The 57,671-nt window shown below is 38.4% G+C and carries 42 protein-coding genes and 2 tRNA genes (1 of these 44 running past the window's edge); 20 read left to right on the forward strand and 24 right to left on the reverse strand.

The features are described 5' to 3' along the window. Window positions 1-237 precede the first annotated feature (237 nt). Together Rain11_RS08065 and Rain11_RS08070 are read left to right on the forward strand one after the other, a co-directional pair. Window positions 238-1,488, forward strand: coding sequence for a hypothetical protein (locus Rain11_RS08065; RefSeq protein ID WP_133121541.1), 1,251 nt, complete (start codon window positions 238-240; stop codon window positions 1,486-1,488). A 10-nt stretch (window positions 1,489-1,498) separates the two neighbouring features. Continuing rightward, a complete protein-coding gene (locus Rain11_RS08070) occupies window positions 1,499-2,779 on the forward strand; it encodes an RsmB/NOP family class I SAM-dependent RNA methyltransferase (protein ID WP_317042753.1) in 1,281 nt (426 codons plus the stop codon). A 32-nt stretch (window positions 2,780-2,811) separates the two neighbouring features. On the opposite strand, the gene Rain11_RS08075 is transcribed toward Rain11_RS08070, so the two are convergent. The 11 genes from Rain11_RS08075 to Rain11_RS08125 all read right to left on the reverse strand — a co-directional run bounded on the left by Rain11_RS08075 (window position 2,812) and on the right by Rain11_RS08125 (window position 22,136). After that, on the reverse strand, window positions 2,812-3,336 hold the full coding sequence (locus Rain11_RS08075) for a ferritin (protein WP_101358848.1): 525 nt from the start codon (window positions 3,334-3,336) through the stop codon (window positions 2,812-2,814). Between the two features lie 111 nt (window positions 3,337-3,447). Then, complete coding sequence (locus tag Rain11_RS08080) at window positions 3,448-5,643, reverse strand: protein-disulfide reductase DsbD family protein (protein WP_101358849.1); 2,196 nt, start codon at window positions 5,641-5,643, stop codon at window positions 3,448-3,450. 32 nt (window positions 5,644-5,675) lie between these two features. Continuing rightward, window positions 5,676-6,383: an IS1 family transposase gene (locus Rain11_RS08085; protein ID WP_101358850.1), complete on the reverse strand. Its 708-nt coding sequence runs from the start codon at window positions 6,381-6,383 to the stop codon at window positions 5,676-5,678. Window positions 6,384-6,442: 59 nt separating this feature from the next. Further along, window positions 6,443-8,086: a M1 family metallopeptidase gene (locus Rain11_RS08090; RefSeq protein WP_101358851.1), complete on the reverse strand. Its 1,644-nt coding sequence runs from the start codon at window positions 8,084-8,086 to the stop codon at window positions 6,443-6,445. Beyond that, window positions 8,083-9,012 (reverse strand): TerC family protein, encoded by a 930-nt coding sequence (locus Rain11_RS08095; RefSeq protein ID WP_243390567.1) that lies wholly within the window; start codon window positions 9,010-9,012, stop codon window positions 8,083-8,085. The genes Rain11_RS08090 and Rain11_RS08095 overlap by 4 nt, the downstream gene beginning before the upstream one ends. A gap of 111 nt (window positions 9,013-9,123) precedes the next feature. After that, a complete protein-coding gene (locus Rain11_RS08100; protein WP_133121542.1) occupies window positions 9,124-12,687 on the reverse strand; it encodes an Ig-like domain-containing protein in 3,564 nt (1,187 codons plus the stop codon). 86 nt (window positions 12,688-12,773) lie between these two features. After that, window positions 12,774-13,211 carry a hypothetical protein gene (locus Rain11_RS08105; RefSeq protein ID WP_101358853.1) on the reverse strand — a complete coding sequence of 146 codons (438 nt, stop codon included), beginning with the start codon at window positions 13,209-13,211 and terminating at the stop codon, window positions 12,774-12,776. Window positions 13,212-13,343: 132 nt separating this feature from the next. Further along, window positions 13,344-13,769 carry a hypothetical protein gene (locus Rain11_RS08110; protein ID WP_133121543.1) on the reverse strand — a complete coding sequence of 142 codons (426 nt, stop codon included), beginning with the start codon at window positions 13,767-13,769 and terminating at the stop codon, window positions 13,344-13,346. A gap of 78 nt (window positions 13,770-13,847) precedes the next feature. Continuing rightward, window positions 13,848-16,268, reverse strand: coding sequence for a phospholipase D-like domain-containing protein (locus Rain11_RS08115; protein ID WP_101358855.1), 2,421 nt, complete (start codon window positions 16,266-16,268; stop codon window positions 13,848-13,850). A gap of 64 nt (window positions 16,269-16,332) precedes the next feature. Continuing rightward, entirely contained in the window at window positions 16,333-19,386 is a 3,054-nt protein-coding gene (locus Rain11_RS08120; protein ID WP_101358856.1) for a T9SS type A sorting domain-containing protein, read from the reverse strand. 125 nt (window positions 19,387-19,511) lie between these two features. Further along, window positions 19,512-22,136 carry an endonuclease gene (locus Rain11_RS08125; RefSeq protein ID WP_101358857.1) on the reverse strand — a complete coding sequence of 875 codons (2,625 nt, stop codon included), beginning with the start codon at window positions 22,134-22,136 and terminating at the stop codon, window positions 19,512-19,514. A 183-nt stretch (window positions 22,137-22,319) separates the two neighbouring features. Here Rain11_RS08125 and Rain11_RS08130 point away from each other — a divergent pair, with 183 nt between their 5' ends. From Rain11_RS08130 to rsgA, 6 genes are all read left to right on the forward strand, one after another. Continuing rightward, window positions 22,320-22,583 carry a hypothetical protein gene (locus Rain11_RS08130; protein ID WP_133121544.1) on the forward strand — a complete coding sequence of 88 codons (264 nt, stop codon included), beginning with the start codon at window positions 22,320-22,322 and terminating at the stop codon, window positions 22,581-22,583. Between the two features lie 70 nt (window positions 22,584-22,653). Further along, window positions 22,654-25,344 carry a D-alanine--D-alanine ligase family protein gene (locus tag Rain11_RS08135; protein ID WP_101358859.1) on the forward strand — a complete coding sequence of 897 codons (2,691 nt, stop codon included), beginning with the start codon at window positions 22,654-22,656 and terminating at the stop codon, window positions 25,342-25,344. Further along, a complete protein-coding gene (locus tag Rain11_RS08140; protein WP_207764434.1) occupies window positions 25,328-26,395 on the forward strand; it encodes a DNA adenine methylase in 1,068 nt (355 codons plus the stop codon). Before Rain11_RS08135 ends, Rain11_RS08140 begins: the two co-directional genes overlap by 17 nt. Next, window positions 26,331-27,296: a DNA adenine methylase gene (locus Rain11_RS08145; protein WP_101358860.1), complete on the forward strand. Its 966-nt coding sequence runs from the start codon at window positions 26,331-26,333 to the stop codon at window positions 27,294-27,296. The genes Rain11_RS08140 and Rain11_RS08145 overlap by 65 nt, the downstream gene beginning before the upstream one ends. Beyond that, the gene (locus Rain11_RS08150) at window positions 27,293-28,837 is read left to right on the forward strand and encodes an AlwI family type II restriction endonuclease (protein ID WP_101358861.1); all 1,545 of its coding nucleotides are present in this window, start codon (window positions 27,293-27,295) and stop codon (window positions 28,835-28,837) included. The genes Rain11_RS08145 and Rain11_RS08150 overlap by 4 nt, the downstream gene beginning before the upstream one ends. 3 nt (window positions 28,838-28,840) lie before the next feature. Beyond that, window positions 28,841-29,764: a ribosome small subunit-dependent GTPase A gene (gene rsgA / locus Rain11_RS08155; RefSeq protein ID WP_101358862.1), complete on the forward strand. Its 924-nt coding sequence runs from the start codon at window positions 28,841-28,843 to the stop codon at window positions 29,762-29,764. A gap of 4 nt (window positions 29,765-29,768) precedes the next feature. Here rsgA and Rain11_RS08160 read toward each other — a convergent pair whose 3' ends face one another. From Rain11_RS08160 to mutL, 4 genes are all read right to left on the reverse strand, one after another. Next, entirely contained in the window at window positions 29,769-30,350 is a 582-nt protein-coding gene (locus Rain11_RS08160) for a Maf family nucleotide pyrophosphatase (protein WP_101358887.1), read from the reverse strand. A 182-nt stretch (window positions 30,351-30,532) separates the two neighbouring features. Next, complete coding sequence (locus Rain11_RS08165; protein WP_101358863.1) at window positions 30,533-31,531, reverse strand: isoaspartyl peptidase/L-asparaginase family protein; 999 nt, start codon at window positions 31,529-31,531, stop codon at window positions 30,533-30,535. Window positions 31,532-31,573: 42 nt separating this feature from the next. Continuing rightward, the gene (locus Rain11_RS08170) at window positions 31,574-32,710 is read right to left on the reverse strand and encodes a Na/Pi symporter (RefSeq protein WP_101358864.1); all 1,137 of its coding nucleotides are present in this window, start codon (window positions 32,708-32,710) and stop codon (window positions 31,574-31,576) included. Window positions 32,711-32,817: 107 nt separating this feature from the next. Next, window positions 32,818-34,665: a DNA mismatch repair endonuclease MutL gene (mutL, locus tag Rain11_RS08175; RefSeq protein ID WP_101358865.1), complete on the reverse strand. Its 1,848-nt coding sequence runs from the start codon at window positions 34,663-34,665 to the stop codon at window positions 32,818-32,820. A gap of 96 nt (window positions 34,666-34,761) precedes the next feature. Here mutL and Rain11_RS08180 point away from each other — a divergent pair, with 96 nt between their 5' ends. From Rain11_RS08180 to Rain11_RS08200, 5 genes are all read left to right on the forward strand, one after another. Beyond that, window positions 34,762-35,163 carry a hypothetical protein gene (locus tag Rain11_RS08180; RefSeq protein WP_133121545.1) on the forward strand — a complete coding sequence of 134 codons (402 nt, stop codon included), beginning with the start codon at window positions 34,762-34,764 and terminating at the stop codon, window positions 35,161-35,163. A gap of 93 nt (window positions 35,164-35,256) precedes the next feature. After that, window positions 35,257-39,567 carry a CusA/CzcA family heavy metal efflux RND transporter gene (locus tag Rain11_RS08185; protein WP_101358867.1) on the forward strand — a complete coding sequence of 1,437 codons (4,311 nt, stop codon included), beginning with the start codon at window positions 35,257-35,259 and terminating at the stop codon, window positions 39,565-39,567. A 28-nt stretch (window positions 39,568-39,595) separates the two neighbouring features. After that, complete coding sequence (locus Rain11_RS08190; RefSeq protein WP_101358868.1) at window positions 39,596-40,087, forward strand: hypothetical protein; 492 nt, start codon at window positions 39,596-39,598, stop codon at window positions 40,085-40,087. A 12-nt stretch (window positions 40,088-40,099) separates the two neighbouring features. Next, window positions 40,100-41,230, forward strand: coding sequence for an efflux RND transporter periplasmic adaptor subunit (locus Rain11_RS08195; RefSeq protein ID WP_101358869.1), 1,131 nt, complete (start codon window positions 40,100-40,102; stop codon window positions 41,228-41,230). 224 nt (window positions 41,231-41,454) lie between these two features. Further along, window positions 41,455-43,026, forward strand: a complete 1,572-nt coding sequence (locus Rain11_RS08200) for a glycoside hydrolase family 10 protein (protein ID WP_101358870.1) — start codon at window positions 41,455-41,457, stop codon at window positions 43,024-43,026. Here Rain11_RS08200 and Rain11_RS08205 read toward each other — a convergent pair. Continuing rightward, window positions 43,023-43,517, reverse strand: a complete 495-nt coding sequence (locus Rain11_RS08205) for an Lrp/AsnC family transcriptional regulator (RefSeq protein ID WP_101358871.1) — start codon at window positions 43,515-43,517, stop codon at window positions 43,023-43,025. The two genes, Rain11_RS08200 and Rain11_RS08205, sit on opposite strands and share 4 nt — an antisense overlap. 202 nt (window positions 43,518-43,719) lie before the next feature. Between Rain11_RS08205 and dnaK the strand changes: the two genes are divergently transcribed. From dnaK to eno, 3 genes are all read left to right on the forward strand, one after another. Beyond that, complete coding sequence (gene dnaK, locus Rain11_RS08210) at window positions 43,720-45,606, forward strand: molecular chaperone DnaK (protein ID WP_101358888.1); 1,887 nt, start codon at window positions 43,720-43,722, stop codon at window positions 45,604-45,606. A gap of 45 nt (window positions 45,607-45,651) precedes the next feature. Next, window positions 45,652-46,023 (forward strand): MGMT family protein, encoded by a 372-nt coding sequence (locus Rain11_RS08215; protein ID WP_243390568.1) that lies wholly within the window; start codon window positions 45,652-45,654, stop codon window positions 46,021-46,023. A 178-nt stretch (window positions 46,024-46,201) separates the two neighbouring features. Then, a complete protein-coding gene (eno, locus tag Rain11_RS08220) occupies window positions 46,202-47,479 on the forward strand; it encodes a phosphopyruvate hydratase (RefSeq protein ID WP_101358872.1) in 1,278 nt (425 codons plus the stop codon). Between the two features lie 87 nt (window positions 47,480-47,566). Here the strand turns inward: eno and Rain11_RS08225 are convergent, their stop codons facing one another. Further along, window positions 47,567-48,205, reverse strand: a complete 639-nt coding sequence (locus Rain11_RS08225) for an OmpH family outer membrane protein (RefSeq protein WP_101358873.1) — start codon at window positions 48,203-48,205, stop codon at window positions 47,567-47,569. A gap of 120 nt (window positions 48,206-48,325) precedes the next feature. On the opposite strand from Rain11_RS08225, the gene Rain11_RS08230 reads away from it, so the two are divergent. From Rain11_RS08230 to Rain11_RS08240, 3 genes are all read left to right on the forward strand, one after another. Continuing rightward, window positions 48,326-48,407: transfer RNA gene (locus tag Rain11_RS08230), tRNA-Leu, on the forward strand. Between the two features lie 98 nt (window positions 48,408-48,505). Beyond that, complete coding sequence (locus Rain11_RS08235; RefSeq protein ID WP_101358874.1) at window positions 48,506-49,411, forward strand: ABC transporter ATP-binding protein; 906 nt, start codon at window positions 48,506-48,508, stop codon at window positions 49,409-49,411. A gap of 275 nt (window positions 49,412-49,686) precedes the next feature. Continuing rightward, complete coding sequence (locus tag Rain11_RS08240; protein WP_101358875.1) at window positions 49,687-50,610, forward strand: PfkB family carbohydrate kinase; 924 nt, start codon at window positions 49,687-49,689, stop codon at window positions 50,608-50,610. A gap of 1 nt (window position 50,611) precedes the next feature. Here Rain11_RS08240 and Rain11_RS08245 read toward each other — a convergent pair whose 3' ends face one another. The 7 genes from Rain11_RS08245 to Rain11_RS08275 all read right to left on the reverse strand — a co-directional run bounded on the left by Rain11_RS08245 (window position 50,612) and on the right by Rain11_RS08275 (window position 57,330). Further along, the gene (locus Rain11_RS08245) at window positions 50,612-52,324 is read right to left on the reverse strand and encodes a T9SS type B sorting domain-containing protein (RefSeq protein ID WP_101358876.1); all 1,713 of its coding nucleotides are present in this window, start codon (window positions 52,322-52,324) and stop codon (window positions 50,612-50,614) included. 41 nt (window positions 52,325-52,365) lie between these two features. After that, on the reverse strand, window positions 52,366-53,871 hold the full coding sequence (accC, locus tag Rain11_RS08250) for an acetyl-CoA carboxylase biotin carboxylase subunit (protein WP_101358877.1): 1,506 nt from the start codon (window positions 53,869-53,871) through the stop codon (window positions 52,366-52,368). A gap of 124 nt (window positions 53,872-53,995) precedes the next feature. Beyond that, entirely contained in the window at window positions 53,996-54,985 is a 990-nt protein-coding gene (locus tag Rain11_RS08255; protein WP_207764435.1) for a ribonucleoside-diphosphate reductase small subunit, read from the reverse strand. 244 nt (window positions 54,986-55,229) lie between these two features. Then, a tRNA-Ser gene (locus Rain11_RS08260) sits at window positions 55,230-55,316 on the reverse strand. A gap of 123 nt (window positions 55,317-55,439) precedes the next feature. Further along, window positions 55,440-55,778, reverse strand: coding sequence for a cytochrome C oxidase subunit IV family protein (locus Rain11_RS08265; RefSeq protein WP_101358878.1), 339 nt, complete (start codon window positions 55,776-55,778; stop codon window positions 55,440-55,442). A 28-nt stretch (window positions 55,779-55,806) separates the two neighbouring features. Further along, window positions 55,807-56,619: a cytochrome c oxidase subunit 3 gene (locus tag Rain11_RS08270; RefSeq protein WP_101358879.1), complete on the reverse strand. Its 813-nt coding sequence runs from the start codon at window positions 56,617-56,619 to the stop codon at window positions 55,807-55,809. A gap of 84 nt (window positions 56,620-56,703) precedes the next feature. Beyond that, window positions 56,704-57,330 (reverse strand): cytochrome c oxidase subunit 3, encoded by a 627-nt coding sequence (locus Rain11_RS08275; protein ID WP_101358880.1) that lies wholly within the window; start codon window positions 57,328-57,330, stop codon window positions 56,704-56,706. A 69-nt stretch (window positions 57,331-57,399) separates the two neighbouring features. Between Rain11_RS08275 and Rain11_RS08280 the strand changes: the two genes are divergently transcribed. Next, window positions 57,400-57,671 carry the start of a lysophospholipid acyltransferase family protein gene (locus Rain11_RS08280; protein WP_133121547.1) on the forward strand. Its footprint extends 529 nt past the window's final position, so only the first 272 of its 801 coding nucleotides appear in the window; it begins with the start codon at window positions 57,400-57,402; its stop codon lies off the right edge, out of view.

The raw sequence follows: 57,671 nt of genomic DNA on the forward strand, positions 1-57,671 counted from the left end.
GTCAATTTGTGGTCTGGAATTATTGCCTACAAATTCCTAGATAAAAAGCCCACTATTAGAGATTTTCAAGAAAAAAATCTACTTACAAATTTTGAACTTTTTCAAGATATTGCCGCTTAACTCACGTTATTTAACAAGTGTAATTTTGCAAAAATAAAAGATTTTTTTGGGCTTTTGAGCATAAGATATTCAAAAAAACTTTACTTTCGCAAAGTTTTTCAAAAATCAGAAAAAGATATGCGGTATTTAGGTTTGCTTGCCATTTGTACAACTACTCTCTTTGTTTTTTCTTGTAAAGAAAAAGATAAGGAAACAAAACAGAAAGCCGATAGTAGCAAAGTTCAGAAAATAGAAGAAAAACCTGTTCAAATAGATAGACTTGCTACCAGCCAAGCCGAAATTCTGGCGGCTCTTGTACCCCAAGACACTACAAAGTATGGAAAAATTATCAATAGTGATATTTTCAAAAAACATCAGGAAGCGTTCAACAAAGGTTGGGAAAATTTAGAAAGCAAATATTTGAGCAAAATTCGCCCTTGGCGAGATAAAGAACTTGCCGATATGAACAAAGAAGGCGTTACGGTATTTTATCCGTTCAGCGGTCCTGACATTCTCAATGCCTATAATCTTTTTCCTAATGCCGATAATTTCATAATGTTTGGCTTGGAAATGCCCGGGCTCTTGGAAAAAGACTTATACGCCAAAGATGATAAATTCACCAATGCCTATTTTGCTGATGTCCGCAATGCTTTGGAAGATATTTTTGCTCGTAATTACTTCATTACCAGCTATATGGGTTCGGATTTGTACCGCCGTGCTAATGGAGTTGCTCCGCTAATGTGTGTATTTTTGGCTCGTACAGGCAACGAAATTGTAAATATCCAACGGGTAGGTATAGACAAAGATGCTAAACCTATTTTCAAGGATATTTACACTTCCAAAGCAGATACTACTTATTTTGGATTGTTTTTTGAGGTCAAAAATAAAAATCGCAAAAATACTCAAAAAATTTACTATTTTTGGGGTGATGTGAGTGATTTTGCTCTTGTGAAAAAGCCTCAATTTGATAAATTCATTCGCAGTTTCCCCAATAAAGTGGGCTATTTGAAATCAGCCTCTTATGTTCTTTTCAACCCTAATTTTCAGATAGTTAAGAAAATTCTTTTGGAAGATACAAGCGTTATTTTCCAAGATGATACAGGTGTACCTTATCGCGATTTTGTAGCCGCAGGCAATTGGGATATACAACTTTATGGCAAATACTCGCGTCCTGTTGCCGATTTCGGTAGCTATACTCATCAACCTGACCTACGCGATGCTTTCAAAGATAGTAGTAAAGTGAAAAAAATTGATTTTCGCTATGGCTATCATTGGAAAACCGATGGGGCAAGTCTTATCGTTGCTCGTCGCAACAATAATCCGCCCAAGTATATCCAACCTACGGCAGAAGAACATTTGAAAAAATATCCACCTACAAAGAAAAAATAATGGTTTTTCTTTGATATTTTTGTGGGGCGGGCTTCGCCTTTGGCGAAGCCCGCCCCAACCTTTTCCTGATATGAAACTTCATCGTAATTTATGTGAGGCAATCATTAGAGCACTAGAAGCCATTTTCAACCAAAAACAATACGCCGATAAAGTTTTAGAGAAATTGCTCAAAAGCAACTCAAAATGGGGAGCAAGAGATAGGGCATTTATCGCTGAAAGCACCTACGAAATTGTACGCTGGTGGCGGAAACTTTTATTTTTGGCAAATGAGACTTATTACGAAAATGGCTCTAACTATGAAAATAGAGTTTTTTGGCGAGTTTTAGGGGTGCATTTACTTTTACAACATAAAAGCCTTCCTCCTTGGCAAGAGTGGCAAAATCTGTTTTTGAAAGAAATTGAGCAAAAAGCCTCAAATATTCGTGAAAGAGCCATTCAGCATTCCATTCCTGATTGGCTAGATAAGCTCGGAGAGCAAGAACTTGGAAAAGGTGCTTGGGAAAGAGAGTTAGAAGCCCTTAATAAGCCTGCCGAAGTAGTTTTGCGAGCTAATACGCTCAAAATCTCTGTTCAAGAGCTTCAAAAGCTTTTGCAAGAGCAAAAAATTGAAACAAAACTTACGCCACATAGCCCCGATGCTCTTATTTTAGCTACAAGACAAAATATCTTTCAAAATCCTTTATTCAAAGAAGGGTATTTTGAAGTGCAAGATGTAGGTTCGCAAGAAATTGGGCGTTTTTTGCGAGTGAAAGCAGGCGAACGTGTTGTAGATGCTTGTGCAGGTGCGGGTGGGAAAACCTTGCATTTGGCAAGTATGATGCATAACAAGGGCAGAATTATCGCAATGGATACAGAATCGTGGAAACTTGCCGAACTCAAAAAACGAGCCAAAAGAAATGGAATAGATATAATCGAAACTCGTCTCATTGAAAGTTCCAAAACCATCAAAAGATTAGCCAATTCAGCAGATAAACTACTTTTAGATGTGCCTTGCAGTGGTTTAGGGGTGCTTCGTCGCAATCCCGATGCCAAATGGAAACTATCAGAAAAGTTTTTGATAGAAGTACGAGAAAAACAAAGTCAGATTTTACAGCAATACTCACAAATGCTCAAAAAAGGAGGCTTTTTGGTGTATGCTACGTGCAGTATCTTACCTTCGGAAAATGAAAATCAGGTGAATAATTTTCTACTGCAAAACAAAAATTTTCGGCTTCTTGAAAGCAAACATCTTTTCCCTTCTGAGTATGGATTTGACGGCTTTTTTATGGCTTTATTAGAAAAAACAAATTAAAAAGGGCAAGTTAAACTTTGCCCTTTTGTATTTTAGCCCTCATACTTAATTTTGGTAACCTCTTCATCAATCATAAATCTACCAACGCCCTCTTCACCGATTACGTCAAAGAGTTCTAATGCACGGCGAGCCTTGAACTCTTCTTCAATTTGCTCTTGCAAGAACCAATGCAAAAACTTCTCTGTCATATAATCGTGATTTTTACGGCATATATCAATCAAACGATTGATAGCAAGGCTTGTTTCCACCTCCGATTCCAATGCTTTTTCAAAAACACTTCTGAAAGAATCAAAATCATTGGGAACGTTTTTTACATCAGGCGAAATAGCTGTGCCACCCATATCGGCTACATAACGAAATATTTTGAGCATATGCTCACGCTCCTCTTCAGCTTGCTTGTAGAAATATTCTGCACTATTATCGTAGCCGTTTCTATCGCACCAAGAACCCATTGCCAAATAGTGAGCCGAATTAAAGGCTTCCATTGCAATTTGGGCATTGAGGGCTTTTTCTATATCTTCCTTCAAAGAAGATTTCAAACGCATTACATCTTTCATACAGCTTAGGTTTTTACGAAGTTTATGTTTTTCTTTTGCAATAATACAAGTTTGCAAGTGTTTTAGTTTCCAAAAATCTCCCAAAAAGGCTAATTTATAGCAAGTCTAAATTTACAAAGAGGCTTTTTTCTTGCTCTTAAATACCTCTAAACCAGTTTTCAAATACTTTTCAAATTCTTTCACGTCAGGTTCATAGCCTTTGGGTGGGTTAACAAGCAAATTACCTTCCGTATCCAAAAGACAATAATAAGGCTGAGCAATATTATCAAAACGCTCTGCTTCAAAATGCAAGTTGATTTTTCCAATCGTTTTTTTTACTTTGCCATCAACTTTGGAAATTATCCACTCACTTTCAGGTAGTTCCGTTTTATCATCAGTATAAAGAGAAATAATCACATAGTCGTTTTTGAGCATAGAAAGAATTTCAGGCTTTACCCATACATATTCTTCCATTTTACGGCAATTAGCACAGCCGTGTCCTGTAAAGTCTAAAAAAACAGGTTTATTCACTTTTTTAGCATAAGCCATACCTTCTTTATAGTCAAAAAAACCTTTCAAGCCATAAGGTAGATGCAAAAAATCGCCATACTTCACTGATTTTGGGAAATCATCAGTCGCAGAAGCATCTGTATTGTAAGAAATCTTTTCAATTTGCGTATCTAAACTAAAATCTTGAGTAGTTTCAGGGGGAATAATACCGCTCAAAAGTTTCAAATTTGCCCCCCACAAACCGGGTAGCATATAAATCGTAAAAGCAGAAGCTAAAATCGCTACCAAAGTGCGTGGCACAGAAAGCCGTTCTATTTTGCTATCGTGAGGCAACTGAATAAAGCCAAACAAATACAAAGCTAATGCCCCAAAAATAGCTATCCAAATCGCTAAAAATACATCTCGGTTCAAGATACCCCAATGATGAGCCAAATCGGCAGTACTTAAAAACTTAAATGCCAAAGCAAGTTCCAAAAAACCTAAAAATACTTTCACCGTATTCAGCCAGCCCCCCGATTTAGGCAAACTTTTCATTGCCGTAGGAAATAGTGCAAAAAAAGTAAAAGGAATTGCAAAAGCAAGCGAATACGCTACCATTCCCACCAAAGGCTTTATCACTTCGCCTTGCACAGAAAGTAAAATAATGCTTCCCGCAATAGGAGCAGTACAAGAAAAAGACACCAAAACCAGCGTAAAAGCCATAAAAAATACCGCTCCATACCCACCGCCATCAGCTTTGCGGTCAATTTTATTTACAAAACTGCTGGGAAGTATAATTTCAAACATTCCAAGAAAAGACATTCCGAAAATGATAAAAATTGCAAAAAATATCAGATTCGGTATCCAATGCGTGCTGAAATCGTTATTAAACTCAATTCCGAAAGCTAATGACGTAAGAAGCCCCAATATCCCATAAATGATAATGATAGAAAATCCATAAATCAAGGCTTTGATAATTCCTTTTCGGCGGTTTGCTTTCATTTGGGCTTGTTGCTCGGCAAAGTCGGCTTGCAGATTGATAGGTTTATCTCCTTTCATAAAGATTGATACCGTCATTGGTATCATCGGATACACGCAAGGCGTGAGCAAAGCCAAAAAACCTGCCAAAAATGCCCCCAGAGCAAATAACCATATACTTCCTGTGTCTTGTTTTTGTGTTTTTTTATAGGTTGAAGTAGTGTTTTCTGTTTTTAGGTTGCTCTTGCTCGCCTGATTTTCAGTACTTGAGGTTTGAACAATATTTTTTTCTGTGCTATCGGTAAGCGGTTGATTTTTTGAAAGGTTTTCTTGATTTATCTTGTTGTTTTGAACTTGGGTGTCTTTGTCATTTTTTTTTTCAGGTGTGTTTTCGGCTTTAATGGTCAGATTACTGAAATTGAAATCATATTCGCAAGGAATGCACTGACCTGTTTTGTCGGAGCAAGTTTGATATTCAATAGTGCCTGCGAGTTTGAAGTCTTTTTTGAGAATTTTGACTTTTTGCCGAAATTCGCCTTTCTTTTTGAAAAAACGAACTTCCATTTCAAAAACGTTGTCGTATTTTTTCTCTGAATTGATTGCTTCTAAATTTCCTACCAAAGCATACGAGGAGTTTGGCTCAAATTTGAATTTCGTTACTTGCGGACCGCCTTCCTCAAAATCAGAGGAATAGACGTACCAGTCAGGTTTGGGAGTTACAAAAAAACTAATCGTAACTACATCACCAATTTTGGCTTCTTTGGGTGAGGCTTCCACTTGCCAAGTAGCACAATTCCCTTGTGCAAAAAGCTGTATGTTTGCAAATAGACCAAGAAAAGCAAGAAAAAAACGTAATTTCATAGCTTCGTAAAGATTTATTTTCTGGTTGTGGTTTAGAATGTATGATAGTCATAATTCCATTGTTGAAACATAATTTTGATAGCTGCTTCGTGATACTTGTCTTTTTTAGAAAAGCAAGTAGTTTTTCGTACCAAACGTCTATTTCTGGCTCGTAAAGCATTATTCACTCCCTCAATATGCCGCGTCAGATGTTTGCCAACTTGATGGTTTTGCCCTGCTAATACCTCTGCAAAAGCAGCCCAATTGTCGGTACAATACTGCTCAATTTCAATATCTTTAAGCATTTGAAGTAGTTTTTTAATTGTTTTAGCACTGCGATTGCCTATCACATAGCCTAAGACTTCATTCGTTTCAGGAGCATAGGCATAGAAAAGCCATCGCTTGTGCTTTTTCTTATGCTGAACATAAGACCAAAATTCGTCAATTTGAACACTTTTGTAGTGCTTTTGCTTGGGAGTTATCACACACTTTTCAGACTGTTTAAGTAGCTGATTTAACACACAAACACGACTGACTTGTAAGACCATAGCAATATCTCGTATGCCGCTATTTCTTAGCAACATACTCACTATCAGATGTTTAATTTTAGGGTCTGCTCCTTTGTACCGATAAGCCTGTTGAAACTGCTTACCACAAGATTTACACAAAAAATTTTGTGTTCCATCTTTTTTACGACCATTTTTCACTACCTTTGCACCTTGACAATGAGGGCAGTTTACTTTTGTTAATACTTTAGACATATTACAAAAATACGCCCTCTTTGTCTTTTACTAAAATATCATACAATCTTTACCACAACCTATTTTCTTTCTACATTCACAAAGAATAAATCCGTTCTAACGGAAAAAGGTTCGTTAAGGAGCGAATTATTTCCGCCTCGGGCATCAAAAATAATGGTTTCCCACTCCGTTGAGGCGTTGAGTATCATTTCTGTAGAACCAAATTTTACTACAATAGGCATACGAAAATCCTTTACATCAGCTTTGAAACGATATTGAAATTTTCCGCCCTCTATTTTATACTCAAAAGTGGGTATCTGCAAAAATTTAAGGTATTGTGTAAAAAAAGGTCGCAATTCTAAACCTGTTTTTTTGTTCCAAAAAGCAACGACTTCATCTGTATTTGTGTTTTTCCCTTTGAAAGTTTGATAAAACTCTTTCAAATAAGCAAACCATTTATCATCGCTGTTGATGATATTACGCAAAGTGTGTATCATTAAAGCCCCTTTGAAATACATATCGCTACTGCCTTCCTGATTTACGTGGCGAGGAGGTACAATAGGCACATCATTTTGAATAATTTTTTTCCAGCCGTTAGCGTATTCAAAGGCTTTGGCTTTGCCCCACATACATTCAACGTAAAGAGCCTCGGTGTAGGTGCAAAAGGCTTCGTGTATCCACATTTCGGCACGTTCATCAGCAGAAACGCTATTACCCCAGTATTCGTGTCCTGTTTCGTGAATAATGATGAAATCAAAAAGTTTGCCTATACCCGTGCTGGTAAGGTCGCCCCCTAAATACCCTTGTAAGTATTTGTTTCCATAAGCAATCGCCCCTTGATGCTCCATTCCTAAATAAGGCGTTTCTACAAGGGCAAAGCCGTCATTCCAGAAAGGATATTTATCAAAAAGTTTCTCATAACAGGCAAGCATCGGTTTTACCTGCTCAAACTGCTTTTGGGCTTTTTCTACATTTTCGGGTAAAACGTAATAATCCAGTGCAAGTTTTGAGCCATCTTGAGCAGTGTAAGTGTCTGTGAAATGAGAATATTTGGCAACATTCAGCGTGATGTTGTAATTATTTATTGGGTAGCTTACTTTCCATACATACCTTGCGTAGCCATCTGAAAGGGTTTCGGTTTTGATTAAATTTCCATTTGCTACCGCTACCAATCCCGACGGAACTTCATAAGTGAGTTTTACACTATCAGGTTTATCCGACCAGTGGTCTTTGTTTGGAAACCAAACACTTGCCCCTACATTCTGACAAGCTACGCCAATCCAAGGATTGCTCTGCTTATCTTTTTGCCACACAAAACCGCCGTCCCAAGGGGCTTTTTTAGCTTCTTGTGGCGTTCCTTCATAGATAATTGTAACTTTTTCTGTACTACCTTTTCTTTGCCTTTTGGAGAAACGCACCCGAACAGCTCTTTCTTCTCTTTTGAAAGGCACAGATTTTTTACCCCATAAAATTTTTTTGATTTGTAGTTCAGGGGCTAAATCTATTTGTATTTCTTGGGCATCTTGGGTGAGCGTGTAAATAATTGTATTTTGCCCTGAAATAAACTTTTTCTCGGGATTTATTCGTAATTGCAAATCATAATATTTTACATCATAACAAGCTCTTGCGGGGTATAAATATCCCAAAAGACTATCTTTGCGAGTGAATTGGGCTTTTATACCCAAAGGAAAAGTAAAAAATACAAAAAGCCAAAATTTATTCATTCTTGTTTGGGTTTCCCTTTGAGGTGTTTTACTTGAAGGTGCTTGCGTGTCATTTCTGTATCTATTAGTCTTGCTTCGGCGGCACTATCATCTTCAATATCTTTCACGTATCGCATACGTAAGCGAACAGCTTGAGCTTTTCTGACCATTCGCATATTAAGCATTTCTACAAATAAAGCGAAAAACATAGCAAAATAAACATAGCCTTTTGAAACTTCTTTTTCTAATCCCTCCATAATTAGTACCGTTCCAATCATCACCAAAAACGCCAAAGCAAGCATTTTTACAGTGGGGTTTCGGCTTACAAAATCATTGACAGGATTGGCAAAAAATATCATTACCATCATTGAAAGTACCACAGCAATAATCATTATCCACAAATTTTCAGGTTTAGAGGCATCAACCATACCGATAGCTGTCAGAATAGAATCAAAAGAAAAGACGATATTCAAAAGAGCTATTTGCACAATTACCCCAACAGGAGAAGTCCCTTTGCCATCTGCTTTGATAACCTCTTCGTGTCCTTGCAACTTGTGGTGAATTTCGGCAGTAGCCTTGTAAATCAGGAAAAGTCCTCCTGCTAAAAGAATTAAATCTCTGCCACTGGGGTGAAAGTCGTAATCAATGACGGGGAGTTGCCAATGAAAAAGAGGCTTGGTTAGTCCGATTATAAATGAAAGTAAAAAAAGTAAAAGAACACGAGGGAGAATCGCAATGATTAAGCCAATGTTAGTAGTTTTTTTGCGTTGAGATTTTTCTAACTTATTAGCAATCACAGAAATAAAAATGATATTATCAATCCCAAGCACTACTTCCATAAGCGTAAGGGAGATAATCGCAATGAGCGACTCGGTAGTGAGTAAATGGCTAATAACTTCGTTCATAAACAGAATGGTTACATTGGCAAAAGTAAAAAAATTTGTCAAAACTCTGCTTTTGTTCTTTATTTTTTAGTAAGGGGATTTTTCTTTTTCAGCCTTTTTTCTAAAAAATTCCTGTAAGAATTTTCAAAGGAGAAGTTCTGATAATTCAAAACTTTATCGCTTGATAACCAAATAGTTGCTTACTGATTTTGAACCATCGTTGAAGTCAATGACGTAAAAATAAGTTCCATCGGGTAGGTTTTCGCCTGCGTGCAGACCTATGTTAGCAGTACCGTTCCAATCGTTGCGGTAATTTTCATTCTGATACACTAAATTTCCCCATCGGTTGTAAATTTTAACACTCACCTTTTTTCCCTCAATACCTTCAATTTTGAAACTATCATACAAACCATCTCCATTCGGAGAAAATGCTTCAGGAATAAAAATTCTATCGCTACCATTTACTACGATACAAACATTTGCTTTACTACAAGCATTTTGCATATCGCAAAGAGTATATTCAAAGCAATCTGTGCCTGCAAAAGCATAAGCAGGCGTATATGTGAAAGTTCCATTGGGTTCTATTTTAATAGTTCCTTGTGAGGCAGTAGTAAAAGTACCTGACTGATAGGTCAACTGGTCGCCGTCAATATCAGAGTCATTGCTTACCAAAGTTCCTGAAAAAGGTTGGCTTTGAGTAGTCGTAAATTCATCGTTTTGAGCCACAGGAGCGTCATTGATAGGACGAATCGTAATGCTTACGTTAGCTTGTGAGCAATTGTTTTGTAAATCACAAACCTTGTAAGTAAATTGTACTACACCATTGAAATTTGCATTAGGAATGTATGTAAAATTTCCGTTGGGAAGCAAAGTGAGCTTACCATTTTGTACAGCCGTACCACCACTTAAAAGACTGCAAGAAAGTTCGTTAAGGGGACTATCAGGGTCTGAATCATTGGTAAGAATATTTCCCTGTAAAGAATTGTCCTCGTCCATCATAAAACTATCAGCACTCGCCACAGGAGGCTGACTTTGTACATTGATAGTTACCAAAGCCTGCGAGCAAGCATTATGAGTATCACAAACCTGATACACAAAAGTAACTATTCCTGTAAAATTAGGATTAGGCTGATAAGTAAATGAACCATTTGGATTAAAAACAAGCGTTCCGTTAGCCCCCGCCGAAGAAGGATTAACAAGAGAGAAAGTTAATTCTGCAGAAGTATTATCCTCATCGCTATCGTTCAGGGCAACATTCCCGCTTAATAAAGTATTAGCGGGGGTTGTAAAACTATCATTTACCGCCACAGGAGCATCATTCACGGGATTTATTGTAATCGTTGCCGTTGCTGTTGTACAAAGCACAGGACTACCATTATCACAAACCTGATAAGTAAAACTTACCACGCCATTGAAATTCAAATTTGGTGTGTAAGTGAATGTACCATCGGCATTCAATACCAACGTACCATTTGCCGATGCCGTGCCTCCACTTACTAATGTGTAGGTCAAGGTCTGTGTAGTTTCAGGGTCGCCGTCGTTATCATTCAAACTGACATCACCACTTAAAACATTGTCCTCGTTTGTTGTAAAGCTATCATTTACCGCCGTAGGAGTATCATTCACAGGATTTATTGTTATCGTTGCCGTTGCCGTTGCACAAAGCACAGGGCTACCATTATCACAAACCTGATAAGTAAAACTTACCACACCATTGAAATTCAAATTTGGTGTGTAAGTGAATGTACCATTGGTATTCAAAACCAATGTACCATTTGCTGTTGCCGTACCTCCGCTTACTAATGTGTAGGTCAAGGTCTGTGTAGTTTCGGGGTCGCCGTCGTTATCATTCAAACTAACATTGCCACTTAAAATGCTATCTTCATTTGTCGTAAAACTATCATTTTGAGCAATAGGGGCATCATTAACAGGTAAAACTTGAATGGTGATTACTGCCGTAGCACACTGGTTAGTGGGTTGTCCATTATCGCAAGCTGTGTAGGTGTAAGTGTCTGTACCATTAAAGTTTAAGGGGGGAGTGTAAGTAAAAGTTCCATTTGTATTTATTACAATCGTCCCTCCTTGCGAAGTGGAAAAAGTGCCTGCCTGATAAGTAAGGGTAAGACTTTCTAGATCGCTATCATTTCCTACAACAGAGCCGCTCAAAGGCATATCTTCTGCTGTGGTAAAATTATCATTTTGAAGCGAGGGAGGTAAGTTGCAAGCAAGAATGAAAACAGGTGTAGCTGAAAAAAGACTACCTGTATTGCCTGATGTTGCACCATTGGCAGGAAATTCGGTCAATGCGGCAGAGGTAGTTGTACCATTCACCCCTCCCGAAACATTTTTCACTGAAAGGTCAGAAGTAGCTAAAACAGCTATTACACCGCCTCCGCCCCCCCCACCGGGTCCTTGGGCTTGGTTGGTTGTAATCAGTTGATTGCCTCCATTTCCTCCCCTTGCTTGAATAGTAAGGTTACTCACGTTGGTAGCTTTAATAACTACCGTTCCGCCGCCGCCACCGCCACCTGCACCATCAGCGTGAGTAGCCGTAGTGTTTGCACCATTTTCACCATTAGCGAGGATTTGTCCGTTTCCTGTAATTTGGTTGGCAATAATAAAAATTATTCCACCGCCATTGCCACCTCTACCGCCTGCATTGTTATTTTGGTCGCCTGCACCGCCACCGCCTCCCAAGAATACTCGGTTTTCGGGGTTAATAGTAAGTGGTCTTCCTCCCAATCCTCCGTGAGGTCGGCGGTTATCACTTGCCCAAGCGGCACTGCCCGGTGCCAGTGTTAAAGCATTCTGATTAGAGGTAGAAGTTGTATAACCGCCTCTCCCTCCGCCTGACGAGTTGGTAAGTGCATTGCCATTAGCAATATAATCGGGGTCTAAACTCCAAGCGGCACTGCCCGTACAAGCACTACACATTACCCCCGCTCCACGGAACCAATTAGCAGGAACTCCACCATTGGCACCACCGCCCCCTCCTCCGTTGTTTCCATTACCGCCGCCCCCACCATTGGCAGGTGCTCCTCTGCCAAATCGTCCTCCCAAGGCAGTATATTCAGTCTGATAACCAGCTATACTCTCTCCTTTTTCTGCCCCCGCAGTGGCATTGGGGGAAAAATAAATCGTTTGATTGTTTGCGGTGCTATTCTCTAACGCACCTCCTCTGAACCCCAAAGCCGAAACATTGATTATGCCGTTATGTTGCAGATTTTGAGCATAAATAGCCACAATTCCTCCTCTTGTACCATTCCAAGCAGGAGCAGTAACGGTACTTCCCGCTGAAATTGTAAGGTTCTGATATTGAGGTACTCTAACAACTTGTGTTCTACCCGCAGTAGTGTAATTATATCTTAAAGGACAAGAAAGACTTATTACATTGCCTACCACTTGCGTAACATATACAAATTCGTAATTACCTGCTCCGTTGTAGGCAGTAATATTGCCGTAGTTGATAGAATTTGAATTGTCAATGCTTGCTCCTTGCATTTGAATAATAAGAAGCAAATCTCCTCTTTCCAAAGGCTGAGGGTTGTTGAGGTCAGCTACGTTGGTAACCGTAATTTGTGTATTTCCTACGGATGCATTGGTTTGTAAAACTGCATACTGATTAAGTACGATACTTGGAATGCTAATAGTTTGAGAGCCTAATTTACCAAATTGAGCAGTAGAATAATCAAAAAGAAGCCATAGAAATAATACAATAAGTAGATGCCGTTTTTTCATAGGTGTCCTTGCCTTTTACAAGCTATCCAATAGACAAAAAGGCAGAACTTAGGTTCTGCCTTCTCACTTACATTCATTGAAATAAATTATTCTTGTTTTTGGAGTTTCACGGTAATGATATTTGCAGGTTTGCCTGCTGCGGCTATATTCACACGCAACTCCAAGTTGGGAGATGCAAGCGAGGTTTCAAAAGTATAAGGAGCATTGCTGTTGGTGAATTTAGAAGTTCCTGATGGTGTAGCTGTTAAGGTATTAGCACTAGCGTCATATACATAAGTACCCGTTTCAGCATTTGCTCCTGTGTTATTTTTGAACTCATAGTTACTATCACCAAACATAGCTGTACCATTTACCATATCGGCAAGGCTCGCAGGAGTAGCACCCGCAGAGTTGGTAACAGAAACGATTTTCCAATTTCCTTTTAGGCTAGGAGTAGAGGTCCCCTTATCTTTCTTCTTACATTTTCCTGCAGAGAAAACTATTCCCAAAAGAGCTACAAAGAGTAGAATTTTCGTGCTTTTCATAAAATTACCAGTTTTAAGGTTTTACTTGAACAAATTATTAGTGCAATATAAGCGATTTTTTTGAAAACTACCAAAAAAAATTTTGATTTTTTTTGCAAAACCCGTCATTTATTTCTTGGAAGGTACTTGGTATTACCTGAATGCAACAAGTTCAAACTTAAAAGTTCTATCAGGTATTCTGCCATTGATGGTTCTACCTTTGCGGGTAAAAGTAAAATGTAAGCTACTTGCATCTAATTTTGTTACGGTAGCCTTTACTTGTCCATCAAAATCAATGATAGAAAAAGCGGCATCATCAAAACCCCAACGTCCTTCGGGTAATGGAAACGCTTCATAACCATTACTAACGTAGTACTTTTCAGCTTCAAACTTAATGGTAAAACCATTATATTTAGCTACATCATCAGCGGGCAAGCCATTTTCCGTAACCTCTACCTTTTGCATTATCCAAAGTTTTTGGATAGTTTCTCGCAAACTTACAGGTTCTACAAATTCATACTTCTTACAAGCAAAAAGTAATCCCAAAAAAGGTAAAATCAGCAAAATATTTTTTCTCATAAGCCTTAAAATTTTGAAAATCAATTTTTTATTTTTGAAAACCTGTAAGTTTGTCATAAAACTCACAGGTTTTAGGTTTTATTCAGTGATAACTAATTTTCTTGTGAAAGTTTTTCCTTCAAAATTAAGTTGCAAAATATACATTCCTTTTGATAAACGAGTATTTACTTGCAAGTTTCTACCGTTGATAGTAAGCGTTTGCTCATCTACTATTTTCCCTTGCAAATCTACAATACGCATCTGTGCGGAAGTATAGAGATTATCACTCAAGCGAATGGTAAATTTGCCCTGCGAAGGGTTTGGATAAACTACTGCTCCACTAATATCGTTGGGTTCATCAAGAGCAAGCAAATAAGCATCACGGAAATTGGTAGCCTCAAACCAACGCTCTCCGAATTCTTGTCGGAACATATTAGCAATTTTGGCATCGTGAATGATGAGCAGGTTTTCGTCGTTATTATTTTCAGCGGAACTTGTCCAATTGAAAGAACCTGTAACCACCATTGGGTCGGAGGTGGTGCGTACTGCATCAATTACAGCGTACTTGTGATGAAATTGACGTGTAACTCCACTTGGGTAAGTCTGCACATTCACTCCTCTATCACGAAGCCAAATAAAATCACTTCCCGAAACTACATTATCGGCTACGGCATTTTCATCTTCAATCAAGCCTTTTACGTCCCAACCTACATTTTGCATAGAATCAATGGGTACTCGCAATTCGTCGGCTGTAAGAATAAGCAATCCGAAACGCAAATCGTTATCCGTGCTATAAATGGCATTCCGAATAGCATTGGTAGGACCATCGGTAGGTGAAAAATATAGTTCTACCAATCTATCTCCAATAATAAACTTAGAAGGTGTATTTTTGATTTTCTGCCCACCAAAGCGAGAACGAGCCTGTCTATCAAAATCAGAATGGCTTGGCGAAGCCTGCGTACTATTCGGATTTACAGGACCTTCGCCCCACATTTCGTCAAATTCTGCTCTGTAAGCCCGAGCCAGGGCTTGGTCTTGAATGATTAAGAAATTATTTGGGTCATCAAAAAGTCCGTTATTGGTAAAATTCCCCGAACCTGTAATTACATAAGAGTTTAAGCGGCTGTTGGGGTCTATTACAATAAATTTATTATGATTACCTGTACCTGTGCGTTGTAAAGCCGCAGGACCGCTTGCGTTTCTATCTCTCATACGAGGGATATTATTAAGTAGTGGGTGGGCTAAATTAGCTAATTCCCCACCAAAAATATAACGCACCTGTACCCCTCTTGCTCTTGCATTTTGCAGAGCAGTAGCAATTTTAGCAGAACCCGCAATATTGGCATTGTAAATACACACATCAACAGAGGTGGTGGCTCTATCAATGTAGCTTGCAAAAATTTCATCAATATTATTCACTACCGTAGCTACTGCACCATTACGAGAAAGTGAAGCATCAACAGGCTTATTGAAAAATACTTTTATTTCTCCTGTGGATTCCGAAGCAGTAGTATAAACATCGGTAAAGGTTACTTTTTTACCATTAGCATTTTCACAAAATATTTCCACAAAGTAAGGGGTAGCAACATTCAGACCCGTAAGGCGTGCTATGTGGTCAAGTTTGAAATTGTTATCTACAATTTCTCCTACAAAAGTAGTGTCATAATCGGCAATATAGTTAGTAGGGTCAGAAGTATTTACACCCACAAGGAAAATATTTCCCCAACGCACTCGCGATTTGGCACTTTGATTGGTTGAAAATTTGAGTTCAAAAGAAGTAGTTTGAATGTTTGTTTGCTCAACTTTTTCCAAAGCTAAACCTACTTCAAAATCTTTGATGCCTCGCACTACAATTTGGTAAGCGGAGGCAAATTGTCCTAAATTTCCTGTAATACTTACCAAACCACGAGGAACTTCCACACCCACCAAGCTATTGCCAGGGTTGATACGCATTACAGGTCCTGCGTTACAATCTGCTGAAACAGGAAAACAATTTCCTGCTACTCTGTTATTCGGTTCATCAATATCGTAACTTCTACCTGCAGAACCGCTACCAAAAATTCTATCGCCTGTATCAATAAGCATATCTTCTATTTTCACCAACATACTTTCCAAAGGTTCTGCCACAGCGGGGTTCTGCAAATCTGCAAAACTTACCACAATTGGAGCAGGTACGGGCTTATTACTTGCTATCACCTGAATATTGAGCGGCTCAACAAGTTGTTTTAGGTTATTGAACTCTGCTAAAACACCCGTAATAACGATACTATCACCGGGTTTAAGAGCCTGCAAAGCTGGTGCCGAGGGAGTGCCTTGTGCAAAAATATTTAATCCTCCTGTGGCATCTTGAAAGCATCGGGTTCGGTTGCGATTATCAAACAAAGCATCGTTGGTTACAATGCCTGTAACGGTTACGGTAGTGCCATTCGCTTTCAGGCGAGCCGTTCCAATAGGCTCAAGAGTTTGCGATAGTGCAATGTTTGCAATAAATAGCGTGAGAAATAGATAAATTTTTTTCATACGAAATGAGTTTTTTTACTCTTTGCCCCCCTCCCACATTGAAAGGGGGAATTGAGAGAATTCATTATTTTTGAATGATTAAGCGTTTTACAAATCTTACATTTTCATTGCTGAATTGCAAGAAATATAAGCCATTAGGCAATTTTTCTACATTGATAGTTTCATTACTAATGAACTCGCCAACTTTTCTACCTGTAACATCTTGCAAGGTTATTTGATATGCTCCACTCGTTTGAACTTGTATAAACTTACTAGCAGGATTAGGAAAAACAATCGTTTGAGCCGCAAGTTCATCGGCAATAGAAAGCGGAGCAAGCTGTTTGCCTTCGGTGCTTACAATAGCCGTAAGTGCATTAGCGGAATGTTGCAAATTAACAGGTTTTAAGCCATTTACATCTGATTTAGGCTCAAAACGAACAGAAATGGTTACATTGTTATTATTCACTTCGGCAGGGGTGAAAGTGAGTGTTGAAACAAAATTCGTTCCGTCTTTTGAAAGCGAATAGTTTTGATTATCATTGTTTGTAACTACTAAGTTTTCTGAAAGTCCTACTGCCGAGAAAGTATAAGTTTGAGGGGTAGCAAGTTGGTCTTTGGGCGTATCAGGGAAATTGGCAAGTGTGGCATTTACAACCCCTCTGACTGCAACGTTTTCGGTAAGTGTTCCTGATGTATTGGTAATGTTGGCTATCAAGATTTTAGCGTTTGTATTGCTTGCCGCTAAACGTACATTGATAGTAGTATTTGGAACATTACCACTCGTAGGCACCAACGTTACAGAACTTGCATAAGTGGCATCAGTGCTTCTTTTAATTTCAAAACCCGCAGGAGCAGTAATTACTAAGTTTGAAGTAAGATTGCTTGCCGAAACAATGTAATCCTGCACCGCAGAAGCTGTATTAGTATTGGTAGAAAATGGGTTCAAAGAAGCAGGATTTACATTGATAACAGGGCTGGTATTAGGAGGAGTTACCTGAGCCCAAGTAATACCTACACGAAGCTCATCTATTTCAATATCACCTGTTCCAACTCCCGAAGTGTTTGAATTACGAATGCAAATACTTTCTATATCTGTGGGGGTAGATGTTCCAAAGGTGGAGATAAAAGTTGGAGTAGGCTCAGGAGAACCCGGTACAGGGTTTATGAATATAGATGAATTCTGCGTAGCAAAGTCGTATTTTATTACTACAAAATAATTGGTATTGATGGCTAAATCTTGGGGTGAAGAGCCGTAAATGTTAGCTGCTGTGGGTGTACCTCCTCCTTTACTCAAAACACCTAACTGATAGGTATTAGCCGCCGAACCCTGACGGATGTGTACACGGGCAACAAAATTGAAGGTTGTAAAGGTTGTGCCTGCCTCTTCTGCAAAGTGTAAAAAGTATGTACCTATGTTGGTATTCGTCTGGAATTTGGAAACATCACTCACACGCATTACAAATGATGAGTACACTACACCACTTGTAAGAGACGTAAAACCTTTGTTCAAATCCTCACTTTGGGTGGAAAGCATTTGAATTTTATTCCCTGTGGCAGTTTCTAAACCCGAATAATTCAAATTGCCCGCTATACGTTGCACCTGATTAGGAGTACCATTATGAACATTCCAACCATTTTGCCCATTCAAGTTACCAGTTCCTGCAAAAGGCTCATATACAGGAGTAAAAGGTGCTGAAACCGTGCCGCTTACTGCTACATTTTGAGTCGTTGCTCCTCCGCCTGCATTGGCTACATTTCCGCTCACAGGTCCCACAGGGGCAGAAGCCGCTATACGCACATAAATAGTAGTAGCAGATAGGGTGCCGCTATTGTAAGCCACATTCAAACTTGCTGAAAAGGTTGAATTATCCGTAGAAACTTCAAAATTGGCAGGTGCTGTAACCGTAATATTACCTGATGCAGGCGTTAGACTCGAGCCGCTCAAAGTGTAAGTTTGTGAGCCAGAAGGTGTTCCTGAGCTTGTAGAAAAACCTGAAAGAGAAGCAGGTGTTACCGTTAGAGCGGGCGTAAGAGGATTTACCGTGCCACTTACAGCCACATTTTGGGTAGTAGCTCCTCCACCTGCATTGGCTACGTTTCCGCTCACAGGTCCTGCAGGGGCAGAAGCCGCTATGCGTACATAAATAGTAGTAGCGGATAGGGTGCCGCTATTGTAAGCCACATTCAAACTTGCTGAAAAGGTTGAATTATCCGTAGAAACTTCAAAATTGGCAGGTGCTGTAACCGTAATATTACCCGATGCAGGCGTTAGACTCGAGCCGCTCAAAGTGTAAGTTTGTGAGCTAGATGCTGAACCTACGGTAGTAGTAAAACCCGATAAAGAAGCAGGTGAAACAGTAAGGGTGGGTGTGGCAGCCGCTGAGGTTACATCTGCCCAAGTAGTGCCTACACGAATGTAATCAACTTCCCCAGAGGGAGCATTGGCGGCAGTACCTTGTCTAATGGCAAATCTTCTTAACTCTGTTAAAGTTCCTGTACCAGCGGTGGCTGTAACTTCGGGAGTACCCGGCTCTGTAAGTGGTACGGAACTTGAAAAAACGAACACAGAAGCAACATCATCAGCAACATCTGTGGCGTTAGTTCCAAAATCGTATTTGAGAACCACAAAGTAGTTTGTCCCTAATGTAAGCGTAGTACTACTTGCATTATACACAGCTGTAGTTCCCCCTGATCCTCCTTTGGCTAATCCGAGTTCATAGCCGCCTGTTTTGGTTCTAGCAAAAAGACGAGCATGAAAAAAAGTGCCATTGTTAGAAAAATGTGCAAAATAATCACCGGTTGTATTTACCGCCGTAATTTTCATAATAAACCCTGCATAAAGAGTGCCAGAAGTAACATCTGTAAATTGCCTGTAAATATCTTGTCCTGTGTTGCTAAATGTTGCTTTACCAGCATTTGTAGGGTAACTTCCAAAACTTAAACTACCTGATGCATCGTATTGTACATTTGGAGAACCAGCTGTTTGCTCTGTCCAATTGGCAGAGCCAACCGTAGTTAATGCCCCATTACTAGCACCATAGTTAAATTCTTCAGTAAAAATCTGCCCCATCGCACGCTCTCCTACAACCCAAAACAAAAGCAGTAGGTAGAATATTTTTGTGTAGAAATTTTGTTTCATAAAATACAGTTTTATTGTTCAAACAAAAACGCTGCAAAGGTAAAAATTTTTCATTGAAAGCCTGTTAAGGTATTGTTAAGAAAAAAAGCAGTGAGTCGTAATTTTTACCCACTGCTTGCACCGAATCATCTATTCACAACTATCTTTTTAGTAATAGAACCTTGTGTATTTCTTAAATTTACATAATACACACCATTTGCCAAATCGCTCAAAACCACAATATGCGGTGAATTTTCTAATTTTTTCACCATTCTACCAGTAACATCTGTAATGCTCAAATCATAATTTTGCAAAGACGTACGAACAAATATTTCACTTTGAGCGGGCACAGGATAAAGCACTGTGTTTTCTACATCATAATTCGTAATAGCCGAAACTTGTGCAAAATTTACTCTATGCACCATTTGCGAACCAATGCCTAATCCACCGCCTACGCTTGTAATTGTAAATTCTACGCCTTTGTCAGTGATATTTTCGGCAGTGGGTTGCAGGAAAAAGGCTGTTTCTGTGGCTTCCGCAGGAATATTGATGCGGAAACTCGTATCAGGAGCAAAAGTAGGCGTTTGTGTAAAATCGTTCAAACTCGTGTTACCCACCAAACGAGCCTTCAAATTTACGTGCGTGAGCCTTCTGGTAGCAGGCTGAATTTTCATTTTAATAAAAGTATTCTGCCCCTTGATAGCCTCCGTAGTAATTCCTGCAAATTCTATGAGAGCAAAACCATTACCAGTTTCAGTGCCTTCCACATAAATTCCCAAAGGAGCTGATGCCTGTGGCGTAGTAATGGAAATACTGCCGTCTTTATCGCCATCAATGCCTGAATTCGGAGCAAAACGCACATAGACGGTTTTAGAGGTCATAGTGGGCAAGGTAAAATCTGTTCCTGCGGTAAAAACTATGCTATTGGCAAAGTTAGAACCATCTTTGGAAACTTGAAAATAAGTAGGAGCTTCCACGGTTACATCGCCCTGCAAATTACTTCCTGAAACTGAAAAATTTTGTGTTGGCGAGATACTACCAAAATTTATATTTCCGAAAGGCGAGAGAGTTCCTGAAACATTAAGCGTAGGAGGTGTAACAGGTGGAGCAGAAACCGAAGTAAAAGAGATGTCGTCTAATGTCCAACGAGCCGCCGCCGAAGCCGTTGAAGTATAAACAAAAGCTACATAACGATTACTGCCTGCATAAGCCGATAAATCTACATTTGCCGTTTCTGTCCATACATCAGAATTGATAGCAGGGAAAGTTGCCCCAGGTACATTGACCCACGTAGCTGAATTCGGATTGCCTGTTCCTGTGTAGTTGGAGGATATTTTGAGTTGAAGTGAGTTGCCATTAAATTTCGTTCTTGACCAATAAGACATTTTAGAAGTTACACTCAAGTTCAAGGGAGGAGAAATGAGCCAATCTTCATTCACTACGGGCGAACCTGAATAACCATTCATTTGCACACCGCTGGAGCTATTACGCCCGAAAGTCGTGCATTGCCAAACTTGAGCCCCCGTGACGCTAAATTGTGTCCAAGTGTTCAGGTTATTGCAAGGGTCAAAAGTTTCAGTAACATTAGAGGAAGCCGAAGCATCTCGGAGCGTTATATCGTGAGTAGAAGTTCCCAAACCTACACCATTGGTAGGTGATGAAAGCACCAAACGTATGGTTTCGTCAGGTTCAGTAGTACCATCACTTTGAATAGAGATTTGAACAGGCTTAATCGTTTCTGAACCCGTGAAAGTAAGTGAAGTAGTAAGCAAAGTAAAATCCGCAGGCGTAGAAGCAGTAGTACCCGTACCACTCACAGAAACATTTACACTGAAAGGATTATTAGCCGTCGTATTTACGACTACATTAACCGTATGAGTAATAGTGCCTGAATTAGGTTCTTGCACGGTAGAAGTAGGAGCAGAAAAACTTACTTGCGGCGTTGGAGGAGCAAATCCCCAAATGACTGCTACCCATTCGGGGTGGTCAATAAAGGGGTTTCTATTGCCTTGAATGGTATAAACTGCATTATTGCGGGCAATTTCTTTGGCACTCACAGGGTCTTGAATATGCCACTGATACAGCAAATTCAGATGCCAAGTATCAAAAACTTGTGTAGAAGTGCCATTGAGAACATTATCGGCGTTGCTATTGTTTTGCCAAGAAGCAATTACATTTTCGTAACGTGTTGCCATATAGAAATAGCTTCTTGCAAAATCGCCCTTGTATTCATCACGAGGTTCAAACACTATGCCTGTGTAACCGGGAAAAGAACAATTCCCTAATTTACTGCCATTGAGGCTTGTCCAGGTAGGGGCTGAAACCGTACCGAAAGGATAATTGCTTCTCTTGTTATTTACGTATCCATCAGTGGGATAAACGTGGAATAAATCCGATTGCATTGGCGATTGCGAATTGAACCAAGATTGCGGGAATGAGTGCTCTCGGTTGAAGCATTGTCCTTCGGCGTTGTAAGTGCCACACTTCTGCGACCAATTGAACTCGTAAGGAGGTGTTCCGTTGGGAATATCAGAATACATATCCCAAACCTTGCCGTTGGCTTTTTTATCAGTGGCGTTGCCATTGTAAGTTCCTTCGTAGCAGGCGTACAAAGAGCTATAAGGAATTACTGTGTGATTTTTGATGATGTTGTAAAGTTGTGTTTTCAGGGTATAACCTGTACCTGTGGCAGTGCTATAATAACCCGCAGGCGGCTGAGCGTATGTTGGCAAAGAACATACAATCAAGCAGAAAAGTAAAAGTTTTTTCATACAATTTTTTTGTTTTTATACAAAACCAAAAGCAAAAGTAAGTATAAAATTTTGAAAAATTTTTCTAAATTAAAGAAATTTAAATTTAAGTAGTTCATTTTCAAATTTTTGAATTTCTACTAAATTCAAAAAATAAACTTTTTTTAACTTGGGCTTAATGGAGTGGGCAAGAAAACAAGAAATTTGCTTATACTTGCAAAAGAGTTTATGCTTATGCGTCCTCACGAAAAAGTAAATTTGATTTTTGGCTCTACAATGGTAATTATTTACCTTTTTGGTGGAGTTTTTGTTATTATGTATGCCGAAAAGCTAATGGAAAAGCCTCGTACCGCTGAAATTCTGGGTTGGGTAATGATAGCTTACAGCTTTTTGCGTGCTTTGCGTGTGTATGAAGGCATCAAAAAATGGAAAAACGAACGCAAAGACCATACGAAAAGACACCTATAATTTCATTGTAATATTTTTTCTTTCCTCTAAACTCGCTAATTTTGTATCTTTCTAAATCTTTCAACCCAAAATGTTACGTATTGGTATTTTTTTTGGTGGGCAGTCGCGTGAGCGTGAAATAGCCTTCGCAGGTGGCAGAACCGTTTATGATAACCTCAATAAAGAGCTTTTTGAGCCTGTACCTATTTTTGTAGATAGTTTAGGTAATTTTATTTTGCTTGAATGGCAATACATTTACAAGGGTACTATTCGCGATTTTTACCCTCCTGCAAATTTTCAACCCAAAGAGTTTCAGATTTATATTGAATCTTTGCCCAAGCAAGATTTAAGTTACACCATTGGCAAAAAAATTGAACCTTCGGAGTTCAAGCAATATTTTGATGTAGCTTTTTTAGCTTTGCACGGCTTGCAAGGTGAAGACGGTGCTATTCAGGGGCTTTTGGAATGGTACGATATTCCTTACACAGGTTGCGGTATTTTACCTTCGGCAATTGGCACAAACAAAGCCGTACAAGCTGATTTGCTCGCTCAATATGGCTTCAAACGCCCTAAATATCTCACTTTAAGCAAAAAAGAGTATTTGCAAAATTTTTACAAAGGCGATATTTTAGAATGGCTTGTTGCCAAAATTGGCTTACCGATGGTTATCAAAGCCCCTAATCAAGGTTCATCTATTGGCATTTCTATTCTAAATGAAAAAGATAATCACGCTTTTCACGAACTTATTTGCAAAGCCTTTTTTATAGAGGAAATTTCAGGGCGAAAGTGGAAAAACTTTTCTCGTGAGCAAAAATGGGCTTTTATTACCCGCCTCACTGATATTCGTGAAGGCATTGGTTTCCCTTTGGAATTACGCCTGATTGCTCAAAATCTTGATGGTTCTCGGCAAGAGTTAAACAATTTCGGAATTTTCTATCACCCCGAAACGCTTTGGCAAAAACTTGATGAAATTCTTACAGAAAACCACTACAAAGCCCTGATGACTTCCACCAGTAGCGAGGAAAGTATTTTGATTGAACGTTTCATCATTGGAAAAGAATTTTCTTGTATTGTCATAGAAGATGAAAATGGCGAGCCTTTGGCTTTACCACCTACGGAAATCATCAAAAGAAGCGATATTTTTGACTACCGAGCCAAGTATTTGCCCGGTATCAGCAGAAAAGTTACCCCTATTGAGTTGCCCACTGAACAGATTGAAGCTATCCGAAAAGAGTGTTGCAGACTTTTCAAAACTATTCACGCAAGCGTATATGCACGCATTGATGGATTTATCAATGCCTTGGGCGAAATCTACCTCAACGACCCCAACACAACTTCGGGAATGTTGCCCTCCTCTTTCTTTTTTCACCAAGCCGCCGAAATTGGCTTGAACCCCTCGCAGTTCCTGACTTATATTATTCGTACTTCCTTAGCGGCAAGAGCTAAAACACCTAAAAATAACTATTTCGTAAAAAAACTTTTAGAACATTTAGACCAAGCCATTCAGAGGCAACAAACCCAAACCCTACCCAAAACACGCGTAGCCGTAATTATGGGGGGCTATTCATCAGAAAGGCATATTTCGGTAGAAAGTGGCAGAAATATTTACGAAAAATTAGCCTCTTCGGGGAAATATGAGCCTATTCCTGTATTTCTAACGGGCAATCCCGAAAAACACGAACTATATCTGCTTCCTATCAATATTATGCTTAAAGACAACGCCGATGATATTGCCAAACAAGTACGAGAAAACAAAGCCCAAAAACAAGAAATTCTACTACAAATCAGACAGGAGGGCAAGGCTATTACACAAAAATATGCCCAAAACCCTATCTTTGAACCTCAGAAAATTACTTATGCCGACTTGAAAAATTTGGCAGATGTGGCGTTTATTGCTCTGCACGGCAGACCGGGCGAAGATGGAGCATTACAGCAAGAGCTTGAAAAAATTGGCTTACCTTACAATGGTTCAGGAGTAAAAAGCTCACAAATTACTATCAACAAGTACGAAACCAACGAAATTTTAGCTAAAAATGGCATTTCAGTAGCTCGGCACGCTTTACTCTACAAGAAAGATTATTTTGCAAGCCCTGAAAAAGCTATTCAAACGATTGAAACTCAATTTTCGTATCCATTCATTTGCAAGCCTGCTGATGATGGTTGTAGTTCGGCAGTGAAAAAAATCCGCAACCGAGAGCAACTACAAGCCTATATTGAGCAAACTTTTCGTCATCAGGAAACTATTTTGCCTTTGCAAGCTGAAACTTTACAACTCAAAGCAGGTGAAGAGTTTCCGCCAAGAGATTATTTCCTGATTGAAGAGCTTATCACCAAAGGGGAAGCCGAACATTTTTTAGAAATTACAGGTGGAATGCTTACACATCGTTTGCCTGATGGTTCAAGGCGTTATGAAGTTTTTGAGCCTTCCGAAACACTTGCCACAGGTGATGTACTTACTTTGGAAGAAAAATTTTTAGCGGGTGAAGGACAAAATATCACGCCTGCTCGTTTTTCTAAAAATCCTGCCGAACAAGAACGCATTTCAGCAGAAGTCAGAAAAACTCTGCAAAAAACTGCTGAAATTCTAAACGTAGAAGGTTATTGTCGTATTGATGCCTTTGTACGTGTGTATGCCAATAGCAGAGTAGAAACCATTATTATTGAAGTTAATTCTTTGCCCGGTATGACACCCGCTACTTGTATCTTTCACCAAGCCGCCCTGAACAGCTATAAACCTTATGAGTTTATTGATAAAATTTTGGAGTATGGAAAAAATAGCTAATTTGTATAAATTTACATTAGATTTATTTCAAAATCACTCTTACAAAGGAATATCTCTGGAAAGCCGAAGATATATTGGCAACAAATTCAAACTTTCGGATTGGATATTTGAACATATCCAGAAACATACACAAAACTGCCAAAGTTTTTTTGATGTATTCGCAGGAACAGGTATTTTAAGCAAAAAAGCTACCCTAATTTATCCCAAAATTATCATCAATGACCTTTTACACTCTAATTTTGTTATTTACAAGGCATTTTTTGAAAAAGCCGATTGGGATTTTACTAAAATTGCAAGTATATTAAATTTCTATAACCAGCTTAACCCATTGCTACTTCCTGAAAATTATTTTTCAGAAAACTTTGGCAATAAATTTTTTGACTACCCAAATGCCAAAATTATTGGTTATATTCGTGAGGATTTAGAAAAACGCCGTAACGAGCTTAATACAAAAGAGTTTTACATACTATTGGCTACGCTCATTTACAATATAGATAAAATCGCCAACACCGTAGGGCATTTTGATGCATATATCAAAAAAAATATTCAACAACCACAGCTACAACTCAAACTCATAGAGCAATGCCCACACCCCAATGTGGAAATTTACAAAGAAAATGCTAATGATTTAGTGCATAAAGTTCAAGCGGATATTGCCTACATAGACCCCCCCTACAACTCTCGGCAATATAATCGCTTTTATCACGTATATGAAAATTTAGTTGAATGGAAAAAACCTAAACTTTTTGGAATAGCTCTCAAACCTAAACCAGAAAATAATAGCTTATACTGCACAACCAAAGCAAAAATGGTTTTTGCTGACCTAATACAAAACCTAAAAGCTCGCTATATTGTAGTATCGTACAACAATACCTACAAATCTAAAAGCAGTTCATCTGCAAATAAAATCAAATTAGAAGAGATTTACGAAATTTTAAGCCAAAAAGGAGAAACACAAGTTTTTGAAAAACCCTATAAATTTTTCAATGCAGGCAAAACAGAATTTAACGACCACCGAGAGTTTTTGTTTATTTCCCGAGTGGAAAAATGATAGTTTTGTACGTTCTCCTTTGTTTTATGTAGGGGATAAATACAAACTCTTGAAAGAAATAAAAAAATACTTTCCTTCGGAAATAAACAAATTCGTTGAGCCATTTGTAGGAGGCGGTTCAGTATTTTTGAATATAAAGGCTGAAAGTTATTATTTGAACGATATAGATAGCTATCTTATTCAAATTCATCAATTTCTTTGCAAGAAAGCCCATCACCCAGAGGTATTTTTCCAAGAAATTGAATTTTGGATAAAAAAATATGGGTTTTCTTGCTCTTTCAAGAAAGATATTGTCCCAAAAGAGCTAAAATTACAATATAAAAAAACGTATTATGCACATTTTAATAAAACCCCTTTTGAAAAGTTAAAAGCAGATTTCAACCAAAGCGAAAAAAGCGATATGCTTAAACTTTATCTACTCCTTATTTATGGCTTCAATAGAATGTTACGCTTTAATGCCAAAGGAGATTTTAATGTACCCGTAGGTAATGTAGATTTCAACAAAAACGTTTATCAGGCTTTGCAAAACTATTTTGAAGTAGTAAAAAACAAAAAAATAGAGTGGTTCAATCAGGATTACAGAAATTTTCTCAAAGAACTTTACCTGACTTCCCGAGATTTTATTTATTTAGACCCTCCATATCTTATTACATTCAGCGAATACAACAAACTATGGACACAAATCCAAGAAAAAGAACTTATCAAAACACTGAACGAACTTCATCAGAAAGGTTTGCGTTTTGCCGTTTCTAATGTAATCTCTTACAAGGGTAAAACAAATGAAGTTTTCAAAAAATGGGCAGAAAACTTTACTATCATTCCTATTAAAAGCAATTATATCAGCTACCACGACAATTCTCACAAAAAGTTTGAAGAAGTTTTAGTTTGTAATTACTTATGAAAAAACAACGTTCCAATTATAAACCCTTGCTCTTTACAACTACTATTCGTAACCCTGAACGGCTGAAAGATTTTCTCAAGATTTTAGCCGAATACGAACAAGAGGTTCTAACAGATGAAATCGTTGAAAAAATTTCTAAAAAACTAATTCAAAAAGGTTTATATCAACCTACACGAGTCAGCTCTGAAATAAAGAAAAAATGGAAAAATAACGAAGATTTAACATTAAGCGAAGTAGAAAAAGTCTTTGCCGATAACCCCCAAAAGCATAAAGAGGCAGGATTTAGCAAAGGTTGGGCTTCAAGATTTGATACTTGGTTCAAACTTGCCAAAGAATTAGGATTTGTATATTACGCTCTCAACGAAAAAATTATTTTTTCCCAAACTGGAAAAATGCTTTTAGATACCGAAAACCCAAGTAATGAAATTTTGGTCTTTGCAAATGCTTTTGCCAAATACCAAAGAAATAATCCTTTCCGAAAAGTATTAAATACCAATAAGCCTCTTATTTTGCTATTGCAGACTATCTTACTACTCAAAAACGATAAAGAACAAACCCAAGCAGGCATTACTCGCCAAGAAATTCCTCTACTACTTTGTTGGCAAAATGATAATGCTTCTGATTTATATCTGAAAATCAAAGAATTGAGGAATAATTATGGTTATACCCCAAGCAATGAAATAATTTTAGAAATTTGTGATAGGCTTCTTGATAGAATCAAAAGAGATGAAAAATCCATTTTGGTAGATTATACAGATGAATTTATACGTAAAATGCGTTTGACAGGGCTTATTAGCTTGCGTGGAGGGGGTAGATTCATAGATATCAATACCAAAGAAGAAAAAGCTATTGCTTATATTTTGAAAGAATATGCTCAAACAAAAAATTTTCATTCAGAGAAAGATTTTTTTGAGTATATTGGTACAATAGACCACACACTTCTTGAGCAATTTACTTCTTACAGGCAAAAAGAAGTTACTCAAAAAAAAGATTTAGAAAAATGGCTCAATTACTTTTCTTGGGAAACTATTAAAAATGAAATGCTTTTGCTCGCCTATGGCAAAAATTCTAAAAATGAAATTTTACGCTTCATTGAAGCTTCTTTACGTTTGGAGTTCCTAACGACCCTATCTGTAATAAAGAAAATACCTCATCTAAACATTAAGCCCAATTATATCAGTGATGACGAAGGATTACCCACCTGCTTTGCCCCTGCAAACTTACCTGATATAGAATGTTATGAAAATGATAGAATTTTTCTTTTGGAAGTAACTCTCTTGAAGGGTGTAACACAACACATTCGCGAAAGTTACTCGGTACAGAGACATCTGGAAAGTTTTTTAGAGAAAAACTCAAAAACTTATAGTATTCTGATTTCTCCCAAAGCTCATATTGATACTTGTCGCCATTCAGCTTATATCAGGTCTCAATATGGTTATGAGGTGAGAGTTCTGGATATAGATTTATTCTTGGAACAGCTTGAAAATTTGAACACATTATACAAAGTGGCTTTTGATAAAACAAGTTGTGAAAACACCTAATCTATGCAAGGCATTGTTATTCGCTCCACAGGGGCTTGGTACGAAGTAAGAACAAACGATAAAAATATTATTTCTTGCCGTTTGCGTGGCAAATTCAAATTGCAAGATTTGAAGGTTACCAACCCTATTGCCGTAGGTGATAAAGTAGAATGGGAATGGGAAAAAGACCAAAAAACAGGCGTAATTACAGACATATTGCCTCGCGAAAATTACATCATTCGTAAGTCGGTACACAAAACTGCCCACGCACACCTCATTGCTACCAATATTGACCAAGCCATCATTATTGCTACCCTTGTAGCCCCTCGTACATCTTTTGGCTTTATTGATAGATTTTTAGTTTCTGCCGAAACTTTCAGGATTCCTGCGGTAGTGGTTTTCAACAAAAGCGACCTTTTAGACCAAGAGGCTCTACGCTATCAGGCAGAAATTATGCAAATCTATACCGATATTGGATATACCTGCCTACAAACCTCTGTGCTTACCCAAGAAGGTATCCTTGACTTTGAAAAAATTTTGCAGGGCAAGGTTTCCTTACTTTCAGGGCATTCGGGGGTAGGCAAATCCAGTCTTATCAATGCTATCAATCCTTCGCTAAATCTTAAAACAGGTGAAATTTCAGATTTTTCTCAAAAAGGAAAGCACACCACTACTTTTGCCGAAATGTTTGAGCTTAGCGAAAATACTTTTATCATTGATACGCCCGGTATCAAAGAATTGGGGCTTGTAGAAATTGAGACAGACGAACTTTCACACTATTTCCCCGAAATGAGAAAGTATTTGGGTGAGTGTAAATTTGGCTCTCGCTGTTTGCATACACACGAACCCCACTGCAAGGTAATTGAAGCCGTTGAAAGTGGGGAAATTGCACTTTTCCGCTATGAAAGCTATTTGAGTATGCTTGCCAACGAAGATAATAGAAGGTGAAAATTTAGAAATTCTTGAGTTTTTCGTAAAGTAAATGAACAGGCAAGCCCATCACATTGAAATAAGAACCTTCTATGCGTTCTATGGCTATCATTCCAAGCCACTCCTGGGCACCATAGCTACCTGCTTTATCAAAAGGCTTGTAATGTTCTACATAATAATCTATTTCCGCATTGCTCAAAGAGCGAAAATATACTTGGGTAATATCTGCGAAAAGCTCCTTTTTTTGCCTACTAAGCAAACAGACCCCCGTAATTACTTTGTGCATTTTTCCCGATAGCATTTCAAGCATAGTTCTTGCCTCTTGTAGGGAGTTGGGTTTATTCAAAATCTTGCCCTCTATGCTTACAATGGTATCGGCGGCTATGATAAGCTGATTTTTTTGCAGTTCGGCTTCAAAGGATTCTGCTTTTTTCTGTGCTAAATACAAAGGTACTTGGTTAGCAGGCATCTCATCGGAAAAATCTTCTGAAACTTCTTTAGTTTTTACTTCAAACTCAATATCCAACCCTGCTAACAACTGCCTACGGCGTGGCGAAGCCGAAGCTAAAATAATTTCAATACCTGCAAATTTTTGAGAAAGCATATAAAAGGTTTTGGCATAAATGTAAGAAAAACTTTGATAGCTTTTCAAAGATAAAGCTGTTATTTTTTCGGCACTGCTTTAATCCCAATTATGCCAAAGCCAATGAAAATTGTGGCGATTTAGACTATGTTCTGCTACCGAGTAGGCTACTTGAGTATATTTTACCCCTCTCCACTAAACTTCTAATCCCGATACATACGAATAAGCATATTTTTATTGGCATCAATATAGCCACGATACATTCCTTCGGTATTGAAAGGCATCGCGATATTTCCGTTTTTATCCAAAGCAATAATACCACCTGTACCACCTAAATTTCCCATAAAATTGATAGCTTCTTGGGCGGCTTGGGCAAGCGAAAGACCTTTCATTTGCATAAGGGCATTGGTACGAAAAGCTACCGCCGAGCGAATGAAATACTCGCCGTGTCCTGTGGCAGAAACAGCACAACCGTTGTTATCTGCGTATGTGCCTGCTCCAATGATAGGCGAATCGCCTACTCTGCCATAACGTTTGTTCATCATACCACCCGTAGAAGTACCTGCGGCAAGATTGCCGTATTTGTCCAGAGCTACACAACCTACGGTGCCGTATTTCCTATCAGGGTTAGAAATATCAAGGTCAGATTTTGTGTCTTTTTTCTCTTTTTCTTTGATTTTTTTAAGTTGCTCAGAGCGTTCGGTTGTGATGAAGTATGAAGGTTTGACCATTTCTAATCCCTGTTGTTTGGCAAAAAGCTCTGCACCAGCTCCCACAAGCATTACGTGTTCAGATTTACTCATTATAGTACGAGCTAATGTGATGGGGCTTTTTACTTTATTTACACCTGCTACGGCTCCTGCCTCTAATGTTTTTCCGTTCATTATAGAAGCATCTAATTCAGGCATACCTTGATTATTCAGCACACAGCCCCTACCTGCATTAAATAACGGAGATTCTTCAAGTACCTGAATAGCAACTTCTACGGCATCTAAGCTGGTGCCGCCTTTTTCCAAAACCGCATAGCCTTTTTCCAATGCTTCTTTAAGTTTGGCTTCGTATTCACGTTCTTTTTCGGGGGTCATATCAGTTTTACGGATTACCCCTGCCCCACCGTGAATAACAATTACAGGCTTTATTGCTTGGGCAAAAATATTTTGTATTCCTGCCCATAACGAAATCAAAAGAAAAAACTTTTTCATAAGCATTGCGTTTTGGTGAAAAGCAAAAAAAGCAAAAATGCTTCACTTGTGCAAGTAAATCAGAACAAAAGGTAAAAGGAAAAAGAATATCAGCACAAAAGCAAAAGCAAGCAAGCGGTAGTTCATCATCAATTTTCCCAAATAACGGCTTAGAAATATAAAACGCATTTTCAGGTACGGAATAGGTAAAATCATTAGTACCGAAAGCACATTAAACAAAAAGTGGGCAAAGGCAATGCTAATAGCGGTTTCTGTTTTTCCCAAAGAGGCAGTAAGAGCCGTGAGTGTTGTTCCTAAATTTGCACCCAAAATAAAAGGCAAAGCCTGCCGAGTAGAAAGTTTGTTTGAACCAATAAGCGTAACCAAGAAACAAGTAACGACTGTGCTGGAATGAATAATCGCAGTGATAAGCGTTCCCCAACCAAAGGCTCTCCACGAAGTAACCCAAAAAACATTTTGAATTTTTTGTAAAAGGTCGCTTACAAGCCAGTTTTTGAAAAGCAAGATAAATAAGCGAATACAGGCAAAAACACCTATCACGCTCACGAGCAAAAAAATCCAGCCATACTCTGCCAATGGCAAATGATTGAGTATAGGTTGGGTAACATACTTGCTGAACTGCCAGCCTTCAAAGGAAATAATTTTCCCTTCTCCCGAAACCCAAGAAGCAAAAAACAAAGAAAGTTTTGTAAGAAAGCCAAAGCCATATTCTAATGGGAAAATAATGAATGTCGGTAAAATATTAGCAAGCACGTGTAAAAGGCTCCCCGAAATGGCTTTACGAAATTCCTTGCGTTTCCCTACGTGTCCAAAAGCCACCAACATAGCCGTAATGGTAGTACCTATATTAGCTCCCATTACAAGCGGAATAGCATTAGAAATGCTCACGGTGCCTGCCGCTACCAAAGCCACTGACAAAGAAGTTATTAGGGTACTGCTTTGCACCAAAGCAGTTGCCAGAATACCCACAAAAAGCCCAATAAAAGGATTATAAATTTCGTTTAAAGATTTGCGTAAATACTCAATGCCTATGATATGTCTGAGGCTTTCAATAGCCATATCCAAAGCAAAAAGAAAAAATAAAGTGAGTAATAAAAGCAATGCAACACGATACACATTTTGCCCCAAACGCATTTGTGAATTGTGAAAAATCGTGCTTACTTGGGTTAAAACTTTCATTTTTTGATTAGTAGAAACTTATCAAAATGATATTTTTTTGCAAAAATAATACAATTTTCCTGCGAAAGGTAGCTTGTAAAATTTTCTAATCAAAATTTAACTTTCGCTTAATGTAAGCCGTTGGCAAACCATTCTCCAATCTTTATCATATCTACAAGTATCATAGTAGGTTCGCCATTGGGGCTATAATTAGGATTGGAGGAGGCAAAGAGTTGAGCCAAAAGTGTTTGTATTTCAGCAGAATCCAACTTTGTCCCGTAACGTAGAGCAGAGCGTTGAGCCATCAGGCGGGCAATTTTTTCTTGCGAGGGAAGCAGACTAATATCCGCCGAATGTTTGATTTGCTCAATAAAAGACTCTACAATTTCTTTTTCTTGCTCACGAGGCAGGTTTGGGGGAGTACCATACAAAGTCATACTATCATAGTTCAGTTCAAAATTGAAGCCTAAATAGCGTATTTGCTCCGCAATATCTTGCACCAGAGCCAAATCGGTAGGGTTCAGAGAAATTTGGATAGGAAAAAGCAACTGCTGTGAAACTCGTCCTGAACCTTCACTTTGCAAAAGGCTTAAAAACTTATCATATAAAATACGTTGATGTGCTAAATGTTGGTCTATAATCAGCAGACCTGCCTTTATTTGCGTAACAATATATCTTTGATGCAACTGAAAAGTTTTAGTTTCAGGATTTTCATATTCTTTGGCAAGTGTAGCAGTTTCCGAAACATTTTCCTGTGGGAAAATCTCGTTTTTTTCTTGCTCAAAGGTCTGAATAGCTTGGCTTTTCAGCCCTGCAAAAATAGTTTCCCAATTTCGTAAATTACTTTTCTCGCGATAGGTAGTTTTGCCCAAGTTGCTAAAATTCTCTTTGGGTGAAAATTGTGTTGAGCTATCCGTAAAGAGTTTTTTTTCATTACTAAAAACAGAATCAAAGATAAAGGGCTTTTCCTCAAAATCTAAATTGTTTTGCACCGAGCCTAATGCCTTCCGTACCGTAGCTTGTAAAATAGCATAAATGGCTTTTTCGTCATCAAACTTGATTTCGGTTTTTGTAGGATGAACATTTATATCAATATGTTGTGGTTCAATTTCTAAAAAAATCACATAGAAAGGAATATGCTCTTTGGGCAAAAGGTCTTGATAGCAGGTAAGCACAGCGTGATGCAAATAAGCGTGCTTGATGAAGCGATTATTTACAAAGAAAAACTGCTCACCACGCGTTTTTTTAGCCAGTTCGGGCTTGCCAATATAACCTTTGACTTTGAGCAGAGGAGTCTCTTCCTGACAAGGTATAAGCCCTTCACGATAGTTTTTGCCAAAAATACCAATAATTCTTTGAGCTAATTTACCCTTGGAGAGATTGTAAATTTCTTCTTCATTATGATACATTCGGAAAGCAACCTCGGGAAAGGCAAGAGCGACACGTTGAAACTCATCTATGATATGTTTGGTCTCTACGGGATTTGACTTCAAGAAATTTCGGCGAGCAGGTACATTAAAAAAAAGATTTTTTACTGCAATAGAAGTTCCTTTGGGGCAGTTAATTTTACTTTGAGTTTTTAGCTCACTTCCCTCAATAATAATTTGCGTTCCTAAATCATCAATTTCTCGGCGGGTACGCATTTCTACCTGTGCCACAGCCGCAATAGAAGCCAAAGCCTCTCCCCGAAAACCCATTGTCATTATGCTAAACAAATCTTCTTGCGTCTTGATTTTGGAGGTAGCGTGGCGTTCAAAGCTCATACGAGCATCAGTTTCCGACATTCCAATGCCATCATCAATTACTTGAATGAGCGTTTTGCCTGCATCTTTGATAATCAGTTGAATTTGGGTAGCTTGTGCGTCAATGGAGTTTTCTAAAAGCTCTTTTACTACCGAAGCAGGTCGCTGAACTACCTCCCCTGCGGCAATCTGATTAGCAAGCGAGTCAGGCAAAAGACGAATTACATCTTGCATAGCTATTGAATTTCAAGACAAACTTACAGAATTTATACCAAAAATATCAAACAATTTATCTTGTTTCTAAACTTGTTTTTTAAGACCTTTGCTTTCGTGAAACAGATTGCTACCATACTATTAAGCATTTGGATAGGTTTTACAGCCTTTTTCCCAAAAAATGATACGCATTATTTGGGAGATGTGGGTTCTTTGTTTCATCATTTTGCAGAACATCAAAAGCAAGAAAATATGAGCTTTTGGCAATTCTTATGGCTTCATTATACCCATACTGAACACCAAAAACAAGACCAAAAACATAAGAATTTGCCTTTTCATCATTTACACGCCGAGTGTATGCATTTAGCAGTTTTACCTTCTATTTGTCTTGAAATTAAGCCCTACACTCCTCCTGCACCTCTCAAAGAAAAATACTTTGATTACCCTACTTTTTATCATTTTCAACTCATAGACGAAAATTTCCAACCCCCGAAAACTCTCCTTAATACACACGTCTAATTTAGGCAACTCATCTATATGCTTTTTAGGTTATCTAAAAAGTGTTCTCATCATCACTTACTAAATCTTGATTTTTAGCCAAAAAACAAATCTATGTTAGATGCTATTATCGGATTTTCTATCCGCAATAAAATTATTGTAGGGGTGTTTGTAGTGGCACTGGTGATTTGGGGAGGATTTTCAGCAACACAAATTCCTATTGATGCCGTTCCTGATATTACCAATAACCAAGTGCAAGTAATTACCTCTGCTCCGCAGTTTTCGGCACAAGAAGTGGAGCAGTTTATTACAGCACCTCTGGAAATTTCTTTTGCCAATCTGCAAAATGTAGAGGAAATTCGCTCTATTTCTCGCTTCGGACTTTCGGTAATTACAATTGTTTTTACTGATGAAACTGACATTTATTTGGCTCGGCAACTGGTCGCTGAAAAAATCAAACTTGCCGAAAAAGATATTCCTCCTACAATGGGGCAACCTTATTTAGCACCTATTTCTACGGGTTTGGGGGAAATTTATCAATACGTTATTCGTCCCCTGAAAGGCTATGAAAAACACTACAACGCCCAAGATTTACGCACCATTCAGGATTGGATTGTAAAAAGGCGTTTGGCAGGTATTGAGGGAGTAGTAGAGGTAAATAGCTTTGGGGGTAAAGTAAAACAATACGAAGTAGCCCTTGAAACCGAAAAGCTCCGAGCCTATGACCTTACCATTAGCGAAATATTTGAGGCATTGCACCGAAATAACGAAAATACAGGGGGTAGTTACATTGAGCGTCAAGGAAAAGCATATTTTATTCGGGCAGAAGGCTTTGTCAAAACCCTTCAAGATATTGAGCAAACACCCATTAAAACTATGCCGAATGGAATGCCTGTGCTGGTGCGAGATGTAGCCAAAGTACGTTTGGGCAGTGCTACTCGCTATGGAGCAATGACACAAGACGGCAAGGGCGAAGTTGTAGGCGGCATTGTGATGATGCTCAAAGGTGCAAATTCGGCACAGGTAATTGAAAAAGTCAAAGAACGCATACAACAGGTGCAAAAAACCCTACCCGAAGGGCTTATTATTGAGCCTTTTTTAGATAGAACACTACTTGTGAATAAAGCCATTCTCACGGTTTCTGAAAATTTAGCCTTGGGAGGACTGATAGTAGTTTTTGTCTTGATTTTATTTTTGGGAAACTTGCGAGCAGGGCTGATAGTAGCAAGTGTTATTCCGCTTTCTTTGCTCTTTACACTCGCGATGATGAACATTTTCGGAGTTTCTGCCAACTTGATGAGCCTTGGGGCAATTGATTTCGGTTTGATTGTAGATGGGGCTGTTATTATTGTAGAAGCGATTTTGCATTTCCTTCATACACATTTGCTCACAGGATACAAGAATTTTCAGCTTTCCCAAAGAGAAATGGACGAGCAAGTTTTTACCGCCGCAAAACGTATCAGGCAGTCGGCGGCTTTTGGGGAAATCATTATCCTGATGGTGTATTTGCCGATTTGGTCGCTTTCGGGCATTGAAGGCAAAATGTTTAAGCCTATGGCACAGGCAGTAAGTTTTGCTATTTTGGGAGCTTTCATCTTATCACTAACCTATGTGCCGATGATGTCGGCTTTGGGGTTGAGCAAAAAAATCCATTTCCGACCTACTTTTTCTGATAGGTTAATGGCTCGCATTGCTCAAATCTACAAGCCTATCATTTTGTGGGCTTTGCGGCGAAAAATACAGGTTTTGGGGGCAACATTAGGACTTTTCGCAGTAGCATTATTTGTCTTTGGGCGTTTGGGGGGCGAATTTATCCCACAACTTGATGAAGGTGATTTTGCTATTGAAGTAAGGCTCAAAACGGGGGTTTCGCTTTCAGAAACTATCCGAATTTCTACGGAAATGGAAAAGGTACTTTTGCAGTTTCCCGAAGTAAAAACCTGCGTTTCTAAGATTGGCTCTTCGGAAATACCCACCGACCCTATGCCTATTGAAGCCAACGACTTAATGGTAATTCTGAAAGATAAATCGGAATGGAAGATTGCCAGTAGCAAAGAAGAACTTGCCGAAAAAATGGAAAAAGCTCTACAAGAGCATTTTGTAGGCGTAAATTTTGAATTTCAACAACCTATTCAGATGCGTTTCAACGAGCTAATGACAGGCGTAAAATCGGATATTGCTATCAAAATTTATGGTGAGAATTTGGAAATTCTTACGCAAAAAGCTGAACAAACTGCTCAAAAAATCGGAAAAATCAGAGGAGTAGCAGATATAAAAATAGAGCAAGTTTTGGGTTTGCCTCAAATGCTTGTCAGATACAATCGCACCAAAATTGCTCAATACGGCTTGGATATTCAAACGCTTAATCAGGCAGTTCGAACGGCTTTTGCAGGCGAGGCATCGGGCATCGTGTTTGAAGGCGAAAAACGCTTTGATTTAGTAGTACGTCTGGACACCACCCAACGCAACAGCCTTGAAAATCTCAAAAACCTTTACATACGCTCTGCTAATGGTGTTCAGGTGCGTTTGGAAGAAGTCGCTTGGATTGATTATGAGCCTGCTCCTGTGCAAGTTTCTCGTGAAAATACCAAAAGACGTATTGTTATTGGTGTAAATGTACGTGGGCGTGATGTAGAAAGCGTAGTGAAAGAGATGCAAAGTATTTTTGAAAAAAAGCAAGTACGTTTGCCTGTGGGGTATTACGTAGAATTTGGCGGGCAATTTGAAAACCTTGAAAAAGGCAAACAACGCCTGATGATAGCTGTTCCGATTGCCTTAGGGCTGATTTTTATGCTTTTATACTTTACTTTTCATTCTTTGAAACAAGCGGTACTTATTTTTACGGCTATACCGCTATCGGCAATTGGGGGCGTATTTGCTCTGTGGCTTCGCGATATGCCTTTTAGTATTTCGGCGGGAGTGGGTTTTATTGCCCTATTTGGTGTAGCGGTACTAAATGGCATTGTGCTGATTGGTTACTTTAATCAATTAGCCAAAGAAGGAGTAAAAAACCTACACCGCAGGATTTTACAAGGCGTATTTGTTCGGTTGCGTCCTGTAATGATGACGGCTTCGGTGGCAAGTTTGGGCTTTTTACCAATGGCTCTTTCTACTTCGGCGGGGGCAGAAGTACAAAAACCCCTTGCCACAGTAGTAATTGGCGGATTGATTTCGGCTACTTTCCTAACCCTTATTGTTTTGCCTGTGTTGTATTACTTTTTTGAACAAAAAACTATGAAATTTTCTCAAAAAGTTCCGCTTATTCCGATTTTGATACTTTTAGGAATTTCAGCAAAAGCTCAAAATCCTATTTCCTTGAACGAGGCTTTGCAAATAGCAAAAAATCAGAATTTGCTCTTGCAAAGCAAAAAAACAGAAGTATTATACCAAGCCAATCTCCAAAAAACGGCGTTTCAATTACCTAAAATGGCTCTGGAAGGGCAATACGGGCAAATCAACATTTTAGAAAAAAACGATTTTTCTGTGCAAATTTCACAAGGTTTTGCTTCACCTCGTCTGTATAAAACGCAAAGAGAATTTTGGCAGAGCCGAATAGATTTTGCTCAAAAAGATTATGCTTTGCAAGAAAAAATAATTGCAAACGAAATCAAAGCTATTTTCTACCAACATTTATTTGTACATAAAAAAATAGCCGTTTGGCAGGAAAAAGAAAAAATATACGAAAAACTTCTGAAAGTAGCAACAAGTCGCTGGCAAACAGGCGAAAGCAATATTTTGGAAAAAGTCAGTGCTGAAACCTTTTTGCGTGAGGCTATACAAAATAAAGCTCTATTAGAGCAAGAAAAGGAAATTTTAGAAAATCAGTTAGCTTTGCGTTTGGGAAAAATAGAAAAGATTTCAATAGATACGCAGTTAGTTTTCAAACTACCCTTACCCGATACAAGTAGTTTCAGCAAAGAAAATGCTTTTGTAGCTCTTTGGCGAGAGCAAAAAAATATCGCTACCCAAGAACGTAAAATTTCAGAAGCACAGCGTTTGCCCGATTTTAGAGTGGGATATTACTTGATGTCGGTGGAGGGCAAACCAATTGCACAAGTATTTCAGGCGGGTGTGGCAGTACCTATTTTTTCAAGGGCTTATCAAAAAAGCATTGAAGCCGCCAAAACCAAAGAATATTTGGCTCAAACACAATACGATTATCAGAAACAACTGCAAGATAATCAGCGAAACGTACTACTGAAAAGAATAGAGCAAAGTTTATTAAATTTGAATTTTTATGAGCAAACTGCTCTCAAACAAGCTCAAAATATCTTGGAAAAAGCAGAAAAGATGTTTCGGGTAGGTGAGATTGATTACCCAACCTTTGTGCAAACCACAGAACAGGCTTGGAAAATTCAATTTGGCTACTGGGATGCTCTGGATAGCTACAATCAAACCATTTTACAATTAGAAATCTTAAAATAGTCTTTCATCACATTAAATTGTTACTTTTATGAATCAAGCACATTTTCATCTGATAGTCAATCATTTACCAATTATTGCTCCTGTAATAGGTCTGTTGGTATTATTGGGCGGATTGGTAATAAAGTCGGAAATTGCGAAAAGAACAGCCTTTTTGATTTTTATTTTTGGAGCAATTTGTACGCTTCCTGCCTTTCTTTCGGGCGAGGGAGCCGAAGATGTATTAGAAAAAATGTCAGATGTAAGCCACCAACTTATTCACGAACACGAAGAAAAAGCCGAAATTTTTGCTTGGGCTTCTTATTTGCTTGGTATTTTGGCATCTATCAGTTTATGGGCAAGTTGGAAACAAAAAGCTTTTGCTAAACTGATGAGTTATGCAGTGCTTGCTTTTAGCTTTTTGGTTATGTTTTTAGCCTCACAAGCGGGAACATCAGGGGGAGAAATCAGACACCCTGAAATTAGGAAAGAAAATTCTCCCCTAAAAAAAGCAGACAATCCCAAAAATACAGATGACGATTAAATCCCCAAAAAAATGAGAACGACTATTTTTATTGCCATTCTTTGGCTAATCAGTGCCTGCCAATCTAAAGAAATTCATTCGGAAACGCAAAACAAAGAAAATACGACATCTTTAATAGAACTCAATCCCAAGCAAATACAAACGATGGGCATCAGTTTGGGCAAACTTGAAAAGCGAAAAGTCAATGAGTTTGTTTTAGCAAACGGAATGATAGATGTTCCCCCCGAAAGCAGGGCGATTATTACTGCTAAAATGGAAGGTTTTGTAAAAAAATGCGATTTGCTTGTTGGTGATTTTGTGCAAAAAGGACAGGTACTAACAATTTTAGAGAACCTTCGCCTCATCACTCTGCAAGAAGAGTATCTGAATGTGAAAAATCAGTTGATTTTTTTAGAGCAAGAATTTGAGCGGCAAAGCCGTTTAGAGGAAGCCGAAGCAGGTACAAAGAAAATTTTGCAAAAAACAACCGCCGATTTGCAAAGTGCTAAAATTCGTCTGGCAAGCCTTGAAAAGCAGTTGGAATTTGTAGGTATCAATCCTGCTACTTTGCAGGCAAGAAACATCAGTGCTACTTTTGTTGTAACTGCCCCTATTAGTGGCTATGTAAAAAGTGTGAGTATTGCCAAAGGACAAAACGTTCTTGCCGAAACGGTGCTTTTTGAAATTGTCAGCAAAGAGCATTTGCATATAGAATTGCAGGTTTTTGAAAAAGACATTACCAAAATTCATAAAGGACAAAAAGTGTATTTCCAAAGTCCGAATTTGGGCAATGAAACTTTTGAAGGTAAAGTTTTTCTTATAGGACAAAACTTTGATACGCAAAGCAAAACTGCCAATATACACGTACATTTTGAGGAGAAAGATAAGCCCTTTTTACCCGGTATGTACGTAAATGCTCGGATTGCAGTAGGCGAAAGCGAATTTTGGGCTGTTCCCGAAGGAGCTATTGTACAAGAGGGTGAGGAAAATTTTATATTCTATACCACTAACCAAAAACATTTTTATCAAACGCCTATCAGAATAAAAAACCGAGAGGCAAGTTGGATTGCTATTGAGCTACTAAAAGAAATTCCTGAAAATGCCCTTATAGTAGAAAAAGGAGCTATCTATTTGCAAGGTGCTATGCAAAACGAGGAGGAATAATAACTATGAAAGTGAAAAAAGCTACCCTTGTTGGGGTGGCTTTCTTCTGAAAGTTCTGCATTCTTGGCTAATAGACACTCTAAATGCGTTTGTAAAAATGGGTGAATATTCCCAAAAACTAACCCCTTGTTTATCAACTATCTAAAAATCATACTCTAACTCGTAATACTGACAGAATTTGCATTTTACATTTTTCTGCTTATTTTTGAAAAAAATCATTGTTTGTGTTGAAAAAGAGCTTATTTGTTTTTTTTCTTTTGATGTTTGGTGCTACAATTTTTGCACAAAAAAACTTGTATCCACGCACCGAAATGCGTGCAGTGTGGGTAACTACTGTGGCAAATATAGATTTCCCTTCTCGCAAAGGACTTTCGGCAGAAGAACAGAAAAAAGAATTTATCAATATTCTTGAAAAATGCAAACAACTAAATTTCAATGCGATTATAGTACAGGTACGCCCTGCCGCTGATGCCTTGTACGAAAGTAGTTTTGAGCTTTGGTCAGAGGTACTGCAAGGCAAACAAGGCATTGCCCCCGACTACGACCCTTTGGCTTTTATGATTGAGGAAAGCCGAAAAAGACTTCTTGAATTTCACGCTTGGGTAAATCCGTTCAGAGCCATTGCTAATATAAATTTCAGCCATATTCACCCCGAACATATCACACGTAAGCGTCCTGAATGGTTCTTTCGTTATGGAGATAGGGTCTATTTCAATCCGGGTATTCCCGAAGTAAGAGAGTATTTGCTGCAAGTAATTTTAGAGATAGTCAGAAAATATGATATTGATGGCTTGCATTTTGACGATTATTTCTACCCCTACCCTATTGCAGGGGAAAAAATCAATGACGATAATACTTTTGATAAATTTGGTAAAGATTTCAGAAATATTGAAGATTGGCGAAGAAATAACATAGATTTGTTCGTGCAGGCTGTTTCGGATAGCATCAGAGCTATCAAACCTAAAATGAAATTTGGTATAAGCCCCGCAGGAGGTTGGCGAAACAAAAACAAAGATAGCAGAGGCTCGGCTACTAATTTGGGACAGCCCGCTTACGACAATGTCTTTGCCGATACCCGTAAGTGGTTAGAGCAGGGCTGGGTAGATTATCTTTCCCCTCAAACCTATTGGACAATCGCTTCGCCACAAGCCTCTTTCAAGGTACTTGCCGAGTGGTGGAACGAAAATAATTTTGGAAGACATATTTACAGCGGACACGCCCTTTTCAAAATCGCCAACTCCGAAGAAAAAGATAACTGGAATGATAGCCAAGAAATTTTAAGACAAATTCGCTTGAGTCGTTCCTTGAAAAATGTCAGAGGTAGTATGTTTTTTTCGCTTAAACACTTGCTTCGCAATCCGCTTAAAATTTGTGATAGCTTGCAAAATTCTGTATTTCGTTTTCCTGCTCTTGTGCCAGCTATGCCTTGGAAAGATTCCATTCCGCCACTGCCCCCTGATAGTCTGAAAGCTAATGTATTTCACAACAACGTTTTGCTGTATTGGCAAAGCCCCCAAGCCGCTCCTGATAACGAAAAGCCTGACTATTATGTCGTTTTTCGTTTCCAAAACGAAATGGAAATAAATTTTGAAGATGCTTCTAAAATCGTGGCTATTCTTCGGGAAAACTATTTCTTGGATAAAAATTTAGAGCAAAATAGACGCTACATTTATGCAATAAAATCTTTTGATAGGTTACACAACGAAAGTAAGCAATATGCCAAAGTAACAATAGCCACCGTCAAGAAACTGACGATGGCTTCGCCTATTAAAGATGGTGAAATTCGGGAAGATTAGTCTTCAAGAGCTTGCTCCAATGGCAAAACGTGGCTATGCTTAAAGGTAGAAAGCACAATCATTGATTGCATATGATTGATTTCTTCTATTTCGCTTACTACTTCTAACATTAGTTTTTGATAAGCGGGAATATCTTTGGCAGTAATTTTAAGCAAAAAGTCAGATGCCCCCGTCATATGATGACATTCTACCACGTTGGGAATTTTTTCAATTTTTTTCACAAAAGACTGAATAACAGATTTTTTGTGACTCACTAATGAAACTTGTACAAATGTAGTTACGCCCAAACCAATCTGATTGGCATCTACTACGGCGTGATAACTCTTGATAACGCCTAATTTTTCTAATTTTTTTACTCTTTCCAAAGTTGGAGCAGGCGAAAGTCCTATTTCTTTGGCGAGTTGAGCGTTGGTAATTTTGGCGTCAGCTTGCAGTTTTTCTAAAATGAGCTGGTCAAGTTCATCAAGTTTTAAGCTTTTCTTTTCTTGCATAAGATTGAAGAATTTTGAAATTTAATACTTTTTTGCCCGCAAAGTAAAGCCTTTTTCAGTGGAAAAAGAAATTTTTTCAAAAAAAATTAAAATAAAATTTTGTCAATCTCGCTTTATGTCAATTTGTCAGGCTTATTGTATTGGCATATTCATTGATATAATCCTTGCAAGTTATGTTTATTCACTTAAAAACTTTGCAACAATGGGAAAAATTATTGGTATAGACTTAGGAACTACAAACTCTTGTGTAGCCGTAATGGAGGGTAACGAGGTAGTGGTTATCCCCAATAGCGAAGGTCGTAGAACTACCCCTTCTATTGTAGCTTTTTTGGATAATGGCGAAAGAAAGGTAGGGGATTCTGCCAAAAGACAAGCGGTAACCAATCCCAAAAAGACCGTAATGTCTATTAAGCGTTTTATGGGTAAAAAATTTTCGGAGGTAGGCAATGAACTCAAACACATTTCTTATACCATAGAGCAGGGACCTAACGACACTCCTCGTGTACGTATAGGCGACCGCCTCTATACACCGCAAGAAATTTCGGCAATGATACTTCAAAAAATGAAAGCCACTGCCGAAGATTATTTGGGAACTACCGTAACCGAAGCCGTAATTACTGTACCTGCCTATTTCAATGATGCCGAACGCCAAGCTACCAAAGAAGCGGGTATCATTGCAGGGCTTGACGTAAAACGTATCATCAACGAACCTACCGCCGCCGCTTTGGCATACGGCTTGGATAAAAAAGGTAAAGAAGCCACTATTGCTGTGTTTGACCTTGGCGGGGGTACTTTTGATATTTCTATTCTAGAACTTGGAGACGGGGTGTTTGAGGTAAAATCTACGAACGGTGATGTTCATTTAGGAGGCGATGATTTTGACCAAAAAATCATTGATTGGCTCGCCGAAGAATTTATGAAAGACCACCCTGCCATAGATTTACGCAAAGACCCTATTGCTTTGCAACGTCTCAAAGAAGCCGCCGAAAAAGCTAAAATTGAACTATCTTCATCACAAAGCACTGACATCAATTTGCCATATATTATGCCTATTGATGGCGTACCTCAACATTTGGTTCGTACCCTTACAAGAGCCAAATTTGAACAACTTGTAGATGACCTTATTCGCCGTACCCTTGAACCTTGCCGTAAGGCTATCCAAGATGCAGGTATCAGCGTAAATGATATTGATGAAGTGATTTTAGTGGGCGGTTCTACTCGTATCCCTAAAATTCAGGAGGAAGTAGAGAAGTTTTTTGGCAAAAAACCTTCCAAAAACGTAAATCCTGATGAGGCAGTAGCTATTGGTGCCGCTATTCAAGGGGCTGTTCTCAACAAAGAAATTACTGATGTATTGCTTCTGGACGTAACGCCACTTTCTTTGGGTATTGAAACCTTGGGAGGCGTATTTACCAAACTTATTGAAGCTAATACCACTATCCCCGTGAAAAAATCGGAGGTGTTCTCTACTGCCGAAGATAACCAGTCTTCTGTAATGATACACGTTTTGCAAGGAGAAAGACCTCTTGCCAAAGATAACCGCACTATCGGACGTTTCCACCTTGATGGCATTATGCCTGCTCCTCGTGGTGTGCCTAAAATAGAAGTGATTTTTGACATTGATGCAAATGGAATCCTGAATGTTACTGCCAAAGACCAAGCCACAGGAAAAGAACAAAAAATCCGCATAGAGGCTTCCTCAGGGCTTTCCAAAGATGAAATTGAAAGAATGAAAGCTGAAGCCAAAGCCAATGAAGCCGCCGATAAGGCTGAAAAAGAGCGTATTGAAAAAATCAACGCCGCCGATTCTATGATTTTCCAAACAGAAAAACAGCTCAAAGAATACGGCGACAAAATTTCAGCCAATAGTAAATCTGCCATTGAAAACGCCCTATCGGCTTTACGTCAGGCTCACGCCAATAAAGATGTAAATGCCATTGATGCGGCTCTTGCCCAGCTCAATGCCGCTTGGCAACAAGCCTCTACGGAAATGTATCAAGGCAATCCGAATGCTTCCCAAACGAATGGCTCTGCTAATACAGGCAAAGATTCTGATGTTACAGATGCCGAGTTTGAAGAGGTAAAATAACCTTAAAACCCTAAATCTACACAACCGACAACATCACCCCGAGTGATGTTGTCGGTTTTTATGAATATGGCTAAAATTCGTTCAAAATCATCAAACGCTAATTTTTTTCAAGAGGTTTATGATGTAGTTCGTCTTATTCCCCAAGGACGAGTTACTACTTATGGAGCTATTGCTAAATTTTTAGGAACAAAGCTTTCAGCTCGTATGGTAGGCTGGGCTCTGAACTGCTCTCATACGCAAGTAGATATTCCCGCCCATAGGGTTGTCAATAGAAAAGGTATGCTTACAGGCAAACATTTTTTTGCTACACCCACCCAAATGCAAGAGCTTTTAGAAGCGGAAGGTATCAAAGTTATCAATGACCAAATACAAGATTTTGAAAAATATTTTTGGAATCCAAGCCAAGAACTAATGTAGTAGAAGTTGTTTAGGATAAAAAAAGATTTCCGCATTTGTGGCTTGGAATCAAATTTCCACTCCCAATACAATTTTGGCAATCCCCTTCAATAAAGCCAAATAATTCAATTATTTCTTGTTTCTGCATTTACAACATTTTTCCTAACTTGCAGGCTCATTTATTCAAAATCAGAAAATTATGGCATTTATAGAAGAAATCCACGCAAGACAAATTTTAGATTCAAGGGGCAACCCCACCATTGAAGTAGATGTAATGACCAACGAAGGCATCGTAGGTAGAGCCGCTGTTCCTTCGGGGGCTTCTACGGGTACCCACGAAGCAGTAGAACTTCGTGATGGCGACAAGAAAAAGTACCTTGGCAAAGGAGTTTTGAAAGCCGTAGAAAATGTAAATGATGTGATTGCAGATGAATTAGTAGGCTTAAATGTGCTTAATCAAAATCTTATTGATAAAATACTTCTTGAAATGGACGGCACACCCAACAAAAATAAACTGGGTGCTAATGCAATTTTGGGAGTTTCTTTGGCAGTTGCCAAAGCAGCGGCAAACTCTTTGAATCTACCACTATTCCGCTACATTGGTGGTGTGAATGCCAATACTTTGCCTGTGCCAATGATGAATATTCTGAATGGAGGTAGCCACGCCGATAACTCCATTGATTTTCAAGAATTTATGATTATGCCTGTGAAAGCTGAATCTTTCAGTGAGGCATTGCGTATGGGTACGGAAGTGTTTCATACACTCAAAAAGGTATTGAAAGATAAAAATCATTCTACTAATGTAGGAGATGAAGGTGGTTTTGCCCCTAACCTTAAATCTAATGAAGAGGCTATAGAAGTCGTTTTACAAGCTATTGAAAAGGCAGGGTACAAACCGGGTGAAGATATTTTTATTGCGATGGACGCGGCAAGTTCTGAATTTTATGATAGCAAAACAAAAAAATACGTTTTCAAGAAAAGTACGGGCGAAAAGCTCACTTCTGCCGAAATGGTAGCCTATTGGGCAGAATGGGTAAAAAAATACCCTATTCGCTCCATAGAAGATGGTATGGCTGAAAATGATTGGCAAGGCTGGAAATTACTTACAGAAAAGTTGGGTGACAAAGTTCAACTTGTAGGAGACGATTTGTTTGTAACGAATGTTGAGTTTTTACAAAAAGGCATCAATGAAAGTGTTGCCAATGCAATTTTGGTAAAGGTTAATCAGATTGGTACGCTTACAGAAACTATCAATGCCGTGAATTTGGCTCATCGCAATCGCTATAAAAGTGTAATGTCGCATCGTTCAGGGGAAACCGAAGATACTACAATCGCTGATTTGGCAGTAGCTCTCAATACAGGGCAAATTAAGACGGGGTCGGCTTCTCGTTCGGATAGAATGGCAAAATATAATCAATTGCTACGTATTGAAGAAATGCTCGGAGAAACAGCTTACTACCCAGGTATAAAGTTTTAACTTTCAATCATAAAGGCTTCGCAATTGCGAAGCCTTTTTATTAGGAATTAGTAAAAGTGCAATATAGCTACTCTCACTTATCTGTTACTATTTTTTTATGCTATTTTTTTGAGGCTCTTTTTCACTTTCACTTTTATTTCCGCTTTGTGTTTTATTATATTCTTCGTTAAGTTCTTTTATTACTTCGGCGGTAATATCCAAACGACTATCACCATACCAAGCTGTTACACCTTGCTTGTAGCCTAAAATCATCTTATAGCCATTTTTTTCAGCATATCGCTTCATAAAATCATCAATATTCTTATTTATTTTTTCAACCATTTCTTTTTCTTGACTGGCAAGATTCTGAAGCAAAGTTTCGCGATATTGCATCAGACGTTGCTCTTCGGCGGCAAGATTTTTTTTAGTGGCTTCTATTTCGCCCATAGTCATTGATTGAGCTTTTTGTTGGGCTTGTAATACCTTATTCTGAAACGCACTTGCTTGGTTTTCAATATCACCTGTGTACTGATTACGTTTTACTTCAAACTCTTTAATAGATTTTTTGTACAACTCGTAATTAGCAATTACAGAATCTGAATTTACATATACAATGCTTTTGTCAATATCATTTTTGGATTCATTTTTAGTAGAAGAAGTATTATTGGTGCTATTGCCTGTTTGCGATTTATTCTCGCAATTCCAAAGTATAAAACTGATAAAGGCGAAAATGGCTATTTTTTTCATTTTGAAAACTTTTTATTTTTAACCGCAAAGATACCAAAAGTTGATTGGATAAGCGAAAAAAATTGTGTTTTTTTTTGTATAAAAACTTTTTTTTGCTAAATTTGCAGTCCTAAATTTTAAGCGGAAGTGGTGGAACTGGTAGACACGTACGTTTGAGGGGCGTATGGAGCAATCCGTGAGGGTTCGAGTCCCTCCTTTCGCACTCCCAAACAGCTATCCTGAAAGCAAATTAGTTTTCAGGATTTTTTATTTCTCTTACAACATTAAATCTGTATCTTGCGTTCTATAAAAAAATCTGCTATGATTTTAAGTATTCGTAATCTAAGCAAGCAATATGCCACGCACAAAGCACTGGATAATGTGAGTTTTGATGTGCCTGCCCAAAGCATTTTCGGACTTTTAGGACCCAACGGTGCAGGGAAAACCACACTTATTCGTACTATTACGCAAATCATTAGCTTGGATAGCGGAGAGATTACTTTCAAAGGAGAAAAGCTAAATCCTTCGCATACACAAGCCATTGGCTACTTGCCCGAAGAAAGAGGTCTTTACAAGAAAATGAAAGTAGGCGAACAACTTATGTATTTGGCTCGCCTGAAAGGTTTGGATAGCCAAGAAGCTAAAAAACGTATTAAATACTGGGTAGAAAAACTAAGTATGCAGGGCTGGGCTGAAAAAAACATTGAAGAACTTTCCAAAGGTATGCAACAGAAAGTGCAGTTTGTCGCTACCGTCTTGCACGAACCTGAACTAATTATTTTAGACGAACCCTTCACAGGCTTTGACCCCGTAAATGCTCAGATTATTAAAAATGAAATTTTAGAACTACGAAAAAGAGGTGCTACTATTCTTTTTTCAACACACCGAATGGAATCCGTAGAAGAATTATGCGACAATATTGTGCTTATCAATCGTTCTAAAAAGATTTTAGAAGGGAGAACTACTGACATCAAAAAACAATATAAAAACCATTCTTACAAAGTCCGTTGTAATGGTATTATTGCCGAACTACCCAATGGAATGAATATTGTACAGGAAAATCATAAAGCAGATGAAAGAGAGTTTGTTATTCAAATTTTGCCCGAACAAAGCCCCAACGACCTTTTAAGATTTTTACTTCCACAAGTAGAAATTCATCATTTTGAGGAGAATATCCCAAGCATCAATGATATTTTTATACAACTTGTCGGAGAAAACTCTCATTAGATTTTAGTAATTAGATTTTAGAAAAAAGACAATTGATTTGGCAAAATATACTTACAAAGCATATAAGTATCTAAAAGTCAATACTATAATTACAACTTACATTATTCCAAATTTACCATCTTCTTTGTAAGACTTTCATAAAAGTTGCTTCTGAACCATTAAATCGGAAATCTTTTTTAGTCCTAAACAACTTCACTACTAAAATTCTTGATGACTTTACTCTCCTTACCAAAAATTTTGTAAGTTTGCGACTACACATCTAAAACCAAAATCTAATGAGTTTAACTATTATCGGAACAGTTGCTTTTGACGCTATTGAAACCCCTTTTGGCAAAACAGATAAAATTATAGGTGGTGCGGCGACTTATGCTTCGCTTTCTGCGTCTTATTTTACCAAAAAAATCAATCTTGTAGGTGTAGTAGGAGATGATTTTCCCAAAGAAACAATAGAAATGTTCCAAAAGCACGGTATCAATACCGAAGGTTTGCAAATTAAACAAGGTGAAAAATCATTCTTTTGGGCGGGGAAATACCACAACGATATGAATACCCGTGATACACTTGCCACAGAGCTAAACGTACTCGCCAATTTTGACCCTATCATTCCTGAAAGTTATCAGAACACAGAATACTTGATGCTAGGCAACCTCACTCCTACTATTCAGCGAACCGTAGTAGAGCGGCTTCGCAAACGCCCCAAACTAATACTTATGGACACTATGAATTTTTGGATGGATACTGCTTGGGACGAACTAATGAAAACACTCAAACTTGTTGATGTACTTTCTATCAATGACGAAGAGGCTCGTCAGCTTGCCAAAGAATATTCTCTCGTAAAAGCCGCAAGAAAAATCCTCACTATGGGTCCGAAAGTGTTGGTTATCAAGAAAGGCGAACACGGAGCTTTGCTATTCAACCAAACCCAAGTATTTTTCGCCCCTGCCTTACCTTTGGAAGATGTTTTTGACCCCACAGGAGCAGGTGATACCTTTGCAGGTGGTTTTATCGGTTATTTAGCAAAAACAGGAGATATTTCTTTTGAAAATATGAAAAATGCTGTGATTTACGGCTCGGCAATGGCTTCGCTTTGCGTGGAAAAATTTGGTACAGAACGCCTGCAAAATCTGCAAATCAATGAAATTGAAAACCGCATTCGCGAATTTATTGATTTGGTGCAGTTTGAGATTACTTTGTCGTAAATTATCGTTGTAACAAGACGGTTCCCGATTGCTGTATTTTTTTACCGATAAAATCCTCTATTACACATTGGTAGATGTAAGCCCCTTGTGGCATAGGTTTGCCTTGAAATGTGCCGTCCCAACCCTCACCCAAAACGGCAGATTCAAAGATTTTTTGTCCATTGGGAGTAAAAACAGACATTTGAAAGTTTTTGATAAAAACACCTTTGGGAAAAAATGTATCATTCAAGCCATCGCCATTTGGGGTGAAAGCATTAGGAAAAAAGACTTGAGCAGGACGCTCAACTCTTACGACATTTGAAAAATACTCTCCTGATGCAGTAATTGCCCTTATGCGGTACAAAATCACTTGATTTTCTAAATCCTCTTTGCTATCGGTATAAGAAAGATTGCTACCTGCTGAAAAGTTATCTATTGCCCCTCCTATTGCATTATACTTGATGACTTGATAAGCCAAAACAGGCTCATTATCCGAGTTTTGATAAGCATTCCATTGTAAAGTTCTTTCTTTAATACTGCTTGCCGAAATTCGTAATATCATTGGGCAGGCAGGTTGGGAGAAAAGCGTCTGCACGCCGCAAGTAGTAGTGAAATTAATGGTGTAACAAGTGTTTTGTTTTTCTTTTCCTTTTAGTAAAATTTGTGTAGCAGTAGTTTGTTCAAGAACTTTGTTACTCTCTACAACTTGGTAAGTTCGTAGTTCTTCGGGTGCTTGACTGGTGGCTTTCCAAGAAATTTGGAGATTATTTTCCAAATCAAAAGAAACATTGAGCTTTTTCACTTCCAAGGGTAAGCTACCAATAGCAGGTAGCAAAATTTGCGTAAAATCATACTGATTTCCGCATTTATCTTGCAGACGTATAAGCACTTGATACGTTTGCCCCAAGGTATTGAGTTTTTCTTTGGTAAAACTTACATTTTGCTGATTCTGGTTTTCAAAAGTTGCCAAAAGTTCAGGGTTTTGTCCTTGCTTTGAAAAATACACTTCATAGCGTATATCAGCAAAAATTTGCGGAATGGTGATTTTTATCTTTCCCTCGCAAGACGAAGCAGGTCCCTCTTGCATTACACTAAAACTGCTCGCAATAACCGAAAGATTATCGTAAATGATTGTATTTGCGAGTGTAGTATCAGCATTTACGCCACTACAATAATCATTAGCAAGGTTCAAGAGAGCGTGTTCGCCTTCAATTTTTATCGTATAAGTGCCTGCGGTAGGATAGTTGTAAATAAAAGGATTGGTAGAAGGGGTAATGTATTGTGTAATACTATTGCCCAAATCAACCTTGTAGCGGTCGTAAGGAGGGAACTCTAAAACCTCAATTTTTACTTGTCTATTAGCACAACGCATAAGGCGAATTTTAGGTTTGGGCGTAGGCAATACCACTACATAATCGGTGCGAATAGAATTGATGTTGCCAGTGCCTGGGGCAGGAACATTGCCAATAAGTTCTACGGTGTAAGTTCCCGGCTGTGTGTAGGTGTGAGTTTTAGAAGGCGTTGCCGTCATTGAAGGGAAAAACTTATAGAGCCTTGTAGGGTCGGGGGCAAAGCTCGTGCAAGCGGCATCATTCATTGTGATAGGTCTGCCTACGCATATACGTACCTGCGAAGCCGAAGGCGAGTAACCCACAGCATAAAAGCAGTTGGGCTGTCCCCAAGCAACTCCGAAAGTCATTACCCAAATAAGAATATAGCAAGTATTTTTGAACATTGCGTTATTTTGAAAAAAATCAAGCAAAATTCCTGCCTAAATTACCTCTTGACCATTCGGTTTCTTTTCCAATTACTGATAATGTGTTCTTTGTTGCTCGTTGTTCCGTTGCTATTAGAATGATTTTGCGAAAGCAAAGAAGCTACAAGCACAGCCCCTAATTTTTCGGCATCATCATCAGGCAAGGTTTGCAATTTTTCAGGAGTAAAATATTGTTTCACAAAGTTAGTATCAAATTTTCCTGAAAGAAATGCTTCGTGTTCTAAAACAAATTTACAAAACCCCAAAGTAGTCTCAATACCTGTAATTTGATACTCCTCAATAGCTCTTTTCATACGCTCAATAGCTTCGTTTCGGTCTTTACCTGTGGCGATAAGTTTTGCTATCATTGGGTCGTAATAGATAGGAATTTCCATACCTTGCTCAAAACCATCATCTACGCGTATGCCTATGCCTTGTGGGCGTTTGTAGGTTTGCAGTTTGCCAATATCGGGCAAAAAGTTATTAGCAGGGTCTTCGGCATATACGCGTACTTCAATAGCGTGTCCAAGGATTTTCAAATCATTTTGCGTAAAACTTAAAGGTTTGCCCTCTGCAATACGGATTTGTTCTTTTACTAAATCTATGCCTGTAATTTGTTCAGTTACGGGGTGTTCTACTTGCAGGCGGGTGTTCATTTCCAAAAAATAAAAATTTAGATTGCTATCCATAACAAATTCTACGGTGCCTGCATTGTAATAGCCGCAAGATTTTGCCACCTTGATAGCCGCTTCGCCAAGAGCCTTGCGAACCTCTGGCGTAACCACAGGCGAAGGAGCTTCTTCAATTACCTTTTGATGACGCCGCTGAATGGAGCATTCTCTTTCAAAAAGATATACCAAATTGCCGTGTTTATCTCCTAAAATTTGCACTTCAATATGTTTGGGGGCAGTGATGTATTTTTCAATAAATACCGAACCATCACCAAAAGCAGAAATTGCCTCACTGATAGCCCTTTCCATTTGTTCGGCAAGTTCGGCTTCATTTTCTACCACACGCATACCTTTTCCACCTCCACCCGCCGAAGCCTTGATAAGAATAGGATAACCTATTTCAGCGGCTATTTTTTTAGCTTCTGTTACATCACTGATAGCTCCTTCGGTGCCGGGTACCATTGGCACACCAAAAGCCCGAACAGCTTCTTTGGCGGCAAGTTTGCTACCCATTGTTTCAATGGCTTTCACGGGCGGACCGACAAATATAATACCTGCTTCTTCTACCATTTTGGCAAATTGAGCATTTTCGGAAAGAAATCCGTAACCAGGGTGAATGGCATCAACCTTTAATTTTTTAGCCACTTCTATAATTTTCTCGCCTCGCAAATACGACTGACTGCTCGGAGCTTCGCCTATACAAACGGCTTCATCTGCAAATCTGACGTGTAAAGCGTTTCTATCGGCTTCGCTAAATACTGCTACCGTCTGCAATCCCATTTCTTTGGCAGAACGCATAATACGCAATGCTATTTCACCTCGGTTGGCAACCAAAATCTTTTGAATTTTTCGCATACTTTTTTGTTTTGAGAAATTAGGCAATATTAGCAAAATTTAATGAAACCCAAACTGATAGCCCAAAAAAATAAAGCCCCAAATGCATTTAAGCATTTGAGGCTCTGATTTTTGTAGGGAGTTTCTAAAAGTCTTCGTCAGTAGAAAATACTTGCTTTTCTTTGGAAGCCATTACCCCTGCTTTCTGATAGTCGCCTACACGTTTTTCAAAGAAATTCGTTTTTCCTTGCAAGGAAATCATTTCCATAAAAGGAAACGGATTGCTGGCATTGTAAAACTTTTCGTAACCTAGAGCAACGAGCAATCTATCCGCTACAAATTCAATGTACTGACTCATTAAATCAGCATTCATACCTATCAGATTTACAGGCAATGCATCTGTAACAAATTCTTGCTCAATTTTTACAGCATCGGTAATAATTTCCAAAACTTTTTCTTTCGACAATTTATTTTGTACGTGTTTGGTGTAAAGCAAGCAAGCAAAATCGCAGTGCAAACCTTCATCACGAGAGATAAGTTCGTTTGAAAAAGTAAGTCCGGGCATCAAGCCACGATTTTTGAGCCAGTAAATAGAGCAGAAACTACCTGAGAAGAAAATTCCTTCTACCGCCGCAAAAGCTACCAAACGCTCTACAAAAGAGCCGTTGGTTATCCAACGCAAAGCCCAATCTGCTTTTTTCCCTACACAAGGAATGTTGTGAATAGCATTAAGCAAGAAATCTTTTTGTTTGCTATCCTTGATGTAGGTATCAATCATTAAAGAGTAGGTTTCTGAATGGATATTTTCCATCATTATCTGAAAACCATAGAAGCACTTGGCTTCTGGGATTTGCACTTCATTGATGAAGTTGATAGCAAGATTTTCATTCACAATGCCATCACTAGCGGCAAAAAATGCCAAGACGTGTGAAATGAAATGCCTCTCATTGTCGTTGAGTTTAGTATCCCATTCTTTTACATCTTGGGCGAAATCAATCTCTTCAGCAACCCAAAAATTAGCAACCGATTTTTTGTACATTTCCCAAATATCAAAATATTTAATAGGAAATAATACAAAGCGGTTTTTATTTTCTTGTAAGAGAGGTTCATTGAAAGCCATTTCTGCCTGATTCATAGATATTTTTTGTGTTTGAGTATAACTAAAAAATGATAAAACGCTTACGAAATTAAAATGATTTTTGAGAAAAATCAAATCTTAATACTGTTTTTTTGCTGAACATTTGGAAATAAAAATCTATATCCATCATTCATATATACCAACAATGAAAGGAAAATGTTTTGATTGGAGATAAGTTTATACTTAAATTATGCCGTAAAAAACAAAAAAGCCCCAAAATTGTTATTTTTGGGGCTTTTCGTAGAGGGAGAGGGATTCGAACCCCCGGACCCCGCAAGAGGTCTGCGGTTTTCAAGACCGCCGCAATCGACCACTCTGCCATCCCTCTAAAATTAGTCGGGTTTGCATTTGAGACTGCAAATTTAGAAAATCTTTCTAAACTATGCAAATTTTAAGCAAAAAAATTGCAAACCTACAAGAAAAAAGTAGGTTTGCCTAATAATTTTTCTGACTATTTTTTGTAAAGATTATACACCAAATCGTAAATAGAGCCGCCTTCTATAAACATTGCTCCAATCAGCCAAATTACAAAGATAGTAGGTATAAGAATCGCATATACAAGCCCTTTTACCTCGTGTTTGAGGTGCATAAACTCAGCTACTATGTAAAAAGCCTTCACAAGGGTCATTAGTACGAAAATACTGGTACGTAGCCCCCCTGTGGGCATAGTAAATGCAAGTAAAAACTCTAAAGCCGTGACGAAGAACAAAATCCAAAAAGTTTTCCAAATAACTTTGGTTTGTGGTTTAGGATATTGACCGGGAGGTACATTTTCATAAACGTATGCCATAAATCTCAAAACTTTAAATTACAAAAAATTACACCAAGTAAAAGAAAGTAAATACAAACACCCAAACTAAATCCACAAAGTGCCAATACAAGCCTACCTTTTCAACCATCTCGTAATTTCTACCAGGGCGGTCATAGATACCCATTGCTACATTGTAGAAAACAATAATATTGATAAGAACGCCACTAAATACGTGAAATCCGTGAAAACCTGTAATAGTAAAGAAACAGAAAGCAAAAGGTGCAGGTCCGTACTCATTGATAAAAAGATTGGCTCCGTGAATAGTTTGTTTTACCCATTCACCATTCATCCATACATCACGAACTGCTCCTTTATCGGTGCCTGTGATAAAGTGTGTCCATTCCCAAGCCTGACAACCCAAGAAAGTCAAACCACCCAAAATTGTCCAAAGCATCCATTTTTCAACGTCTGCTCTGTGTCGGCGATGACCAGCCTCTACCGCAAGTACCATCGTAACGCTACTCATAATGAGAATAAAAGTCATCAGACCTACGAAAACAAGCGGTAGATATTGCCCGTGAAAGAAAGGGAAAGCATCAAAAATTTTTTCAGGAATAGGCCAGTAAGCATCAGAGCTAACAAATTTTTCACCTGCCTCTTTTATAGATGCAAATTGCTTGGCGTATTCAGATTCATAATAACTTGGCTTGGTAAAACGCAACACCGCATAAGCCACTAAAAGCCCTGAAAAAGTAAAAGCATCAGAAAGCAGAAAATACCACATCATCAGCTTTCCCCAGCTTGCTTTGAAGGGTTCTGTGCCTCCAAACCAAACACTTGTTTTTGATTTTGTTTCTGTTGCAGTTGCAGAATGTGCCATAATATATGGAGTTGTTTTTGTTCTATAAATTTTTACCACAAATAAAAATCAAACAAATGAAATTTGCAAGCAAAATTTTGGATTTTATCGGTTGAGGCTCATAAAAAGATACAAATACACCCACAAGCCCCCCAAAAAGTGCCAATAAATATTGCAAAGTTCAATTTTGAGCATTGCCTTTTTATGCACCTTGAAGCGAAAAGCACTCCAAGTTACACTCAGAAGGAAAATCAATCCTGTAATGAGGTGAAAAGCGTGCAAACCCATTAACACATACACAAAAGACCCCGCAGGACTCACAGGATTACCCATTCTATCCACACCACCCACAAAAATTCCCATTTGCACCAGTTTTACCCAACCTTCCCACTGCATTACCAGAAAAGTTACTCCCAAAATAGCCGTAATGAATAAATTTATTTTAAGCTTGCCAATTTCATCTTTTTTCGCAAAATGATATGATAGTTGCATAAATATACTGCTCAGCACAATTACAATCGTACTATACAGCAATACCTCGGGCAAATCAAAAGTTATCCAAGCATCTTTATCCGACTGCTTATAAATATAGGCACTGGTTAGCGAAGCAAAAATCATCGTAATGCTTACCACAAAAAGCCAAAGCATAAACTTTTTGGGGTTCATAGAAAAAACCTCTTCGGGTTCTTCGTAAAAATTAACAGGTTGGTTTTCAAAGGAAGTTGTTTGCATCACTACATTTTTTGGCAAAATTACAAAAAATCAAAAATTTTAACTATCTTTGAGCAAAATTGTTTGAAAATGACTTCCCTTTCAGACGCATTAGAATACGAAAACTCCGCCGAAAATTCTCTTTTTCAAAAAATCATAGCTTGGGGGCTAACTGCTATCCAACTACTTATTTTCCTGCTTATCATTCTGATTTTTCACCCTTTACATATTCTTTTTTCGCTTTTTGGGTACAAATCGTATATGCTCATTAGCCACGCGATGATGGGCTTGGTGTGGCGTTCTACGCTTCTGATTGGCACGAAAACCCGCATTGAAGGCATAGAAATTTTACAAAATCTCCC

Source organism: Raineya orbicola (assembly GCF_002843425.1).
Taxonomy (GTDB): domain Bacteria; phylum Bacteroidota; class Bacteroidia; order Cytophagales; family Thermonemataceae; genus Raineya; species Raineya orbicola.

Coding starts and splice junctions, on each gene's coding strand:
- Rain11_RS08120 (WP_101358856.1), bottom strand. CDS start 19,386: ATGAAACAAAATTTCTACACAAAAATATTCTACCTACTGCTTTTGTTT.
- Rain11_RS08145 (WP_101358860.1), top strand. CDS start 26,331: ATGCAGGCAAAACAGAATTTAACGACCACCGAGAGTTTTTGTTTATTT.
- Rain11_RS08140 (WP_207764434.1), top strand. CDS start 25,328: ATGGAAAAAATAGCTAATTTGTATAAATTTACATTAGATTTATTTCAA.
- Rain11_RS08160 (WP_101358887.1), bottom strand. CDS start 30,350: ATGCTTTCTCAAAAATTTGCAGGTATTGAAATTATTTTAGCTTCGGCT.
- Rain11_RS08215 (WP_243390568.1), top strand. CDS start 45,652: ATGTTGTCGGTTTTTATGAATATGGCTAAAATTCGTTCAAAATCATCA.
- Rain11_RS08255 (WP_207764435.1), bottom strand. CDS start 54,985: ATGAATCAGGCAGAAATGGCTTTCAATGAACCTCTCTTACAAGAAAAT.
- dnaK (WP_101358888.1), top strand. CDS start 43,720: ATGGGAAAAATTATTGGTATAGACTTAGGAACTACAAACTCTTGTGTA.
- Rain11_RS08190 (WP_101358868.1), top strand. CDS start 39,596: ATGAATCAAGCACATTTTCATCTGATAGTCAATCATTTACCAATTATT.
- Rain11_RS08195 (WP_101358869.1), top strand. CDS start 40,100: ATGAGAACGACTATTTTTATTGCCATTCTTTGGCTAATCAGTGCCTGC.
- Rain11_RS08165 (WP_101358863.1), bottom strand. CDS start 31,531: ATGAAAAAGTTTTTTCTTTTGATTTCGTTATGGGCAGGAATACAAAAT.
- Rain11_RS08185 (WP_101358867.1), top strand. CDS start 35,257: ATGTTAGATGCTATTATCGGATTTTCTATCCGCAATAAAATTATTGTA.
- Rain11_RS08240 (WP_101358875.1), top strand. CDS start 49,687: ATGAGTTTAACTATTATCGGAACAGTTGCTTTTGACGCTATTGAAACC.
- Rain11_RS08270 (WP_101358879.1), bottom strand. CDS start 56,619: ATGGCACATTCTGCAACTGCAACAGAAACAAAATCAAAAACAAGTGTT.
- Rain11_RS08205 (WP_101358871.1), bottom strand. CDS start 43,517: ATGCAAGAAAAGAAAAGCTTAAAACTTGATGAACTTGACCAGCTCATT.
- Rain11_RS08235 (WP_101358874.1), top strand. CDS start 48,506: ATGATTTTAAGTATTCGTAATCTAAGCAAGCAATATGCCACGCACAAA.
- Rain11_RS08090 (WP_101358851.1), bottom strand. CDS start 8,086: ATGAATAAATTTTGGCTTTTTGTATTTTTTACTTTTCCTTTGGGTATA.
- Rain11_RS08085 (WP_101358850.1), bottom strand. CDS start 6,383: ATGTCTAAAGTATTAACAAAAGTAAACTGCCCTCATTGTCAAGGTGCA.
- Rain11_RS08115 (WP_101358855.1), bottom strand. CDS start 16,268: ATGAAAAAAATTTATCTATTTCTCACGCTATTTATTGCAAACATTGCA.
- eno (WP_101358872.1), top strand. CDS start 46,202: ATGGCATTTATAGAAGAAATCCACGCAAGACAAATTTTAGATTCAAGG.
- Rain11_RS08275 (WP_101358880.1), bottom strand. CDS start 57,330: ATGCAAACAACTTCCTTTGAAAACCAACCTGTTAATTTTTACGAAGAA.
- mutL (WP_101358865.1), bottom strand. CDS start 34,665: ATGCAAGATGTAATTCGTCTTTTGCCTGACTCGCTTGCTAATCAGATT.
- Rain11_RS08100 (WP_133121542.1), bottom strand. CDS start 12,687: ATGAAAAAACGGCATCTACTTATTGTATTATTTCTATGGCTTCTTTTT.
- Rain11_RS08105 (WP_101358853.1), bottom strand. CDS start 13,211: ATGAAAAGCACGAAAATTCTACTCTTTGTAGCTCTTTTGGGAATAGTT.
- Rain11_RS08065 (WP_133121541.1), top strand. CDS start 238: ATGCGGTATTTAGGTTTGCTTGCCATTTGTACAACTACTCTCTTTGTT.
- Rain11_RS08125 (WP_101358857.1), bottom strand. CDS start 22,136: ATGAAAAAACTTTTACTTTTCTGCTTGATTGTATGTTCTTTGCCAACA.
- Rain11_RS08080 (WP_101358849.1), bottom strand. CDS start 5,643: ATGAAATTACGTTTTTTTCTTGCTTTTCTTGGTCTATTTGCAAACATA.
- Rain11_RS08135 (WP_101358859.1), top strand. CDS start 22,654: ATGTTACGTATTGGTATTTTTTTTGGTGGGCAGTCGCGTGAGCGTGAA.
- Rain11_RS08265 (WP_101358878.1), bottom strand. CDS start 55,778: ATGGCATACGTTTATGAAAATGTACCTCCCGGTCAATATCCTAAACCA.
- Rain11_RS08225 (WP_101358873.1), bottom strand. CDS start 48,205: ATGAAAAAAATAGCCATTTTCGCCTTTATCAGTTTTATACTTTGGAAT.
- accC (WP_101358877.1), bottom strand. CDS start 53,871: ATGCGAAAAATTCAAAAGATTTTGGTTGCCAACCGAGGTGAAATAGCA.
- Rain11_RS08245 (WP_101358876.1), bottom strand. CDS start 52,324: ATGTTCAAAAATACTTGCTATATTCTTATTTGGGTAATGACTTTCGGA.
- Rain11_RS08150 (WP_101358861.1), top strand. CDS start 27,293: ATGAAAAAACAACGTTCCAATTATAAACCCTTGCTCTTTACAACTACT.
- Rain11_RS08170 (WP_101358864.1), bottom strand. CDS start 32,710: ATGAAAGTTTTAACCCAAGTAAGCACGATTTTTCACAATTCACAAATG.
- Rain11_RS08075 (WP_101358848.1), bottom strand. CDS start 3,336: ATGAAAGATGTAATGCGTTTGAAATCTTCTTTGAAGGAAGATATAGAA.
- rsgA (WP_101358862.1), top strand. CDS start 28,841: ATGCAAGGCATTGTTATTCGCTCCACAGGGGCTTGGTACGAAGTAAGA.
- Rain11_RS08110 (WP_133121543.1), bottom strand. CDS start 13,769: ATGAGAAAAAATATTTTGCTGATTTTACCTTTTTTGGGATTACTTTTT.